The following is a 51,040-nucleotide window of genomic DNA, read 5'->3' as shown; positions in this document are numbered from 1 at the left end:
ACGAAAAATCCTAACCCTTGCAAACGCAATGCTAAGAGATCAGACCATGTACAAACCAGCCTGAACAGGTACAAAACAATACAGTTGCCAGGGCCAAATAGTGAGGGCCGTGGCGCGTAAGGCACTGTGGCAAAAGGTTTTCTTGCGGCCCTGGACCCCGGCTCAAGGCCGGGGTGACGGAGAATGGGGATCAGGTTTCTTGCATCTCCCACAGGCGTCAGCAGTCCGAGCCCCGGCGGGTTTTCCGCCGGGGCATGCAAATAGGTCTATTCGTTTGCCGTAACCTGCAGGTTCAGCAGTTGCGGGATCGATTGCGGGGCGGCGGCGCCGGCCATGACGACGGCCAGGATCGGCATCTGCATCTGCGGCTTGATGGACACCGAGATATTCTGCGGATCGGAGAAATAGGTGCCGACGGCGGTGGTCACCATGTCCGCGAGGCCCGGCACATTCATCGCCGAAAGGCTCGCGCCGAGATCGACCTCGATCTTGTCGGCCATCTCCTCGGCGATCATGCCTTCTTTTTCGGCCGCATATTGCAGCGCCCGCGTGGTGATCGAATCGTCGGTGAAGCTGACGCGGAGTTCGGAAAGCCCGATCTTCTGGCCGAGTTCGAGAAGATATTGCTGGGAGGGGTTCTGCTCGTCGCCGGCTTCGGCGGAGTCCATCTCCTGCGCTTTCTGCCCTTCCTCGGCCAGCTTCTGGAACGTCTCCATGGTCTCAAGCGTCAGGCCGGTCATACCGAAGCTGATATTGAGCGTGCCGACATCCTCGACCGCGATCTCATAGGTCGAGAAGTTCATGTCGCCGGACTGCATGTCCCAGTCGCCGCTGAGGGTCACGGCTGCATGCATCTCCATCAGGTCAAGTGCCGTCAGCGTATCGCGCGCCTCGTCCTCCATGTCGTCGATGCCGGAAAGGTCGATCGCGATGCCGGAAACGGTGCCGAGGAAGCTCGCTTTCGTACCGGCCTCGATAGTCTGGTCGGCACTGGCGTTCTCGATCGTCGCCACTTGATGACCGTTGGTCGTGAAGGTGATGTCGGTGGCTTGCGTGGAGCCGGCATAGTTCATGCCCGACATCATATCCGCGTCCGGATCTGCCGGAACCCTGATGTCTTCCTGGGTGAAAGAGCCGATGTCGAACTCGAACTCATCGGCGGCAAAGGCGAGATCGAAGGTGGACACCTTGTTGATAGTGTAGCCGCCATTGCCGTCTTCCTTCACGCCCTCGAAGTTGAGCGTCACCGGCGCGACCTGTTCGATCTCGACCGGCGCATCCGGGCTTTCGGCAAGCGGGCCGTAGATCACGCCGGAAACCGTGATGTCGCCGTCGTCGCCTTCCTCGACATCGTCATAGGTGAAGCCGACGCTGCCCTGGGCCATCGAGGCGGCATTGAGCTTGGAGAGCATGTCTTCGGCATCGAGCGCGAAGGCGGGAACCGTCGTTGCTGCCAGGAAGCTGCCGGCGAGGAGAAAATGGCGGAAAGGCGCTTTGCGCATGGTGTCACTCCCGGGATTGGTCTGATTCTGGATCATGTTATTCGGCATATAGGACCGAATTGCAATTCTGCCAGAAAAGATGTGCCCGCGTCACAGTGGCCAGCCTTGCGCCGGAGACGTCTGTTTTCGCGCGCGAGCCCCCGTGTTTTCAGGGGATTGGGCCCACTCGCGCCTTGCGGGAGCCGGTTGCATCCACTAACAAAACCCCATGGGAAACGAAATTCTTCCGCCGGATGACGGCGACAACCACATCGATGCCGTGGACCTGCGCAAGGCGCTGGAAGAACGCTATCTCGCCTATGCGCTGTCGACGATCATGCACCGCGCCCTGCCGGATGTGCGCGACGGGCTGAAGCCCGTGCACCGCCGCATCATCCACGGCATGAGCGAGATCGGGGTGCGCCCGGGTTCCGCCTACAAGAAATGCGCCCGCATCGTCGGCGACGTCATGGGTAAGTTCCACCCTCATGGCGACGCCTCGATCTATGATGCGCTGGTGCGCCTCTCGCAGAGCTTTGCCCAGCGCTATCCGATGGTCGACGGCCAGGGCAATTTCGGCAATATCGACGGCGACAGCGCGGCGGCCATGCGCTACACAGAGGCGCGCATGACCGATGTGGCGGCGCTGATGCTGGAAGGCATCGGCGAGGACGCCGTGGACTTTCGTCCGACCTATAACGAGGAGGACGAGGAGCCGGTGGTGATGCCCGGCGCCTTCCCGAACCTGCTCGCCAACGGTTCGACCGGCATCGCCGTCGGCATGGCGACCTCCATTCCCTCGCACAACGCCCATGAGCTGTGCGAGGCGGCTATCCACCTGATCAAGCATCCGGATGCAACGGTCGAAGACCTGATGACGTTGCCGAACGCCGACGGGCCGAAGGCGAACATGATCCAGGGGCCGGATTTCCCGACCGGCGGCATCATCGTCGAAGATTTCGACAGCATGGTCGAAACCTACAAGACCGGGCGCGGCGGCTTTCGCGTGCGTGCCCGCTGGGAGAAAGAGGATCTCGGGCGCGGCAATTACCAGATCGTCGTCACCGAAATTCCCTATGGCGTGCAGAAATCGCGGCTGATCGAGAAGATCGCGGAACTGCTGATCGCCCGCCGCCTGCCTCTTCTCGAAGATATCCAGGACGAGTCGGCGGAAGACATCCGCGTCGTGCTGGTGCCGAAATCGCGTGCCGTCGACCCGGCGCTGCTGATGGAATCGCTATTCAAGCTCACCGATCTGGAGAGCCGCTTTTCCATGAACATGAACGTGCTCTCCCAAGGCAAGGTGCCGAAGGTGATGGGCCTCGTCGATGTTCTCACCGAATGGCTCGGCCACCGCCGCGAGGTGCTGCAGCGCCGCTCGCGCCACCGGCTGGCGGCGATCGAGCGGCGGCTGGAAATCCTCGGCGGCCTCCTGGTCGCCTATCTGAACCTTGACGAGGTGATCCGCATCATCCGCGAGGAGGACGAGCCGAAACAGGTGATGATCGAGCGCTTCGAGATCACCGACGTGCAGGCGGAAGCCATCCTCAACATGCGGCTGCGCGCGCTGCGCAAGCTCGAGGAAATCGAAATCCGCAAGGAATTCGACGCGCTGACGGCGGAAAAAGCCGATATCGAGGCGCTGCTCGCCTCCGAGGACAAGCAGTGGCAGACGGTTGCCTGGGAGATCGGCGAGGTGAAGAAGACCTTCGCCAAGGCGACCGAGCTCGGCCGCCGCCGCTCCACCTTCGACGATGCGCCGGAGACCGATGTCGAGGCGATCCAGCAGGCGATGATCGAGAAGGAACCGGTCACCATCGTCATCTCGGAAAAGGGATGGGTGAGGGCGCTGAAGGGCCATGTCGATGCCTCCGGCCTGTCGTTCAAGGATGGCGACAGCCTGAAGCTATCCTTCCCGGCGCAGACCACCGACAAGCTGTTGATCGTCACCACCGGCGGCAAGGCCTTCACCCTCGGCGCCGACAAGCTGCCGGGCGGGCGCGGCCATGGCGAGCCGCTTCGCATCATGGTCGATATCGACGCCGACCAGGACGTCGTCACCGCCTTCGTGCACGAGCCCGGCCGCAAGATGCTGATCGCGTCGACCGCCGGCAACGGCTTCATCGTCGATGAGGACGCCATGGTCGCCAATACCCGCAAGGGCAAGCAGGTGATGAATGTGACGATGCCCGTGGAGGTGAAGCTGCTGACACCCGCGACCGGAGACCACGTCGCCGTCATCGGCGAAAACCGCAAACTCCTCGTCTTCCCGCTGTCGCAGATCGCCGAGATGGCGCGCGGCAAGGGCGTGCGCCTGCAGCGCTACAAGGATGGCGGCCTTTCGGACGCCAAATGCTTCGCGCTGGAAGAAGGCCTCACCTGGACCGACAGCGCGGGCCGCACCCACACCCGCAATGTCGACGAACTGATGGAATGGCGCGGCGACCGCGCCACCGCCGGAAGGATCGCGCCGAAGGGATTTCCGCGGAACGGGACGTTTCGGGGGTAGTGCCGGCGCTCTCCAGTATCACTCGTCTTTCCGGACCGAAGCATGCTCCGCGTCGGTGTCATTCGAACCTCAAACTCTCGGCGGCAGGTCGAGCGTGGTCGGCTGAGGCGGCGGGATATAGTCGGGACCGCGGGTAAAGGAACCGAGGCCGGCGCCTTCGCCGCAGACTTTCAGCAGGGCAGCGCGGTTGGTGATGTGGATTTCGCCGTAGCGCTGCTCGATGCACCCAAGATCCTTCAGGCGTCTCAGTACACGCTGAAGCGTGGGCGCCGACAGGGCGACGATCTCCGCCAGTTTCGATTGCGAAATCCTGATCCGCCCGCGAGGGTCCGGCGCATTCTCTAGCTGCAGTAGAAGGCGCAGCGCCACACGGCCTTCCGATGAGGCCATGGAGATGTTGGACAGGAGCTGGAAGGTGACCGCGAAGTTCTGGTAACTTAGCCTGTAGAAGTCGTGAAAGAGGGAGGGGTGCTTATGCAAGAGCACACTCAGGTCGGTTGCGCGCATATGCAGCATAGTGACCTCTTCCGCCGCATAGATGGATACCAGCCTTCTCGACTTTGAGATCATCGCCAGATCGCCGATCCAGAAGCCGCTTTCGGCGCGGTGGAAGGTGAAGTCCAGACCGTCCGCCCGTGGAATGGATATATCGATCCCGCCCGAGGTGAGGCCGTAGACGCCGTCCGCCCAGTCGCCGACGAGATAGATCGCCTCGCCCGGCGCGTATCGGCGAAGTTTCATGATCGTGGTCAGAAGCGCGCGGGTTGCCGGTCCACACTCGGAATACCAGCCCTGATGCGACACTAATTCAATCGCCTGTTCAATTTCTGAGCTCACGGCGCCGCCTCCGCAGCTTATTTCATCAATATCCTCAGATGAGGAGGTCGGAAGCATTGGTTAAACATACACTAAAACAAGCTGGATGCGAACGACAATTCCGGTGCAATCGGTGCGGTTGCGGTTTCTACTGGATTTAACAATGAAAACATGAGGAAGCAATTGTGATGTTTCGATTTTTATTGGCGGTGAGCGGTGTCGCTCTGGGTCTGGCCGCCACCGCAAACGCGCAAGACGCGACACAGACGACCATCGAGGCTAATGATGCCTTGCTCGATTATCTGCCTTTCGACGATGACACAGATTTTGAAAATGCGCGTCGCGGACTGATCGCGACGCTCGACAGCGACCAAATCACCATGCCGGATGGCACCCCCGTATATGACATGGCTGCCTTCGATTTTCTTGAAGGTGATGCGCCGCCGACGGCCAATCCGAGCCTATGGCGCCAGAGCGAACTCAATGCCATTCACGGCCTGTTCGAAGTGGTCGAGGGCAGCATCTACCAGGTGCGCGGCTTTGACCTGGCGGTAATGAGCTTCATCCGCGGCGAGAACGGCTGGATCGTTGTCGATCCGCTGACGGCCGACGAGACATCTGCGGCCGGGCTTGCACTCTTGCGGGAACATGTGGAGGATCTGCCCGTCACCGGCATCATTTTCACCCATAGCCATGTCGACCATTTCGGCGGCGTCAAAGGGATCACGACGCCTGAGGAGATGGAGGCGAACGGCATTCCCGTCGTCGCGCCCGTCGGCTTTTTCGAGGAGGCAGTCAGCGAGAACCTGATTGCCGGCAACACGATGAGCAGGCGGGCCTCCTACATGTATGGCAACGTTGTCGAAAAAGGACCGGAAGGCTCGCTTGGTTCCGGTCTTGGCACGACGACGGCAGCCGGCACGGTGACCATCGTGGAGCCGACGCTGACGATCAGCGAAACGCCGCAGACCGAGACGATCGACGGCATCGAGATGATCTTCCTGAATACGCCGGGGGCGGAGGCGCCAGCGGAACTGATGTTCTATATTCCTCAGTTCAAGGCGATGATGCAGGCCGAGGAAATCAACCACACCCTGCACAATCTCTACACGCTGCGCGGCGCCAAGGTACGTTCTGGCGATCTTTTCGCCAAATATATCAATGATACGATCAACCGTTTCGGCGGCGAGGTCGAGGTGAGCTTCGGCAGCCATCACTGGCCGACATGGGGCAACGAAGAAATCATCGAATTCTGGAAGGGGCAGCGCGATACCTACCGCTATATCCACGACGAGACGCTTCGTCTTGCCAATAGCGGTGAGACCATGCTGGAGATTGCCGAGGAGCTGACGCTTCCCGACAGCCTGGCGCAGACATTCTCCAATCGCGGTTATTATGGCAGTGTCAGCCACAATGCCAAGGCGCAGTACCAGCTTTACTTCGGCTGGTTCTCAGGCAACCCCTCCGAGCTCAATGAGCTGCCGCCGGTCGAGGAAGGCACGAAGTTCGTGGAATATGCCGGCGGTGCGGATGCCGTGATCGAGAAGGCGAGAGCCGATTATGAGGCAGGCAATTACCGCTGGGTCGCCACAGCTCTCAATCATGTGGTCTTTGCCGATCCGGACAATGCGGAGGCCAGGAACTTCCTGGCCGATGCCCTGGCGCAGATGGGCTATCAGGCCGAAAGTGGCCCCTGGCGGAATTTCTATCTGTCTGGCGCCAAGGAACTGCGTGACGGTGTTATCGAAGCCGCGACGCCGGCCACTGCCTCGCCGGATATTGTCCGCAACCTGCCGCTCGGTACCTATCTCGACTATCTCGCTGTCCGGCTGAACCATCCGGAAGCGGCCGGCCAGGAGATCGCGCTTAACTTCGTCATGCCGGATGTCGGCGAGGAATTCGTCGTCACCGTCACCAACGGCGTGATGAACTACACGCTCGACAGCCAGAGCGACGATGTCGACGCGACGGTGACGCTCGACCGTTCGGTGCTTGATAGTATCAATCTCGGCCAGGTCACCATGATGGGGGCAATCGACGACGGGTCGGTGATGGTCGAGGGCGACCGGCAGCAGGTCGAAAATTTCGTGGCTCTGCTCGACACATTCGAGTTCTGGTTCAATATCGTTACGCCGTAGTCCCGGAACTATTCCGAAGAATAAGAAAAATTTGCAATCCGGATGCCGGCGGAAACACCGGCATCCTCCAAGACATTTTGGTCCTGACGCCCATTATCCTTCCAGCGATCGCATCTCCACCAGGTTTTTCCCGCGCTGCATCGCGATATTGATTCGCATCGCATTGGCAATCTTCGCGGCCCGCTCCTTGAACCGTGCGGCGGTTTCGGGGTCGCATTCCTCCTCCGCCGTCTCGCCGAAAAGGGTCAGCCAGCGCCGGAAATGGTCGTCCGAGATCTCCGGGATGGCGAGGTGTTTGGGCATTGGCCGGCCCTGGTAGCGGCCGGTCTTCAGGAAGACCGAACTCCAGAAATCGGTGATCGTCGCGATATGCGCGGCCCAGTGTTCGTCCGGCACCACGCCTCTGAAAACCGGGCCGAGGAGCGCGTCCTTGCGGGCCTTCGCGTAGAATTCGGTCACGACCGTGCGGATCAGCGCTTCGGTGATAGGTGTTTGCTGCATTGGTTTTCCTTGCGCGTTTCGTTTGGCCTTCGGCGGCGTCCGGCTGTTCGCTTTCTATGTCCTGGCGGCGGCGAGGCGCTGGCGTCGCGGTCATCAATCTCCCCCCTTGAGGGGGAGATGTCGCGAACGCGACAGAGAGGGGTGTCGGGCATCGGCCGACAACTCCGTGCTCTCTGAAAAGGTTCACCCCCCTCTGCCCTGTCGGGCATCTCCCCCTCAAGGGGGCGGGAGATCGTTTTGGAGGCGGGCATCGTCGTCGCATCCCTCTAATTTTCCAAGTCATCGCTTGACATATTTGCGCCGATGATTTTCAAAGGCATTGCTTGTTAAATAAACCGGCGCGCTTCGGCGCGCAATCACGGGAGAAACAAAATGGCTTTTGAACTGCCCGCTCTGCCTTATGCCCATTCCGCCCTTGCCGACCGCGGCATGGGGCAGGAGACGCTGGAACTGCATCACGGCAAGCACCACCAGACCTATGTGACGACGCTCAATGGCTTCGTCGAGAAGAATGCCGATCTTCAGGGCAAGTCGCTTGAGGAAATCATCGCCTTTTCCAAGGACAAGGCCGATCTCGCCCCGGTCTTCAACAATGCCGGCCAGCACTGGAACCACCTGCATTTCTGGAACGCTCTTTCGCCCAATGGCGGCGGCATGCCCGGCCGTCTGGAAGCCAAGATCGTTGAGGATTTCGGTTCCGTCGATGCCTTCAAGGACGCCTTCAAGGCGGCCGCCGTCGGCCAGTTCGGCTCCGGCTGGGCCTGGCTCGTGCTGGGTGAGGACGGCAAGCTGAAGACGGCGAAGACCCCGAACGGCTCCAATCCGCTCGCCACCGGCGAGGGCAAGGTCCTGCTCGGCCTCGATGTGTGGGAGCATTCCTACTATCTCGACTTCCGCAACCGCCGCCCCGACTATGTCGGCAACTTCCTCGACAAGCTCGCCAATTACGAATTCGCCGAAGCCAATCTCGGCTGATGAAAAGGACGGGCGCCGCGCCTTCCGCAGCGTGCGGCGCCCGCTGATCCCATGACCTATGTCGTTACCGAAGACTGCATCGCCTGCAAGCACATGGATTGCGTGGAGGTCTGCCCCGTCGACTGTTTCTACGAGGGCGAGAATTTTCTCGTCATCCACCCGGATGAATGCATCGATTGCGGCGTGTGCGAACCCGAATGTCCGGTGGAGGCGATCGTGCCCGATGTCGACGGCCCGGATCTCGATTTCTGGATCGAACTGAACCGGAAATATGCGGAAGTCTGGCCGAACATCATCGCCAAGGGCACGCCGCCTGAAAATGCCAAGGAGATGGAGGGCGTGCCGAACAAATTTCGCGATCTCTTCTCCGAAAAACCGGGAGAGGGATCATGACGGTCGATGCCTTTGCCGCACATGGCGCGCGGCCGATGCCGCTTGGAAAACCGGCCCGAACGCCGATCGAAAAACAGGACTTCCGCGATGCGATGGCCTCGCTTGCCGCAACCGTCTGCATCGTGGGGGCGGCCTCTGAGGGGGAACGCTCCGGCCGCACCGCGACCGCCGTCTTCTCCCTCAGCGGCTCGCCGCCCTCCATCCTCGTGTCGATCGACGCCAGCGCGCATCTGGCGGGGCTGATTGCGGAGAAGGGCGCGTTCTCGCTCGCCATGCTTTCGGCGACGCAATGGACCGTGGCCGATGCCTTTGCCGGCCGCATCGCGCCCGCCCACCGCTTCAAATGCGGGACGTGGACGGCGTGGACCTCCGGCAATCCGAAACTCGAGGGCGCGATGACGGCGCTCGATTGCGACGTGATCGGCCGGATCGATACCGGCACGCATGTGCTCTTTGCCGGCTCGATCGCCGAAATCGCGCGGGAGGAGGGGGCGTCGCCGCTGATCTGGCACGGTCGCGGCTATCGGGGTCTCGGCTGAACGTCAGCCCTTGTTCAGCTTGCGGTGCAGCACCTGCATCTGCCGGGCGGCCTGCAGGTCGCCCTTGCGGGTGGCGACGTCGGCGCCTTTCCCGAAAGTCTCGATGGCGCGCGCGGTGTCACCCTTGCGCTGATAGGCCTTGCCGAGCGCCGAATAGGCGGCGGAATAATCGGGGTCGAGTTCTAGCGCGCGGACAAGATGGGCGATCGCCTCGTCAAGCCGGTCCTCGCCGGCGAGAATGCGGCCGAGCGTCAACCGGCAGAGCGCGTTGTCCTTGCCCTCGGCCACCTGTTTTTCCAGCGCCTCGCGAATTCCGGCAGGCATGCAGCTTTCCTTTCCCATTTCTATCGGGTCTCGCTCACGACATAGGTGCAGCGCCGGCTGCCCTTGACGATGTGCTCGTCGCGGCGGATGTCGACGGAGGGGCCGAGAAGCTGGCGGAAGATCGCGAGTTCCGAGCGGCAGAACCCCTGGCAGGCGGTGGCGGCGGCGCAGATCGGGCAATGGTGCTCGACAAAGCGGCGCGTGCCGTCTTCCGCCGCGTACCAGTCCGCCATATAGCCCTCGGCAGAGCGCAGCCGGGTCAGCACGGCGAGCTTTTCATCCAGGCTGTCGCAGCCCTCCATCGCGGTCCTGTAAAGGCCGCCGGTGCGCCGTTCGCGCGCGGCAATCACCGTCTCGAGCGCGGCTTCGCCAAGCTCGGCGCGAATGCTCTCCAGAAGCTCCACCGTCAGCGTCGCATGGGTGTCGGGAAAACGCGCCTCGCCGGCTGGCGTCAGGCTCCACACCTGGCGCGGGCGGCCGACGCCGGAACGCCGGCTTTCGGGCTCAACGAGCCCCGTTTCTGCAAGCCGGGCCAGTTGCTGGCGCGCGGCTTCGCCCGTGGTTCCGAGGCGCTTTCCGAGCTCGGCCGCCGTCAGCCCGCCATGCATTTTCAGTTGCATGAGAATGCGGTCGCCGGCGCTGCGGGTCGTATACCCGGCGCTCGGAGTGCTGTTCTGGGGATTGGTCTCGGTGTCGCGTGCCATGCTTCATCGGGTCTTGTGTGTCACCCGACCCGTATAACGGCCCCGCCTTTTCAAAGCAATGGCTTTGTAAATCGGATCGGCTAGCGAGAACCCGGATTGTCCGGGTCGAAGTCGAACCGGTCGGGTACGGCCAAGCCGGCTTCGAGGTGCTTTTCGATGGCTCTGAGCGATACGCCGTCGCGGTAGAGCCAGGGGTCGCCGGTCTCCTTCTGCCAGGCCTCGGTCGCTGCCCGCATTTCAAGCAGGCGGTCGCGGTGGCCGGGGTCGCCGGCCAGATTGTTGACCTCGTGCGGATCGGTCTCCAGATCATAGAGCTCCTCCGGCTGACGGCGGACATAGTCCTTCACCGAGCGACCGCCGATCATCGCCGGGTCCTGATTGCGGATCCCCTCCCAGGTCAGCGAGCCGTAGAGGTCGCCGGAAAAGGGGAAATCGAGCTGCCAGGCGACATTGCGGTGATATTTGTAGCGCGTGGTGCGCATGAAGCGCGTCGGCCAGTAATTCGTCACCTCGTGGAAGGTATGCGAGCCGAACACGGCCTGCCAGTCGTCCTCAAGTGTCTCGCTGTCAAGGATCGGCAGCAGCGAACGGCCCTTGCGCGCGCCGGGCGGGGGCTTGTGGCCGGTCCAGTCGAGAAAGGTCGGCAAAATATCGGTGAAGGATACGAGATTGGGGTTTTCAACGCCAGCGCGCCCACCGGGTCTGCGCATGATAAGCGGAAGGTGCACGCCGGCATCGTAAAGCGTGGTCTTGGAATTCAGAAAGGGCGAGCCATTGTCGGAGAGGAAGACGACGAGCGTGTCATCGGCAAGGCCGGAACGCTCCAGTTCATCCAGCACCATGCCGACGCCCTGGTCGAGGCGGTCAATCGAACGGTAATAGTCGGCAAGCTCCTGGCGCACTTCCGGCAGGTCGGTCAGGAAGGGCGGCACGGTGACATCTTCCGGCGCGAAGACGCGATCCTCTACGCCGGGATAGACGCGGTCATTGCCGAAGCCGCCGCGGGTTTCATCGCGGTGCGGATCGATGAAGCCGATGGTGAGGAAGAAGGTTTTTTGCTCGGCCTTGGCGCTGTCGAAAAAGGCGGCCGCGCGGTCTGCCGACCAGCGCACGTCGCGTTCCCAGCTTTCCTCCCGCACCTGCCAGGGATAGACCGCGTCAGGCCCGACATGAACCTTGCCGATGATCCCGGTCTTCATGCCGGCTGCGTTCAGAAGCGCCGGCGCGGTGTCCACATGATCGAAGGTCATGAAATGGTGGTGGTCGTGGTTGAGGCCGTATTGACCGGTCTCATGGGTGTGGAGCCCCGTATAGATCACCGAACGGCTGGCGGAACACGAGGCGGTCGAGGTGAAGGCCATGTCGAAGCGCGTGCCGCTCGCGGCAAGACTGTCGATATTGGGCGTCGCGATCGCCGTCTCGCCGTAGCAGCCGGTCATGCGCCCCAGATCGTCGGCGATCAGAAGGAGGATATTGCGCATGATTGCTGGCTCCGTTGAAGGCTGAGGGGGGCGGAACTGCGGGGAAATTCGCTGATCACCGCGCCGGCCACATCAATGCCGCGCCGCAGCGCCGCACGGTCGGAGGCAGCTTCCGCGACGGCGCTCAGATAGCCGGCATTGAAGGCATCGCCGGCGCCGACCGTGTCGATCACCGCGAGCGGCTCGGCATGTTCGACCAGGTAGTCGCGGGCATGGTAGCAGGCAGCACCGTCGGCGCCGCGCTTGACCACGAGCACCGCGTCCGACCGCATGAACGGGCTGAGCGCGCGGCAGGCGGCATGGACGGTCTTCTCGCCGGAAAGCCCAAGGACTTCCTTGTCGTTGAGAAGAATATGGTCGGCAAGGCCAATCCATTCGCGGGCCTTTTCGATCGCGAGGTCGCTCCAGCCTTCGCCCGGCCAGCCGGGGTCAATGGCGATGGTCGCGCCGCGCGCCCTCAGTCGCTCAAGGAAGGCCGTATGCTCGTCGAAGAGTCCCGGCAGGGCGAAACCGCCGGAAACGAGCGCGATCGCGCCTTTCAGCGGCCAGTCCTCAAGGGCGCTGGAAAAGTAGGCAGCATCGAGCCCGTCGAGATGGCCGTTGGTGGAAAAGAAACTGCGCTCGCCGCCGGTCTGCAGCACGCCGACGGAAATCGAGGTCGGACCCGGCCGGGTTTCGACCCTGTCGAGCGGGCCGGAGAACTGTCGCGTGATCATTGCGCCCGCGGCATCGCTGCCGGTTGCCGAGACGAGGCCGACGGTCTGGCCGAGGCGCTGCAGCACGAGCGCGGTATTGGCCGCCGAGCCGCCGATGCGGAAGTCAGACTTTTCCAGAAAGACCTCCGTGCCCCAGTCCGGCCAGTCATCGATGCTGCCGGTGACGAGATCGAGATTGGCATTGCCGATGACCGCGATCGGGCGCGGCGCGTCGGATGGCCTGAAGCTGCTGTTCATATCGCTCGCCCCCTCAAACCGCGACGCCCGCCTCGTCGAAACGGTGCAGCGCCGCCTCGTCCGGCGTCACAAAGACCGTCTCGCCGGCTGAAAAATCCTGCGCGCCGGGCGCGCGCACATTCAGCATGCCGGCGTCATCGGTTTCCACATGGATATAAGTATCGCTCCCAAGTTCCTCTGAAAGCAGCACTTTGCCGGCCCAGCGGCCGTCTTCACGCGAGATCGCGAGGTGTTCCGGCCGGATGCCGCAGGCGGCCGCACCGAAATTCTCCGCGATCGCGCCCTCGATCACATTCATGCGCGGCGAGCCGATGAATTCGGCGACGAAGCGGCTGGCGGGCTTCATGTAGAGCTCCATCGGCGTCCCGACCTGCTCCACCCGTCCGGCATTCAGCACCACGATCCGGTCGGCAAGCGTCATCGCCTCGACCTGGTCGTGAGTCACATAGATCATGGTGACGCCCGCCATGCGCTTGTGCAGTGCCGCGATCTCGATGCGGGTATCGACCCTCAAGGCTGCGTCGAGGTTCGACAGCGGCTCGTCGAACAGGAAGATGCGCGGTTGGCGGGTGATCGCCCGGCCGATGGCAACGCGCTGGCGCTGGCCGCCGGAAAGCTGGCGGGGCTTGCGCTCGAGATAGGGGGTGATCTGCAGCATTTCGGCCGCCTCGCGGATGCGCTTGTCGGCCTCGCTCTTGTCGAGCTTAGCCTGTTCCAGACCGAAGGCCATGTTCTCATAGACCGTCATGTGCGGATAAAGCGCATAGGACTGGAACACCATGGAGATGCCGCGCTTTGCCGGCAGCACGTTGTTGACGCGCTCGCCGTCAATCATCAGATCGCCGCCGGAGATATCCTCAAGCCCGGCGATCAGCCGCAAAAGCGTGGACTTGCCGCAGCCCGACGGCCCGACGAAGACAATGAACTCGCCCTTTTCGAGGCTGAGGTCGATATCCTTCAGCACCTCGACATGGCCGAAGGACTTGCAGATCTTGTTGAGTTCGATGGAGGCCATGAGACTATCCTTTCACGGCGCCGGCGGTGAGGCCGGAAACGATTTTTCTCTGGAAGACGAGCACGAGCGCGATCAGCGGCACGGTGACGATCACGGACGCCGCCATGATGTTGCCCCACGGCACCTCGAATTCGGAAAGGCCCGAGATCATCGCGATCGCCACCGGCACGGTGCGCTGGCTGTCGGTGGAGAGGAAGGTGAGGGCGAACAGGAACTCGTTCCAGGCGTGGATGAAGGCGAGCAGGCCCGTCGTCACCATGGCCGGCCACATCAGCGGCAGGAAGATGCGGCGGATGATGGTGAACGACGAGGCCCCGTCCATGATCGCCGCCTCCTCGATCTCGATCGGCATGTCGCGCATGAAGGTGGTCAGAACCCAGACCGTGAACGGCAGGGTGAAGATCATGTAGGAGAACACAAGCGACCAGAGCGAGTTGAACAGGCCGAAGGCGCGGATCAGCTCGAACAGACCGGAGAGCACGGCGATCTGCGGAAACATCGACACCGACAGGATGGTGAAGAGCAGCATGCCGCGTCCCCTGAACCGGATGCGGCTCAAGGCAAAGGCCGCGGTGACGCCGAGGAACAGCGAGAATATGACGACCACCGTGGCGACGAAGACCGAGTTGAAGATCTGGTGGCCGAACACGCCGTCGGTCAGCATGTGTTCGTAGTTGGCGAAGGTCAGCGCCTTCGGCAGATAGTTGACCTCGAACAGCGCCTGACCGTTTTCCAGCGAGGTCAGGACGGCATAGTAGAAGGGAAACAGCGCCTGGGCGAGGATGACGAGGACGAGCGCGTAGAACGCAATGCGCTTGAGCGGAGCGGGGATGGTCATCTGTCGCCTCCAAGGTTCATGCGGGTGGCGCGGATGAAGCCGATCGTCAGAAGCGCAATGATCAGGAACAGCAGCGTGGAGGCCGCCGAGCCATAGGCGAAACGATCGAAATCGAACAGGTTCTCGCGCGCGAACACCGACATCGTGGCCGTATTGGCGTTGTTGGGGGTCAGCACGTAGACGATGTCGAACACGCGCAGCGCATCGAGCGCGCGAAAGACGATTGCCACCAGCACGGCCGGCATGATCAGCGGCAGGGTGACCTTGCGGAACACGCGGACGGGATGAATGCCGTCGAGCTTTGCCGCCTCATACATGTCCTTCGGCACCATCTGCAGGCCGGCGAGGATCAGAAGCGCCATGAAGGGCGTGGTCTTCCAGATGTCGACGATCAGCACGGCAAGCATCGCGGTATCTGGATCGGCCGTCCAGGCGACGGGCTCGGCGATGATATGCAGCTTCATCAGCATGTCGTTCAAAATGCCGAACTGGTCATGCATCATCCAGGCCCACATCTTGGCCGAGACGATGGTGGGAATAGCCCAGGGGATCAGCACTGCGGCGCGCACCAGCGAGCGGCCAAAGAACTGGGTGTTGAGCACCAGCGCGATGATCATCCCGAAAATGGTTTCGAACAGCACCGAGAAGAAGGTGAAACGCAGCGTGTTCCAGACGGCCTGCCACCAGTCCGGATCGGCCAGAAGGCCGTAATATTCGCCTTCGCCGCCGCCATAATCGAGATATTCGAGATAGTTGCGGAAGCCGACCCATTGCGCCTGGCCGGGAAAATCGATCGATGCGTCGGTGAAGCCGAAATAGATCGTCTTGACCAGCGGATAGACCGCGACCACGGCAAGCACCGCGAGCATCGGCGCCAGGAAGACCCAGGCGGACAGCACCCGCTGTTGTGACAGGGTCGATTTTTCGACCGGTTCTGCCATGTTCCGTTCCCTTCTTGTCATTGGTTGAGACGGCGCCGCGCGGTCGGTTGCCGCGCGGCGCCGGCCGATCTTACCAGCCGTTGCCGCGCAGGCGCTTCAGCTTTGCTTCCAGCTTGGCGAGGTTCTGCTCGGCGGTGCCGTCGCCCGAAAGCGTATCGTGCACGGCGGTCCAGAATTCCGAGGATACCTCGTTATACTTGCGCTTGGTCGCGGCGGAAGGACGCGGCAGGGCGTTGAGCACGACCGGTTTCCAGCGCGGAATGAAGGGCTGGGCTTCTGCCACTTCCGGATCGTCGTAGACGGCGGTCACGGTCGGCGGACGCGAGGTCTCGATGGCGCGTTCCTTCTGGTTCTCGAAGTTGTTGAGGTATTTCACCAACTCGATCGCCTCTTCCTGGTTCGGCGAATATTTGGAAACCGCCAGGTGCCAGCCGCCGAGCGTTGCCGCCGAGCTGTCGCCCTCTGCGCCGACGGGCAGCGTGGTCACGTCGAACTTGCCCTTGACCGGGGAATCCGGACCGTCTGCCAGCGCATAGGCATAGTTCCAGTTGCGCATGAACACGGCATTGCCCGACTGGAACACGCCGCGCGCATCCTCTTCCATGTAGTTGAGCACGCCCTGCGGCGCGATCGTGCCGACCCAGGATTTCGCCATGTTGAGCGCTTCGGCGGCTTCAGGGTTGTTGATGGCGATGGAGCCGTCGAGTTCGACGATGCGGCCGCCGCCATAGGAGTAGATCCATTCCTGGCCGTCGCAGGTCAGCCCCTCATAGGGCGCGCCCTGGAAGACGAAACCCCACATGTCGCCGTTGCCCTCGGCCCGCTCGCCATCCATGATGATCTTCGCGGTCTCGGTCATCTCGTCCCAGGTTTCGGGCACCGGACGGTCGTATTTTTCCAGAAGGTCCTTGCGGTAATAGAGCGCCGGCGCGCCGAGGAACATCGGCAGCGCGACGAGCTTGCCGTCGACGGTCTGGGATTCGACCGATGCCGGAACGAACTGGTCGATGATGTCGGCGGTTGCCTCGGTCAGGTCGACGAAGTGATCGGCGAGCTGCGGCGCGCCGATGACGTCGATGCGGTAGACGTCGATATCCGGCGACTTGGCCGAAAGCCAGAGCTTGTACTGACCGAACTGGTCGGTGGTCGATTCCGGCATGGAGACGATGTTGACCGTGTTGCCGGTCTTCTCCTGATAGCGGTCGAGTTCCTTGCGCAGGACCTCGTTGTCCTTGCCGATCGCGCCATGGACGATGTTGAGTTCGACCGCGCCGGCCGAGACCGCCATCAGGGCGCTGGCGGCCAGCAGCACGCCGGTGAATGTCTTGAAATGCTTCATTGCCTGTTCTCCCTCCGGCCCTTTTCGCGGACCGGTTTTGAAAAGTTCCCGCTTGTTGGAATACCGCCTGTTTCGGTCGGCCTTTCCTTTCTGATGACAATCCGGCGATATTCCGCTCCGATTGCCTGGTTCACGCCGGTACGAAGACCCGCGAAGTCTGACTGGTCCGATTACGCCTCCTTTCTGCAGAAAATCGGCGAGGTCCAGGCCATCTGGCCGGTTTTCTCGCGCAGTCGCACATAGATGTTCTCTCCGGCTTCGAGCGCGCCGAGGGCCACGCGGCCCTGCCACTGCCACTGGTGGGGGCGGGGCAGGGCGTGGAACCGGTAGGCGGGGCTGTCGATCGGGCCGAGATTGCCCGAGACGGCGCCCTCGAAAAGGTCGTCGATCGCGATGTCGAGCTGTTTGCCGGAAAGCACGGCCTTCAGCCTCGCACCCGGCTTCGTCCTGAGCCGGATGGCAAAGCCTTGCGTGGCCGAGGTGACATTGTTGGGGTTGGCCGCGGCGGTGACGGAAAAGGTCACCTTGCCGTCGGCGAGGTCGAGCGTCGGCAGCACTGCTGCCTCATCCTCGCCTTCCAGCGGTGAGACGATTTCGGCGCCGCGGAAACGCGGCTCCACGCTCAGAATCTCGCCTCCTTCGAGGTTGAGTGTTCCCGCCCAGTCGTGGCTCTTGCCGCGCGCGCCCCAGCCAAGCTCGACATGGAGAATGGTCTCCGTCGTCGCGCCGTCGCCGGGGTCGACCGGGGCAGGCTCGAGTTCGGGCGATATGCGGGCGAAAAGCGCGCCGTTGCGGAAGACGTCGATGACGTCGATGAAGCCGCCGCCGATGGCCTCGATATCGAGTGTGGCCTTGTCCGAAGGGGCGATGATGCCGCCCTGAACCGTGTCGCCGATTGCCGTCAGAAGATGAATATTGTCACCGGTCAGCGCGTTGGTGCGCCGCGCGCGCATGGCCGCGAAGATTGCGTCGCGGTCATCGGCTTCGGCATAGACCGCCATGCGGCCATGACCGTAGGAGCCGGGAAACGCGGAGTGGTGATCGGTATTGCCGACAATGCCGAAGACCGCGCCGCGCTTCAGCCCCGCGCGCATGGTCGAGGCGCCGTTCACCGGACCCATGGAATGCAGATAGGAGCGTTCGGACTCTGATTCTTCCGCGCAGCCATGCATGGAAAACATTTCGACAAAGGGCGACAGGGCCGGATCGAACGTGTCCCAGTTGATGCCGCGCGCGCCCTGGCGGTAGCCGATGTGATGCGGGAAGGCGAGCGCGCGATCACCCTTGGCGGCGGCCAGCGCGGTCTTCAGGTCTTCCGGTGTATCGGCCAGTTCCGGCTCCGCGACATCAAGGTCGGCGTAGACGATGGTGTAGTCGCCATGTGCACAGGAATGAATTTCGTAGCCGGGAAAAACGGCGAAATGTCCCGGATTTTCATACGCCGAAAGCGTCTCGAAATGGCTCTTCCAGTTGGCCTTCAGCTTCGCAAAGCCCTTGACGTGGAAGTCGACGATATGCGCCACCTCCGGCACGTCGACCGGCATGTCCGGCCAGGCGGCATGGCCGGTGACGGAGACGAAATCGAGCTGCAGTGCGGCCCGCGCCAGCGCGTCCTCCAGCCGTCCATGGCCATAGGACAGCGCCGAGTGGTTATGGATGTCGCCATAAAGCGGCTGCAGGCCCAGCCTGTTGGCGAGCGGGGTCAGGCGTTCGGGAAAGCGTCTGGTCATCGGGCAAATTCCTGTGTTGCCGGGTCCACCGGCATGCCGCCGTTCTTCATGGATTTCTGCGCGGCGAGCACGAGGCGCAGCGAAGCAAGCCCGTCTTCGATGCCGACCGGCGGGTTTTCGCCATCCATGAAGCGGCGAAGCGTCCTGACAAGTTCGAGATCTGCGCCAAAATGGGTCGAGGTCCGGTCCGGGTTGGTAAAGCCGAGCGTGCCGTGCTTGCGGCCGTAATCCTCGACGATGTCGATCGCGCCGGAATGGCGCTCCATGCGGATGCGGCCGGAGGAACCGACGATCTCAAGCGTCTCCTGATCCTCGGCCCAAGGGCCGAAAATGGCGAAGAACAGACAGGCCGTGACGCCATTCGCGTAACGGATGGTGACGATGGCGTGGTCGTCGATATCCGCACCCGGTTGGTAGACGCAGGTGTCGTTGCGGTCCTCGATCAGCGCCGCCTCGCTCCAGCTCGCATTGGCGACGGCGCCGGCGCCCTCGAAGCGGTCGACGAGGGTTTCGTGCCGGCGATAGGGACAGTCGCGGTCGCAGAGCGAACAGCGCTCCGGGGCATTCGGATCGGGCGGAAAGACGTTGCTGCGGCCGCCGACGGCGGTGACGGAGACCGGCTTGGATGCGGCGACCCAGTTCAGCACGTCGAAATGGTGCGAGCACTTGTCGTTGAGCGCGCCGCCCGAAAGCGCTTGCTTACGGTGCCAGAGCTGCAGATAGCGCGTATAGGGGATGACCGAGCGTAGCAGGATCATCTGCGGATCGCCGACGCGGCCTTCATGGGCAAGCTTCACCGTCTCCACCCAGGGCTTTTCATAACGCCGGGTGAAGGCCATCAGCATTGGCTGGCCGGCCTTCTGCTCAGCCGCCAGAATGGCCTCGGCATCCTCGAGCGTCACCGAAATCGGCTTGTCGAGATAGACGCGCTTGCCGGCGGCGATCGCGGCTTCGACCGGGGCGCGGTGCGCGTTGGTGTGGGTCGTGACCACCACGAGGTCGACGGCGGGGTCGGACACGGCATCCTCGAGGTCTGCAAAGACGCGCACTGCGTGTCGCACGCCGGCCTTGCCGTAGAGCGCGTTCAGGTGGTCGGCGGCATAGCCCGCGCGGTCTTCCAGCCGGTCGAAGACGCCGACGACGCGAAAGCCGGTTTCGCCGGCAATTTCGGCCATGCGGGAGCCGACATAATAGATGCCGCGTTCACCCGCGCCGATAATGGCGACGCCTGTTGTTTTTTGCTGGACCGGCTCGTGGAGCATGCAACGCCTCTGGACTTGATCATTGTCATCGGCATCGGATGCTATGTGAGTATATATATGGCTACAATATCATATGTACTCAATCAGAGGACAGATCGATGACGGAGCCATGGCGCACATGGGAGATCGGCAGGTAATGGGTCTGCGGTTCGTGCGGTCTGTCGGCGATCCGCTCCGCGATGATCCGCTCGAACACGGCGAGTTTCTCCGCGTGGCTGTTGCCGACCACGTCGAAGCGACCGAGATGTTCCGACTGGAAGTCGGTGCTGCCGAGCATGATCACGCTGAGGTCCCGCCCGGCCTCGAGGCCAAGTTCGAAAAGCGCGCGCTCGAGAATGAAGCCCTCGACCACGCCCCAGACGATGAGCGCGGTAAAGGGGAGCCGACCCGCGTCATCGGCATGACGTCCGATCGCCTCGGCGATGTCGTTGATCTGGTAGCTGCCGGGCAGGGCGTTCAGTTCAATCAGCCAGCGCTGTGCTGGATCGGGAAGCGTGCTGCCGAGCAATTCGAACTCGCGCCGGGCCATGGCGATCTGGCGGGCGTGGTGGGCAGAGGTCAGGAAGGCGATCTTCTCGTGGCCGTTTTCCCGCACGGCGCGGAAGGCGATCGACAGTGCCTCCCGCCAGTTGGTGCCAATCGCATCGACATCGATGCCGGTTGCCGAAACGCCGTCGATGACGATGTGATCGGCCTGCCGGTGGAGGGCCGCCAGAAAGGCGACGGTGAGGATTTCGAAATTCACCTGGATAAGGCAGGCGCGAAAGCGACCGATCCGCTCCAGCACGTCGATTGCCTGATCGTCGCCGGAAAAGCCGAGTTGTAGAACCGAGGATCCCGCACTCTTCAGCCGCGCGGCGACCTCCTGCAGGGTCACGCGTGCAAGGCGGCTGTCGGAATTGCGATAGAGAATCAGCAGGTCGGCGGCATAAGCGTTCTGCGTTGCGTCCAGCGTCTCGCCTGCCACAACGATGCCTGCGCCAGGGCGCGAGATCAGCCGCCCGTCATCAAGAAAAGGCCTCAGAGCTGCTTCGACGGTGCGCTGTGCGGTTCCGAATTCCCGCATCAGGTGGCGGATGGTCGGGAGACGTTCCCCGGGTTCCGCCTCGGCGATCTTATTGTCGACCCATCTGCCGATATCAGCGAGGATCTGTTTTGTCTTGCTCTGCATCGGGTTATTATGAGTATGTTTTATACTCAGTGCAAGCCGCGGCTGCCGATCTCACGGAATTTGCCCCGACGTCCCTGTCGGCCTCGATGAGACGTGCCATTGTCTGTTCGTCTGCTTCGCGCGGTCAGATGGAAACATCTGAAATCCGCGAAAATGCGTCAAAACAAACAGATAGAACTACTCCGCGTCTCCGTGAAACGCGGCATGGCTCTAGATGAGCAACATCAGCAGCAATGCGGCGCCTGCGATCAGCGGTAGCAGAGCCAGAAGGAGCCAGAAGCGTAACCGGTTATAAACGGGTGTCGGTTGATAGCACTGCGAACAAACCGGCCTCCTGAAGCGGAGATTATGGCCACAATAGGTGCAATGGAAAAATCTCATGGAAAATCTTTTTCGTGCTCAACACGTTAGTTCTAATCTGTTTCGTCGAAACCGGGGACGAAGTCCCAAGGTAATAAGCGTAGTCGAGGTGAATTCACGCTACTGTTCTAGTGCCTATGCCGCTGCGCAGTTTTGTCTTCAAAGCAAAAAAAACAGGACGATACACGTAAACTCCAGGCGTTCAGATTCCCCCCAACTCTTCACTGTTGTTCGCGAGGTGATGCCCGCACGGCGCCGGAATGTTGATTGTTTTCGGTAAGATTATGCTTTCATAAAATGATTGCGGTATCAAGATCAAGTCAGACTTGACGGGTAACAATTTTTCCTTGGCGCCATTTTTGGTAAAAAGCACCTTTTGCGAGCAAAAACATGCATATTTTCTATTTTGGCGATTGTAGGGGCGTTCTATTGCACCAGGATGTCAGGCGGAGGTGGCAAGCGGCAGCGTGACGGTCACACGTAATCCGCCGGTTGGGCGGTTTTCGAGTGCAATTCCGCCGCCATGGGCCAGGATGGCGGTACGGGCGATCGAAAGGCCAAGGCCGACGCCCCCAGTCTCGCGTGAGCGCGATGTTTCTAGCCTGACAAAGGGCTCGAACACCCGGTCAAGCTGATCGCCGGCAATGCCCGCTCCCTCGTCCTCGATCTTGATGACAGCCGATCCGTTTTCGGCCGCGGCTGATATCGTCGCCCGCTTTCCGTAGCGCACGGCGTTCTCGATGAGATTGCGCAAAGCCCGCCGCATGGAAAGCGGCCGGAGCCTGAGCTCGGCGTCAGCGATCGCGGCAGTCGTCACGTCATGTCCCGTTTCGATGAGTTCGCCGGCTAGGTCCGAGAGAAACGTCTGGAGCTCCACCGTCTCGACCGGTTCGTTCATGGCCATACCGCGCGAGAAGGAGAGCGTTGCCTCGACCATCTCCCGCATTTCCTCGATCGTCGCGACCATGCGCTCGCGGGTTTCCTCCTCGTCCACCATCTCGGCGCGTACCCTCAGCGCTGTCAACGGCGAGCGCAGATCATGTCCGAGGGCACCGAGCAGTTGCGTTCGCTCGCGCACGAATCGGTCGAGCCGCGCCTGCATCTCGTTAAAGGATACGGCAAGTCGGCTCATTTCCTCCGGCCCCGTGGCAGCGATCGGTTCGACATCCTCACCCCGGCCGAGCCGGTCGGCGGCGGCGGCAAGGCGGCGAAGCGGTCCCGTCAGACGGGAAAGCGCGAACCACAGAACCACAGCCAGAAACCCCGCCGTCAGCGCAAAGGGCAGCGCCTCCGACCAGACCCATTGATAGGGCGGATCGCGAAAGCGGGAGGTCACATTGAGCCAGCTTCCGTCGGCAAGCGCGATCGAAAGGTCGAGCGCCGTCGCGCTGACCGGGGGCTGGCCAGGCGGCGGCCGCATCTGACCCATTCCGTGCATCTGGCCTGCGCCTGGAACTGGCCCGGCGCGCGGCGGCGGCCGGGGCTGGTCGGTGTGCAGATCGACGCGGATGGTGCGCGGATCATCTGTTGCGAAGACCGCGCGGATCCGCCGCTCGATCCAGTTCGGCGCGTTGCCGGCCTCGCTCGAGACGAGCGGTGTCTGGCCGATGGTAAAGCGCACGAGCGAGGAGCTTGCGGCCTGCAGGATTTCGGATCGGAGATCCTGCGGCGCATCCTCCAGCAGGCGCGCCGTGCTGCCGGCTCGGTCCGCCGCCTCGATGGCAAGGGCAGAGCGTACGGCGAGCGCGCGCTGGTCGACGAACAGCCAGAGCGTCAGCGCCTGCGCGATTGCCAGGGCCACGACGATGAGCGCGATGATCTGGCCGCGCAGTGTGCGGGGAAGAAGCGCTCTCACGACACATGCTCCACGTCGCAGGCAAGCGAGTAGCCGCCGCCGCGCACCGTCACGATGATTGCGGGGCTTGCCGGATCCGGCTCGATCTTGCGGCGCAGGCGGCTGATCTGGTTGTCGATGGTGCGGTCGAACACATGGGCGCTGCGCCCGGAGGTGGCGTCGAGAAGCTGTTCGCGGCTCAGAACGAAACGCGGGCGCGCGAGAAGCACGGTCAGAAGCCGGAAATCCGCCGTCGTCAGCACCTCCTCGCGCCCGTCATCGGCGGTCAGGCGGCGCGTGTCGGTGTCGAGCGTCCAGTCGGCAAAGCGCAGTCTTTCGCCGGCGGGCGCGCCGGAAAGCTTCGGCTGGCGCTCCGAGCGGCGCAGAATGGCGCGGATGCGGGCCAGAAGCTCTCGCGGGTTGAAGGGTTTCGGCAGATAGTCATCCGCGCCGACCTCGAGGCCTATGATCCGGTCGGTCTCCTCGCCGAGTGCGGTCAGCATCAGGATCGGCACGCTGCCATCCGCGCTTAGGCGGCGGCAGACGGAAATGCCGTCCTCGCCCGGCATCATCACGTCAAGCACAATCAGGTCGAAGCTGCCGCTGCGCAGCTTGTCGTCCATTTCCGCAGCATCGCGCACGGCCGTCGCCCGGTAGCCGTTCTTCTGCAGATAGCTCTGCACCGCATCGCGGATTTCCCGGTGATCGTCGACGATCAGGATGTGGGGTTCCTTGTCCATAGTCTTACCTTAGCGCAGTCACACGAGCCGTTGCGCAAAACTGTGTCACGTTTTGTATCAGGCGGAAGGTCCTGCGACCAACGGATACAATTCAACCTTATCCCGGCATCGTACTGCGACATAGAAGGGGCAGATTGGCGACATCGACAGATCGAAAGGAGCGATGTCATGAAACGCAATACGATTTTCGCAGCAGGACTGGTTGCAGCACTCATCGGCGGCGCTGCCGTTCCCGCATTCGCGGCAGGGCCTGGTGACAACTGGGGCGGCCGTGGCCAGGGCCCCCGGCAGATGATGACGGATTGCGACGGTCCGCAGGGCGCAGCCAGAGGTCCGGGCGGACGTCAGGGCATGATGCAGGATCGCCAGCAGGCAGGTCCGACGCGCGGTGGGCCGCAGGGCGGCTTCGCCCAGGGTCAGCAGAGGGGCCCCGGCCAGATGGCGATGCGCGGCAATGACGGCGGCGCTTATGGCCCCGGCATGATGCAGGGCCAGCGCGGCGGCGCGCAGGGCGACTTTGGGCCCGGCGGCATGCGCGGTCCCGGCATGGGGCCCGGCAATGGCCCGCGCGGCGCAGGCCCGACGGGCGGCCCGCAGATGATGGGCGACCTCGGTCAGTATGACAAGAACGGCGACGGCTATCTCTCGCTGGACGAGTTCGAGGCCTTCCAGGTCGAGGTCGGACGCCCGATGTTCGAGCGCCACTTCCAGTATCTCGACAGCGACGGCGACGGCAAGGTCGCGGTTTCGGAACTGCCGGTTCCCGGCGCCGGCCCGCAGCGGCCCTTCGCCCAGGGGCCGGCCGGCAATCAGGGCCAGCAGCCGCCGATGCCGCGCGGCATGGGCAACCCGAACAACTGATAACTGAACTCAAGCGGCGTGCGCCGTGGCTCAGCCGTCGTCCTCAAGGGGCGGCGGCTGTTTCGTTCTGGCTTATGGCGGGCGAACCAGCCGCCAACCTTCGCGTCAGAGATCGGATTTGCTGATCAGCGCCGAGAGCTTGTCGGCGGCGGCGTTCAGGCGGTCGACATTGTTGATCGCCTCGTCCAGCGAAAGCCGCTGCAGCGGCGCGTGAAACGAAAGCGCGGAGACGAGGCGGCCGAAACTGTCGCGGATCGGCACGGCGACGGCGATCATGCCGTCCATGAACTCTTCGTTGTCCGTCGCATAGCCGCGCTCGCGGACCTGGTCGAGTTCGCCGACTAGATCGCCAGGCGAAGTGATCGTGTTCTCCGCGCGGGCCGAAAGTTCGGTCGCGCGCAGATAGTTTTCCAGATGTTTCCGGTCGAGAGAACTCAGATACATCTTGCCGCTGGCTGTGCAGTAAAACGGCACGCGCGAGCCGACCGGAAGCTGGATCCGGAGCGGCCATTTGGTTTCGACGCGTTCCAAATAGATCATCGCGTCGAGATCCGGCAGCGAGATGTTGCAGGTCTCGTTGATCGCCTCGGCAAGCTCGGTGAGGATCGCAACGCGCGCGGTCCTGATCCTGAGCGAGGAGAGGATGCCTGCCGACATGACGCGCAGCCTGCGGCCGGGGCAATAGCCGCGCCCGTCGATCTCGCGCTGGATGAAGCCTTCGGCCTCAAGCGTGGCGAACAGCCGGTGGATCGTCGGCTTCGGCAGGCCGAGCTTCTGGTTCACCTCGGTCGGCGTGACGGGCGATCCGGCTTCCGCCAGTGCTTCGAGCACCAGCAGAAGGCGGAGGTTTGTCGGTATCTGTCCGTCCCTGGCTTGATCGTCCAATATCGTCTCTCAAACGCTTTTCAATTCATCTGGCGAAACGCCGGCTCATCGCTGCGGGATTAGCATTGTCGAGAGCGACGGGACAAGCGCGACGAGGACCCAAACCGCAATCAGCGCGACGATATAGGGGTAGATATAGCGCAGTATGCGGAAATAGGACACGCCGGTCACGCCCGAGGCCACATAAAGATTGAGGCCGTAGGGCGGGGTGATGAAGCCGATCGATGCGCCGATCAGGAAGACCACGGCGAACTGGATCGGATCAACGCCGATGGAGGCGGCGATCGGCGCCAGGATCGGCGCCATGATGATCGTCGTCGGCAGGCTTTCCAGCACCATGCCGGTGATGAACACCAGCGCCATGGCGGTGAACAGGACCGGATAATAGCCGCCCATGGAGCGGACGAAATCGCCGATCGCCTGTTCGGCGCCCAGAACCGAAAGGATCTGCTGCATCACCACCGAGATCGCGATCAGCGGTGCCAGAATGCCGGTGATCTGGGCCGAGCGCAGCGTAATCGACGGGATGTCGATTGGCGTGAAGCCGCGCACCACCAGCATTTCCGCATAGCTGCGCTCATTCGGGGAACGGTCTTCGGAAGGCGAGCCCATCATCCGGTGCAACGGCAGCGACAGGAAGCCGACAAGCACGCAGAAGCCGACGGTGACGGCAGCCGCTTCGGTCGGCGAGAATTTTCCGGTGTAGATGCCCCAGAGCACGATGCCGATGGCGAAGAAGCCGAGCCATGAGCCGATGCCGGTCTTCAGGATGCGGGACGGCTCCAGCGCGATGATGTGGCCCCAGCCGTTCTTCCGGCAGATCAGCCAGCAGAAGAACATCATCGAAAGCCCCATCAGAAGGCCCGGAATGATGCCGGCGACGAAGAGATCGGAGATCGGCAGGTTCATCAGGAAGCCGTAGACGATGAAGATGATCGACGGCGGAATGATGATGCCGAGCGTGCCGCCGGCCGCCGCCGTCGCCGCCGAAAAGCGCTCGTCATAGCCGCCCTTTTTCATTTCCGGATGCAGCATGGCACCGATCGTGGCCGTCGTCGCAGAGTTCGAACCGGAGATCGCGGCAAACAGGCCGCAGGCGCCGATCGCCGCCATGGCGAGGCCGCCGCGCAGCCAGCCGAGGCAGGAATAGGCGAAGTCGGACATGCGCCTTGCAATGCCGGACTGGTTGATCAGATCGCCGGTGAGGATGAAGAGCGGCATGGCCAGAAGCGCGAAACCGTCGGTGAAGACATCCGACAGCGCGGAGCCGAGATTGTCGAGCGGCAGGCCGAGCATCATGCTCATGCCGATCACCCAAAGGCCGATGACGAGGAGCACGGGAACCCCGATCAGGAAGAAGCCGGTGGCGCCGAGCGAGATCAAGGTAACCAGAAGGGAGTCTGACATGGGGCCTCCTCAATCGCCGAATTGCGTCGACGCGGAAATAAGGTCTGCGCCGTTCTTGTATTTGCGATAGTCGATCGCAAGGTTCTCGATTGCCCGTCCGGCAATCAGGATGAAGCTGATGGGCACGGAGATGAGCAGCCACCATTGCATGACATTGTCGGTGCCGAGCAGGATCTGGAAGTTGGCCGCGGAGTTGAACACGACCCGCGTCGAGGTGACGACGACGACCCAGGAGAAGGTGAGCCAGAGCACGGCATCGATGACGAGGCAGGCGAACTGGGCGTTGCGCGGCATCATCGAGCGGAACTCGGCAAAACTTAAGTGATTGCGGAATTTCAGATTATAGGCGCAGCCCGCCCAGCTCATGATCAGGAACAGGAAGGGCGGCAGCGTTGTCGACCAGGGCGCCTGCACCGAGAAGACGAAACGGCGAACCACCTCGACGCCGATGATCGCGGCGATCAGCAGATAGGACCAGATCATCACCGATTTTTCGAAGTGATTTTCAAGCGCGGGAAAGCGCGCATAGAGAACGGCAACCAGGAGGCCGCCGAGAAGCGTGACGACAAGGCCCACGAGCCAGGCGCCATTCGTGCCCAGGGTCTCGCTTATCGTCCAGGAATCCCAGCTCGGGATCGCGGCAATAATCGACCAGGCTTCGTTCAACAACGTCACCAACGTCATCTCCTCCCAAAGAATGTTCTCGCCGGTTTTCCCGCCCCGATAGGCAGGCGGCGACAGTCGCAAACAGCCGGCATCCCTCCCGAATGCCGGCTGTCTTCATTTCATGGCCGATCGACGATCAGCTTTTCCACCAACGGCGGGGTTCGACATTTTCCGGCTTCATGTCGGCCGGCACTTCGCGGGCGATGGCGCTGATCTCGGCATAGGTGTCGATGCCGCCGGCCCAGTTGTTGAGGCGCTCGCGCCATTGTGCCCAAGGCTCCGGATTATATTCCGGCGAGCACATCTCTTCCGCCATCTTGATCTGGTCGTCGGGCAGGAATGCCGGACGCACATTGTATTCGTCGAAGATGGTGCCCGGAAGCTGCGGATCGGAGAAGCCGACCGTCTTGACCAGCGCGGCTTCGTTTGCCGCCTGGATCTGTACCTGCGTCAGGTAGGACGATTCCATCACCGCCTCCTGAACTTCCGGTTCGAAGCTGTCGAACACCTTGGAAGACATGGAGGTGTGCTCCGTGCCGCAGAAGAACTTGAGGTCGACGGACTGAGAGACCACCGGCGACATGTTGGCGTAGGCCACGGCAGACGCCCAGGTTTCCGCGCCGTCGATCAGGCCCTGCTTCAGGCCGTCGAGCGTTTCCTCCCAGGCGATCGGAACCGGGTTGAGGTTCAGAAGCTGCATGGCGATACGGCCGAGCTGGGTGCCGGTCACGCGGTTCTTGGTGCCGAAGAGCTCCTCCAGCTTCGTCACCGTGGGCTTGTCCTGATATTTGAGGCCAAGCTGGATGCCGCGCAGTTCGCAGTGCGAGAACAGGAATTTCAGCCCGTGGCGCTTTTCCAGCGGATCACGCAGGATGCGCTGGGAACCGGGGCTGTAAAGGAAGTGATACTGCGAGGCCCGGCCCGGGAACATGTAGGCATAGTCCAGCACGTTCAGGTAAGGCGCGCCGCCGGCCGAGTTCTGGGTCGAGGCGGCATAGATGTCGATAATGCCGAGCTGGGTCTTCTCGACGCAGTTCAGCTGTCCGCAGATCTGATTGTCGCCGATGAACTCGACACGGACGAGACCGTCGGTGCGCTCCTCGAGATCGCGGGCGAACTCCAGGCAGCCGGCGCGCTCGATCAGCAGGTTGCGCTCGTTGAAACCGGATGCACCGTATTTCAGCGTGTATTTCGGCTCCTTGGAAAAACGCTTCTCATAGGTCGATTCGACCGCCTGTGCCAGGCGCGGCAGCGTTACCACGCCTGCCATAGAGCTTGCCGCCAGAAGCGTCGAGCTCAATCCGAATTTCCCTGAAAGCTTGAAAAGATCGCGCCGCGAAATGCCGCGCAGTTTCTCATTCAGTCCCGTCATTTCTTCCCTCCCTCTGAAAAAATGAGACTTGCAGTATCGATTTCAATCATATATCGACTGTTCTTGCAAGGAGATTTCGTTGCATTTTGTCAATTCAGGGCTTGAGGGGGGCTCATGGAGCGGCTGGAAGCAGATTATGTGATTGTCGGCGCGGGCTCGGCCGGCTGTGTGATCGCCAACAGGCTGAGCGCGGATCCGAACGTGCGCGTCGTGCTGCTGGAGGCCGGGCCTTCGGACTGGAACCCCTGGATCCACATCCCCGTCGGCTATTTCCGCATGATGCACAATCCATCCGTCGACTGGTGCTACAAGACCGAGCCGGACCCGGGCCTCAACGGCCGTTCGCTCGACTGGCCGCGCGGCAAGGTGCTTGGCGGCTCGTCCTCGCTCAATGGCCTGCTCTACGTGCGCGGCCAGAAGGAGGACTACGACCGCTGGGCCCAGATGGGGAACGCCGGCTGGAGCTGGGAGGACGTGCTGCCGCTGTTCAAGCGCTCGGAAAACCAGGAGCGTGGCGCGGATGAATATCATGGCACGGATGGCGAGCTTTCCGTCTCCAACATGCGCCTGCAGCGGCCGATCTGCGATGCCTGGGTGGCGGCCGCCACCGCGGAAGGTTATCCCTTCAATCCCGATTACAACGGCGCCACGCAGGAAGGCGTCGGCTATTTCCAGCTGACGGCCCGCAAGGGGCGGCGCTGTTCGTCCGCCGTCGCCTTTCTCAACCCCGCTAAAAAACGGCCGAACCTCACGGTCGTCACCGGCGCGCTGGTCGAAAAGGTGGTGATCGAAAACGGCAGAGCCACGGGCGTGCGCTATCTTTCGGGCGGCACGCGCGAGGCGCTGGTCACGGCGCGGCGCGAGGTGATCCTTTCTTCCGGCGCGATCAATTCGCCGCAGCTTCTGATGCTCTCCGGCATCGGCGATGCGGAGCAACTGAAGAAGAACGGCATCGAGGTCGTCCGCCATTCGCCGGATGTCGGTCGCAATCTGCAGGACCACCTTCAGGCCCGCCTCGTGTTCAAGTGCAACGAGCCGACGCTGAATGACGAGGTGCGGTCGCTGTTCAACCAGGCGCGGATCGCGCTCAAATATGCGCTCTTCCGTGCAGGCCCGATGACCATGGCGGCAAGCCTTGCCACCGGCTTCCTGCGCACGGGCGATCATGTGGCAACGCCCGATATCCAGTTTCACGTCCAGCCCTGGTCGGCGGACAGTCCGGGCGAGGGGGTTCATCCCTTCTCCGCCTTCACCATGTCGGTCTGCCAGTTGAGGCCCGAGAGCCGGGGCGAGATCGTGCTGAACGGCCCGGATCCGCGTGCCTATCCGAAGATCCATCCCAATTATCTCTCGACCGAGACCGACCGGCGCACCGTTGTCGAGGGCGTGCGCATTGCCCGCCGCATCGCCCGCCAGGCGCCGCTCAACTCGAAGATTTCCGAGGAGTTCCGACCCTCCAGCGATCTGGCGATGGATGATTATGAGGGGACGCTCGCCTGGGCGCGCGATTATTCGACGACGATCTACCATCCGACCGGCACCTGCCGCATGGGCCAGGACGAGCGCGCCGTGGTGGACGAGCGGCTGCGCGTGCGCGGCGTTCAGGGCCTGCGCGTCGCCGATTGCTCGATCATGCCGGAGATCGTCTCCGGCAACACCAATGCGCCGGCGATCATGATCGGCGAGAAACTGAGCGATCTCGTGCGCGATGACGCGCGGCGCTCCGCCTGAGGGCGACCGACAACACGATTTCGAAAATTCGAAGAGGAGAAACCCGATGAAAATGACCACCGAGGAAGCCTTCGTCAAAGTCCTGCAGATGCATGGCATCCAGCATGCCTTCGGCATTATCGGCTCGGCGATGATGCCGATTTCCGACCTGTTCCCGCGCGCCGGCATCAAGTTCTGGGACTGCGCCCATGAGTGCAATGCAGGCATGATGGCCGATGGCTATTCCCGCGCCAGTGGGCGCATGTCGATGGTTGTGGCGCAGAATGGCCCCGGCATCACCTCGCTGGTCACCCCGGTGAAGACGGCCTACTGGAACCACACGCCGCTTCTGGTCGTCACCCCGCAGGCCGCCAACAAGACCATGGGGCAGGGCGGCTTCCAGGAAGTCGAGCAGATGGCGCTGTTCAAGGACATGGTCGCCTATCAGGAAGAAGTGCGCGATCCGACCCGCATCGCCGAAGTGCTGAACCGCGTGATCCTGAAGGCCAAGCGCGCCTGCGGCCCGGCGCAGATCAATGTGCCGCGCGATTTCTGGACCCAGGTCATCGATATCGAACTGCCGGCCATCGTCGAATTCGAGCGTCCCGCCGGCGGCGAGGAAGCGGTTGACCGCGCGGCGGAGCTCTTGAGCAAGGCGAAGTTCCCGGTCATTCTCAATGGCGCGGGCGTCGTCCTCGGCGGCGCGATCGAAGCCTCGAAGGCGCTTGCCGAACGGCTCGATGCGCCGGTCTGCGTTGGCTACCAGCACAATGACGCCTTCCCGGGCTCGCATCCACTGTTTGCCGGCCCGCTCGGCTATAACGGCTCCAAGGCGGCGATGGAACTGATCGCCAAGGCCGATGTGGTGCTGGCGCTCGGCACCCGCCTCAATCCCTTCTCCACGCTGCCGGGCTACGGCATCGATTACTGGCCGAAGGATGCGGAAATCATCCAGGTCGACATCAATCCGGACCGCATCGGGCTCACCAAGAAGGTGACCGTCGGCATTGTCGGCGACAGCAAGAAGGTTGCGACCGGCATTCTCGACCGGCTCTCCGGCACTGCGGGCGATGTCGATCGTGACGAGCGCAAGGCGCTGATCGCCAAGACCAAGTCCGCCTGGGCGCAGGAGCTGACATCGCTCGATCACGAGGAAGATGATGTCGGCACGACCTGGAACGAGCGTGCCCGCAACCGCGAGCCGGAGCGCATGAGCCCGCGCATGGCCTGGCGCGCCATCCAGAAGGCTATGCCGAAGGATGCGATCATCACGTCCGATATCGGCAATAACTGCGCCATCGGCAATGCCTATCCGACCTTCGAAGCGGGCCGCAAATATCTGGCGCCCGGTCTCTTCGGCCCCTGCGGCTACGGCTTTCCGGCCATTACCGGCGCCAAGATCGGCCAGCCGAATACGCCGGTGATCGGTTTTGCCGGCGACGGCGCCTTCGGCATCTCCATGAACGAGATGGTTTCGCTGAAGCGCGAGGACTGGCCGGCGATCACCATGGTCATCTTCCGCAACTATCAGTGGGGCGCGGAAAAGCGTAACACGACGCTGTGGTTCGATGACAATTTCGTCGGAACCGAGCTCTCGCTGGACGTGCGCTATGCCGACATCGCCAAGGCCTGCGGCGTCGAGGGCGTGCAGGTGACCACGATGGAGTCGCTTTCGGCCGAGCTCGACAAGGCGATCGAGCGGCAGATGAAGGAGAAGAAAACCACCTTCATCGAGGTCGTGCTCAACCAGGAACTCGGCGAGCCCTTCCGTCGCGATGCGATGAAGAAGCCGGTTTCCGTTGCCGGCATCGATCCCGCCGACATGCGCGCCGACGCCTGAGACCACAAGGAGGAAGGGCCGGTCTCCGGCCCTCGGTTTGTTGACAAAGGCCTGCGCCACTCACTTCCGTCATGCCGGCCTTGAGCCGGCATCTAGGGCCAATTGGCAAAGACCATCAAGTTCAAGGTATTGATACAAAGGTGTTTTTTGCGGCCCTGGACCCCGGATCAAGTCCGGGGTGACGGAAATTGGGTAGGCAAGGTACTTCCGTCTTCAACAAGTATTGACAATAAGCGGGGCGGGGCCGGTCTCTGCCCCTTCCAATATCTTCCGGGGGAGGGAAGAGCATGGCCGATGATGGCCCGGCTGCCGATACGCTGACGCGTTTGCGCAGATTTTTCGATATCAACAAATACGGGCTGCTGGTCTGCGCGCTGATCGCGACGGCGGCGCAATTCCTTGCCGAGCATTACGGCGCGCCGGCCATGCTGATGGCGCTTCTGATCGGCATCGCCTTTCATTTTCTCACCGAAGATCCGCGCATGGCGTCCGGCATCGACCTGACGGCGAAGAAGGTGCTGCGCTTCGGCGTCGCCATTCTCGGCGCGCGCATCAGCGCCGACATGCTGATCGGGCTTGGCTGGCAGATGGTGCTGCTTCTGGTTCTGGCGGTTGCCGGCACCATTCTCTTCGGCGTGGCGCTGGCGCGGCTGATGGGCAGAAGCTGGCATTTCGGCGCGCTCTCCGGTGGTTCGGTGGCAATCTGCGGCGCGTCCGCCGCCATGGCGATTGCCGCCATCCTGCCGAAGGACAAGGATTCGGAACGCAATCTGATCTTCGTGGTCATGGGTGTGACGATCCTGAGCACGATCGCCATGATCTTCTATCCGATCCTGACCAGCATGCTCGCCTTCACCGATCTGCAGTCGGGCACCTTTTTGGGCGGCACGATCCATGATGTCGCCCAGGTCGTCGGGGCCGGGTTTTCCGTCTCGGTGCCTGCCGGGGAAATGGCAACCCTGGTGAAGCTGATCCGGGTGACGATGCTGGCGCCCGTCATTCTCGTGCTCTCGCTCGTCATCCGCAACCAGATGTCGGGAGAAGTCTCGGAGACGGGCCGTCCGCCGCTCCTCCCATTCTTCGTGATTGCCTTTCTGGTGCTGGCGGCGGCGAACACGTTCGGCCTTGTGCCCGAGGCTCTTGGCCGTCTGCTTGCCGAAATCTCCCGCTGGGCGCTTCTGTTCGCCGTCGCAGCGGTGGGCATGAAGACCTCGCTCAAAAGCATGCTGCAGGTCGGTGGTCAGGCCATCCTGCTGATTGTTCTGGAAACCCTGTTCATCGGCACAATCGTTCTGGTGGGCACAATCGTGATCGTGAGGTGAACGCATGAAACCGCTTGAAAAGATCATGGCCGCTGCAAAGCGGCTCAACAAGAAGATCGTTCTTCCGGAAGCCGATGATCCGCGCATTCTGGAGGCGGCCTGCAAGGCGGCCGGGATGGGGCTTGCGCGGATTGTTCTTGTCGGCAACCGCGAGACGATTTCCGCCCGCTGCGCACAGTTGGGACTGAGCCTGCCGGAGGCGATCGAGACCGAGGACCCGCAGAACTCGCCGCTTCTGTCCGAACTGGTCGCGCTCTATTTCAGGCTGCGCAAGCACAAGGGCATTACCGAGGAAGACGCGGCGCGGATCGCGCGCGAACCGCATGTCTTCGCCGCGCTGATGGTCAAGGCCGACCATGCCGACGGCACGGTCGGCGGCGCGCATCATTCCACGGCCGACATGGTGCGCACGGCAATCCAGGTGATCGGGCCGGCGCCGGGCACGCGTCTCGTCTCGAGCTTTTTCCTGATGCTGATGGAAGCCGATCACCACCCGAAAAAAGGCGCCTTCATCTTCTGCGATCCCGCCCTCGTGGTCGACCCCAATCCGGGCGAACTGAGCAAGATCGCAATCGCTGCCGCTCATTCCTTTGACGTGCTGACGGGCGAGACGCCCAAGATTGCCATGCTTTCCTTTGCTACGCGCGGTAGCGCCTCGCATCCTTCCGTGGACAAGGTGGAAGCGGCTGTGAAGCTGTTGAAGCTCAATCGTCCCGACCTTCTGGTTGATGGGCCGATGCAGTTCGATGCCGCCTTCGTGCCCGAGATCGCGGCAGCCAAGGGCGCTGGCGAACCGCTCGGCGGCGAAGCCAACATCTTCATCTTCCCCAACCTGGAAGCCGGCAATATCGGCTACAAGATTGCCGAGCGAATCGGCGGCGCAACGGCTGTCGGGCCGGTGCTGCAAGGGCTGGCAAAGCCCGCCAATGACCTCTCGCGCGGTTGTTCGGCCGAAGATGTGCTGGATATGATCGCGGTGACGGCCTGCCAGGTGGATGCGCATTTATGATGCCTTCGGATCTGAAGGATCGTCCCTGCCGCCTGGCGAGGCGGGCGGATGCCTGAGCTCGCCTTCACCTGGCCGGTTTATCTGGGCTTTGCGCTGATCCTGTCCGTCGGCGCCTTTTTTCGCGGCTTTGCCGGCTTTGGCATGGCGCTCGTTTCCATGCCGCTTCTCATACTGCTCGTGCCGCCGACTAGCGCGATCCTGGCGCTGATGGTCGTCCAGATCGTACTCAGCAGCTTCGACATGAGAGAATGCATGATCTTTGCCGATCGCAGGGCCGTGTCCATTCTGGCGATTGCTGCCTTGTGCGGCACGCCCATCGGCCTGATCGCCATCGGTTTCGTGCCGCTTTACCTGGCGCAGATCATCATCGGCGTGATTGCCGGGGTCGCCGCGCTCGTCCTTTTCTTCGGGCTTTCGCTGAAATCCGACACCGGAATTGTCTCGACCGGGTTGGTCGGCTTCTTCTCCGGGCTGTTCGGCGGGCTGGCCGCCGCACCCGGGCCGCCGGTAGTCGCCTACTTCCTCGCGCGCGACATCTCTGCGCGCGAGAAGCGCGCCTCGATGATCCTGCTTTTTGCTGTCATGGCAGTGTTCGCGCTTCTGACGGCGGCGGCGCGCGGCACGCTCAGCCTCGACATCATCCTGCTCGGACTGATTTCCTCGCCCTTCTGCTACCTGGGCTCTGCGCTTGGGGCTGCGTGCTTCCGTCGCGGATCGGACGACGGCTATCGCGTCCTCGCCCTTGTCGCCATGGAGTTTTCGGCGCTTTTCAGCATCGCGCTGGGACTGGCCGGCTTTTTCCGCATCTGATCCGGTGGGGCAGGCAGGTGCATCCTCCGGCCCGGCGAAGCGCCACAGCGGCTTCGGTCGTGTTCGGCTTTGCTGCCGCGATGCGCCTGAAGCCGCTTCGGCGTGGCGCCTGTCCTCGACGGGTTCTAGATATTGCTCCAATCCGGTTGCCGCAGATTTCCGATGAGGTTTTTCAAGTGCAGGCCCGCCCTGAAGCTCAAATCAGCCATGCCCGAGATCGGAGCCGCCTTGCGAGCCGCGTGCTGTCCCTTGATCTCGGTTACGGCCGGTACATAAGCCGGACGTTCGTGACGGTTGACGATGCCCGCGATCATTGTGAACAGATTATATTCTTCGATCACGAGGCGGCGAGCCTCGATGATAGCGGGCAGACGTTTTTCGTATTCGTTGTCTGCTATGGCCGCTTTCATCGTGGCCACCGCTTCGGAAGGGTTTCGAATGTCGATCGGAATTACGCTTTGTTCGGGAAAGTAGTCCAGAACGTTCGGCGCGCCGAAATAAAACGGCAATGACAGGCCAAGGAAGGCATCCGAAAGCTTCTCGGTGATGTGATTGGGCGCCACGTGATTTTCGACCGCCAGATGATACTTGAACGGGTCGATCGACAGCGCCTTGTCGTCGATCAGCTTTCTTCCATGCCCGAAGACCTTGAGCTCAGGCATCTGCCGCATGGCATATTCGGTGAATGCAAAGCGGAGCCCGTTCAGGGTATGCCGCTGCTGCTTGGTCGAGCACACGGAACCGATCGTGTCGGTCTTTTCCGGGAAATGGTGACTGATTTCGTCAGCCGTCACATAGCGATTTTCATTCCAGTTGCTGCCATAATACCAGAGCGCTCCGACCTGGCTCCAGATTCGACCCGGATGACGAAGGGCAAATGGTTCCTGGCTGGTGAGCACATGGCCGAACTGGCGGGTGAAAGCCCGCCCGTAAATCTTCACTCCGCTTGGCTCGCTCGTGATCAGAATGGTGTTTGCCGGCGGGCAGGCCAAGGGTTCTACGGTTGGCTGCCGCGATCGCGGAAGGTCATCATAAACCGCCAGCCAATCATATTCGGTCGAATCGGCATCAAAGACAAATTCGATATCGTTCTTTTCAGCGAAGCCTTCCGGCAATTGGCGGGCAACATTGTCCTGGGTCTTGCCGGAGGTTGACCGGCTTACGATTTTAACCCTTGCGACCATCTAATTTCATTTCCTTCGATGCCGGCCTTATCGCCAGAGGATTTCCAGGACCTCGTAGGCGCGCGCGCCACCCGGCGCGTTGACCTCGATCGAGTCACCGACTTCCTTGCCGATGAGAGCACGCGAGATCGGCGAGGAAATCGAGATGCGACCGGCTTTGACATCTGCCTCCTGGTCGCCGACGATCTGGTAGACCTTTTCTTCTTCCGTATCTTCGTCGACAAGCTTCACCGTCGCGCCGAAACGGACCTTGTCGCCGTTCATCTTGGCCGGGTCGACAATCTCGGCGCGGGTGGTGACGTCCTCAAGCTCGCTGATCCGGCCCTCATTGTAGCTCTGGGCTTCCTTGGCGGCGTGGTATTCGGCATTCTCGGAAAGGTCGCCATGGGCGCGCGCTTCGGAGATCGCCTGAATGATGCGCGGACGTTCCTCCTGCTGGCGCCAGCGCAGCTCTTCCTTAAGCTTGTCGGCGCCGACCTTGGTCATCGGTACTTTTTCGACCATGTTCTTGTCCTTCGGTCATTTGCGAAGCGGCGGCCGTGGCTCGCTCAAGAGCCGTCTTGCGCCGCCGCTTCTCCTTGTTCTTTCGTCATGTCGCGAGACAAACAGCCCTCCACATAGGAAGTCCCAGGCCGTTTTGCCACACAAAAAGAAACAGGTTCCGAAGCGTTGACCCCGGAACCAGTTTCAAACCTTGCCGGGTTATAGCAGATGCGGCGATGCCATTTCCAGACAAATCGGTAGCGCGCCAAACCGCACAGATGCAATCAAAGGTAGATTTTAGGCGTGGCAGGGCTCAGTGACCGGCTTCAACGATACGGGGCCTGTGATTGCCGTAGATGTGCCTGGCGACCAATGCGAGCAGGATAAGGGCTATGGCAGCGACGCCTGAGCAGGCCGCATAGCTGAGGCTGAAGGCGGAGCGGGCCTCGGCGAGCCACACGGAATCCGAAAGCCCAAGTTCGAGCGCGCCATCGACTGCGCCGGCAAGCGTCTGGCTCGCCGCGACGGCAATCTCGTCGGGAAGGCCCGAAAGGTCGGCATCGGCCATATCGAGTCGGTAGATCATCGTTGCGAGGCTCCCCAGAAGGCCGACGCCGAGCGCGCCGCCGAACTCGGCGCTGGTTTCCGACATCGCGGAGGCCACGCCGCCGCGCTCAGGCGGAGCCGAGCCGACGATGAGGCCGGTCGTCGTCAGAACCACGGGGATGAAACCTGCGCCCAGAACCGCATTGGCGAAGAGAATGCCCGCCAGGCTTTCCGCATAGGCGGCAAATCCCATGAGCGCCGCGCCGAGCGCGAAGATAACCAGGCCGCCCAGCACGGTTGCAACGGGGCCGAAATGATTGGTGACACGGTAGGCCTGAAGCGACATGATCGTGAAGAACAGGCCGGGGATCGCCGCCCAGAGCGCGGCCTCAAGCGGTGAGAGACCGATCACGAGTTGGAAGAACTGCGTCTGCATCAGGAACAGGGCGAAGATGAAGAACACGCCGCCCAGATTGACGAGCATTGAGACGGAAAAGGCCGGGACACGGAAAAGGGCGAGGTCCACCAGCGGCTCGGAGAGGCCGCGCTGGCGTCGGACGAAGAGCGCCCCGAAGCCGAACCCTGCGGCCACCGGCAGAAGGTAGAGCGGATCAAAACCATAGATCGCGATATGTTTGAAGCCGTAGATGATCGGCAGCACGGTCGCAAGCGACAGGACCACGCTTGCGAGGTCGAGGCGAGGGTTCTCGCCGGAGCGGTATTCCGGCAACAGAAACGGCGCGCAGACGATCAGCAGCGCCATGATCGGCACGTTAACGAGAAACACCGAACCCCAGTGGAAGAAATGCAGCAGCACGCCGCCGATCAGTGGCCCGACAAGGCCGCCGAGAGCAAAGGCCGTGCCCCATACGCCGATGGCGCGGTTGCGCTCGGCCTCGTCGCGAAACATGTTCATGATCAGCGAAAGGGTCGAAGGCGCAATGGTGGCGCCGGCAATGCCTAAAAGGGCGCGGGCGAACACCAGCATGCCGGCGCTCTGGGAAAAGGCGGCGAAGGTGGAGGCCGCGGCAAAGGCCGCCGCGCCCAGCATCAAGAGCTTCCGCCTGCCAATCCGGTCGCCAAGACCGCCCATGGTGACGAGGAACCCAGCAACCATGAAGCCGTAGATGTCATTCATCCACAGCAGTTCGGTCGCCGAAGGCTCCAGTTCCCTGACAATCGAGGGAATGGCCAGAAACAAGACCGACAGATCCATGGAATAGACGAGGCAGGCGATGGAGAGCGCCAAGAGCCCGATCCATTCGCGTCTTGTGGCTTTCGCCGGAACCGAGGCGGTCTCAGTCATCATCTTGTCCAGGAAATCCTCGGTGGCGGAAAACGCGCCGTCGAGCGGCGCGTTTTCACTATCGTCAAATCCGCATGGCGGACAACATGAAAATCATGGTCCGGACAGGCCGTGTTTCGTTCAACTCTTGTGCTCGACCAGCGCGAAGAAAGCGCCCTGAGGGTCAAAACATTGCGCGATCATGTCGCCGCCAGGCACTTCCATTGGGCCGGTCAGCACCTGGCCGCCGCCTGTCTTGACACGCTCCACCGCATCATCGATCGCATCGACATTGATGTAGAAGGCCCATGCCGGCTGAGGCATCTGCGGTGGCCTGGTCATCATGCCGCCGATTTGCTCGCCATCCACGCCGAAGAGATGATAGGTCCCCATCGGGCCGATATCGTGGGTGGAGAGTTCTTGCCAGCCGAACATTTCCGCATAAAAGGCCATGGCTTCGGCCCCATCGGCGGCATAGAGTTCGTGCCAACCGAATGTGCCGGGTGAGCCGGGTTCGGGGCAGGGGGGCATCGGCCCTTCAGGCATGATCGTTTTCATCAGGCAGATCGCGGCGCCCTGCGGATCACGCATGACCGAGAAGCGTCCGATGCCCGGAATGTCGTGGGGCGGCATCAGCGTCGTGCTGCCCTTTTTGACGAATTCATCGGTCTTGGCGTCCACATCGGCGAAATAGACATAGCCGAGCCAGTGCGGCGGGACGTTCTGTTCGCACATCTCGTCCGTCAGCGCCATCATTCCGGCAAGGCCCATCTCGAAGCCGGGCACGTTGAAAAGCGTGTAGTCGATGCCGGGCATGCCGCTGTCTGCACCGACCCAGCCGGCAACCTTGCTATAGAAATCCGACGCGGCCTTAGTGTCGGTTGTCAGAAGCTCATACCAGATGAATTGTCCCTGCATCATGTCCTCCGTCGGCACAGTGGGGTCTGCTTCAATCAATTTAAGTTGATATCAACGTAACCTGTGGTCGTCAAGCCGAATTGACGATTTTCAGGTTGTATCATCGCGTCACGACCGATTGATTACAGCCCCAAGCTGCGCTAGCCTTTAAGCGTGATCCCGGCGGCGATGGCGTCGTGCGCGGTAACGGGGTCTTATTCATTGTGTTGTTGGTCCTGCACGCCCGGACGTTTGAGCGCTGATGCGTTCGACACCGGGCAGGGGAATACCCGTCCGGTGAACTGGACAGGGAATTCCTTCGATGACCGAGATGATGGCGCGTCCTCAGAACTTCAGGAGCCGGAACGGCGAAAAGGCGGCACTGCCCTTCAGCAAGGGCGAATACGATCGGCGCGTCGGCCTGTTGCGGCAGATGATGGCGCGACGCGGCATTGACGCCGTACTTTTTACCTCCATGCACAACATCGCCTATTATTCCGGCTTTCTCTACTGCAGCTTCGGCCGTTCCTTCGGCTGTGTGGTGACGCAGGAAAGCCTGGTGACGATCTCCGCCAATATCGACGCCGGCCAGCCCTGGCGGCGCTGCCACGGTGACAACATCATCTATACCGACTGGAAGCGCGATAATTTCTGGAAGACCGCTGCCGGCCTGCTGGCGAGAAGCCGCCGCATCGGCATCGAGGCCGATCACATGACGCTTGCGGCAAGCCAGGCCCTGAAGGCAGCCGTCGGAGCCTTCGAGTGTGCCGATATCGCGCCGGATGTGATGGCGATGCGGATGGTCAAATCCGAAGAGGAAATCGCGCTCATCAAGCACGGTGCGCGGATCGCCGATAGCGGCGGAGCGGTAATCCGCGATGCTATTGCCGAGGGCGTGCGGGAAATCGACATTGCCATCGCCGGCAGGGATGCAATGGAGCTTGCCATTGCAGAAACCTTTCCGGAAGCCGAGTATCGCGATACCTGGGTCTGGTTCCAGTCGGGCCCCAATACCGACGGAGCCCACAACCCCGTGACGTCGCGCCGGCTGCGGAGGGGCGATATCCTGAGCCTCAACACTTTCCCGATGATCTCCGGCTACTATACGGCGCTGGAGCGCACGCTCTTTCTCGGCGAGCCGGATGCGGCTTCCCTGAAATACTGGGAAACCAATGTGGCCGCGCACGAATTCGGCCTGTCATTGATCAGGCCGGGCGTGTCCTGTGCAGAAATCTGCGCGGAGCTGAACCGCTTCCTCGTGGATGCAGGCGTCCTTCAGTACCGCTCCTTCGGCTATGGCCACTCCTTCGGAATCCTCAGCCACTACTATGGCCGCGAGGCCGGACTGGAGCTCAGAGAGGATATCGAGACGGTGCTCGAACCCGGCATGGTCGTTTCGATGGAGCCGATGCTGTGGGTGCCGGAAGGGGCGCCCGGCGCCGGCGGCTATCGCGAGCACGATATTCTGGTCGTCGGCGAAGATGGCGCCGAAGACATCACCGGCTTCCCCTTTGGCCCGGAGCATAACATCATCTCGAACTGATCGGCAGAAAGGCGGGGCCCGTCGCACCCGACAATTCACTTCAGAACAGCAGACAGCCGGTCGAAATTCTGCTCGTTTGCGGCTTTCAGCAAGTGCCAGATCGCCTCGTTCTCTTCCGTCCTGTCGAAGAGCATCCGCCAGGTCAGGCGCGCGCCGCCCACGTCATCGGCAAAGCTCATTTCCAGCGTGAAGACGTGTACAGGTTCGTGGTGGCGGGCGCGGATGAAGCGGCCTTCTTTGACTTCCGAGAAGCTCCAGCGATTGCGGAAGTCGGTACCGTTGGAGGCTGTCATGGTGATCAGCCATTTTCCGCCGGGAACAAGGTCGAAGGCCAGGATGCGATTGGTGAAGCCGTGCGGGCCCCACCAGCGCGCGAGGATCGCCGGATCGGCGAAGGCTGCGTAAAGCGTCTGCCGGTCGACGGGAAAGACCCGTTCATTGATGATCTCGATCGTATCGGCCATGGGGTTCTGCTCCCTGTCCCAAATGAGAAAAAAGGCGGGGTTGTCGCCCGCCTTTTTTCATCTCGTGTCGTCACATGTCCGGCGATCAGGCGTAGCTCTGCAGCGGCCGGACTTCGAGTTGCCCCTGTTTCAGCGCCTTGATTGCCTGGGCTGCGGCGAGCGCGCCGGACATCGTGGTGTAATAGGGCACTTTCTGGGTCAGCGCCGCCCGGCGCAGCGATTTGGAGTCCGAGATTGTCTTGTCGTTGCTCGTCGTGTTGAAAACAAGCTGGACCTGACGGTTGCGGATTGCATCCTCGATATGCGGACGGCCTTCGCGGACCTTGTTGATCTTTGTCGCCTCGATGCCGTTTTCGACGAGGAAATCCCGGGTGCCGCCGGTCGCCATCACCGAAAAGCCCTGTTCGACCAGAAGCCTGACGGCGGGAAGAACGCGCTCCTTGTCTTCCTGCTTGACCGAGACGAAGACGCAGCCATCGCGCGGCAGATCGACGCTCGCGCCGAGCTGCGACTTTGCGAAGGCGATGGCAAAATCCTTGTCGAGGCCGATGACCTCGCCGGTCGAACGCATTTCCGGGCCGAGCAGCGTGTCGACGCCGGGGAATTTGGCGAAGGGGAAGACGGCTTCCTTGACCGCGATATGGTTCAGCTTGCGCGGGTTGGGGCGCTCGCCGTAGGAGGCGATGACGTCATTCAGTTTTTCGCCGGCCATGACACGGGCCGCGATCTTGGCGATCGGCGCGCCGATGGTCTTGGCCACGAAGGGTACGGTGCGCGAGGCGCGCGGGTTGACTTCCAGAATGTAGACAACGCCGTCCTTGATGGCGAACTGCACGTTCATCAGGCCCTTGACGTTCAGTGCCAGAGCGAGTGCGCGGGACTGTTCCTCGAGCTCGTCCAGCATTTCGGGCGAGAGCGAATGCGGCGGCAGGGCGCAGGCGCTGTCGCCGGAGTGAATGCCGGCTTCCTCGATATGCTCCATGATGCCGGCGATGAATACATCCTCGCCATCAGACAGGCAGTCGACGTCGACCTCGATGGCGTTGGTCAGATAGCTGTCGAACAAAAGCGGGTTCTTGCCGAGCATGGTGTTGATCTGCCCGGTCTTGTCATTCGGATAGCGCTGCTTGATGTCCTCGGTAACAAGTTCCGGCACCACTTCCAGAAGGTAATGGGACAGTCCGGCTTCGTTGTGGACGATCTCCATGGCGCGGCCGCCAAGAACGTATGACGGGCGGACCACCAGCGGATAACCGATCTCGCTTGCGACAAGACGCGCCTGCTCGACCGAGTAAGCAATGCCGTTGTTCGGCTGGTTGAGATCGAGCTTGATCAGAAGCTTCTGGAACCGGTCGCGGTCTTCGGCAAGGTCGATCATGTCGGGCGCGGTGCCGAGGATCGGGATACCGTTTTTCTCCAGCGCTTCCGCCAGCTTCAGCGGCGTCTGGCCGCCGAACTGCACGATGACGCCGGCAAGCGTGCCCTTTTCCTGCTCGGCGCGCATGATCTCGATCACGTCCTCGGCCGTCAGCGGCTCGAAATAGAGCCGGTCAGAGGTGTCATAGTCGGTCGAGACGGTTTCCGGGTTGCAGTTGACCATGATCGACTCGTAGCCCGCATCCTTCAGCGCGAAGGCGGCATGGCAGCAGCAATAGTCGAATTCGATGCCCTGGCCGATACGGTTCGGTCCGCCGCCGAGGATGACGACCTTCTTGGCATCCGAAATGCCGGCTTCCGAACGGGCTTGGCCATCGAAAGGCGTCTCGTAGGTCGAATACATATAGGCCGTCGGCGAGGCGAATTCGGCGGCACAGGTGTCGATGCGCTTGTAGACCGGGCGCACGCCGAGCTTGTTGCGAAGCTGGGCGACTTCCTTCGGACGGCCATGAGTGAGGCTCGCCAGTCGCTGGTCGGAAAAGCCCATGGCCTTCAGCATGCGTAGATTGTCGGCATCCTGCGGCAGGCCGTGCTCGCGCACGCGCTCTTCCATGTCGACGATCGCCTTCAACTGCTCCAGGAACCAGGGATCGATCTTGGAGTGCTCGTGAACCTCTTCCAGAGAAACGCCAAGCCGCATCGCCTGGGCAACCATGCGCAGGCGGTCCGGCGTGCCTGTGCCGATGGCCGCGCGGATGGCGTTGTGCGGCTCGCCATTCTCGATGCCGGGAATTTCGATCTCGTCGAGGCCGGTGAGCCCGCGCTCCAGTCCGCGCAGTGCCTTTTGCAGCGATTCGGAGAAAGTGCGGCCGATCGCCATCACCTCGCCAACCGATTTCATTGCCGTGGTTAGCGTGTTTTCCGCACCCGGGAATTTTTCAAAAGCAAAGCGCGGGATTTTGGTGACGACATAGTCGATCGAGGGTTCGAACGAGGCCGGCGTCGCGCCGCCGGTGATGTCGTTTTCAAGTTCGTCGAGCGTGTAGCCTATGGCAAGCTTGGCGGCGACCTTGGCGATCGGGAAGCCGGTCGCCTTCGAGGCAAGCGCCGAGGAGCGCGACACGCGCGGGTTCATCTCGATGACGACGAGGCGGCCATCGGCCGGGTTGACGGCGAACTGCACGTTCGAGCCGCCGGTCTCGACCCCGATCTCGCGCAGAACCGCCAGCGAGGCGTTGCGCATGATCTGGTATTCCTTGTCGGTCAGCGTCAGGGCAGGGGCGACGGTGATCGAATCGCCCGTATGCACGCCCATCGGATCGACGTTCTCGATCGAGCAGATGATGATGCAGTTGTCCGCATTGTCGCGGACGACCTCCATCTCGTATTCCTTCCAGCCGAGCACGGATTCCTCGATCAGCACTTCGGTGGTCGGGGAGGCATCAAGCCCGCGCTCGACGATCTCGAAGAACTCGGAGCGGTTATAGGCAATGCCGCCGCCAGTGCCGCCAAGGGTGAAGGACGGACGGATGATGGTCGGCAGGCCGATGACGTCGAGCGCCTGGGCGGCAATCGCCATGGCATGCGACATGTAGCGCTGCTTGCGGTCGGTATTGCCGAGGTTCCACTGGTTCTCAAGCTCGTCCAGCGCCTTGTCCAGGGCATCGCCGGACAGCGTCTTCTTCAGTTCTGCGCGCTTGGCCTCATGCTCCTGGCGGTGCTGATCCTTGATCTCGGTGGCATTTGCCAGCATCGATTTCGGCGTTTCCAGCCCGATCTTGGCCATCGCCTCGCGAAACAGCGCCCGATCCTCGGCCTTGTCGATCGCTTCCGGCTTGGCGCCGATCATTTCCACGTTGTAGCGCTCCAGCACGCCCATGCGGCGCAGCGACAATGCCGTGTTGAGCGCGGTCTGTCCGCCCATGGTCGGCAGCAGCGCGTCGGGTCGTTCCTTGGCGATGATCTTGGCGACGACTTCCGGGGTGATCGGCTCGACGTATGTTGCGTCGGCAAGCTCCGGGTCGGTCATGATGGTGGCCGGGTTGGAGTTGACCAGAATGACCCGGTATCCTTCCTCCTTCAGCGCCTTGCAGGCCTGAGCGCCGGAATAGTCGAACTCGCAGGCCTGGCCGATGACGATCGGCCCCGCGCCGATGATGAGGATGGACTTGAGGTCTTGGCGCTTGGGCATGTGTGCTATCCGTCGTTCTATTTCTGCATCAAAAACCGACACGGAGAACCGGGCCGGGTGCGGGACGTCAGAAGGTTTAGGCTAGGAGGGCCTTATAGGGAAGTTGCGAGGCGAACGGAACCCCGAAAATGAAGCGATCACAAAGCCGTCAACCGCAAAGTTTTTGTGACAATCGTCAGACCGGATGTGAACCTTTTCCTCACATGTTGCGTTATGCTTTCCAAACGGGGAGTTAACAATGTTTGAATATCTGCCACTGATCGCATTTCAGACTGTGTTCGCCGCCGCCGGGCTGACCATTCTTTACCGGATGGTCGGCGGTGTCATCCAAAAGCCGGCGACCAAACCGGCGCTTGCCGGAAGGCGTGGCCATTCCGCCGAGCATGGCCGCAATCGGGCCGCTGCCTGACAAAGGCTCCTGTCGGCGTTACATGACGTGAAAACTCAGAATCGATACTGAACACAAATGACCTGGCTTGCGGCCGGGTCATTCTGGCTACTGACAGAGCCGGCTGCAGGTGCAAGAAGCCTGCTCCCGCTCTCCGTCACCCCGGCCTTGAGCCGGGGTCCAGGGCCACAAAAAATACCCTTCGTCACAGCGCCTTGAGTGCGATAGTCCTTGCTCTTTGGCCCTGGATACCGGCTCAAGGCCGGTATGACGGATGGGGGTGACGCTTGTTTTTCCAACAAACTGAATGACCCGGCTTGCGGCTGGGTCATTCTGCGTTGATCGCCGCGTCAAAGGCGCCTGCTGCAGTTAACGCGCACGACAGAAGCGGAATTTGAAGAACTGAACCTCAAGCAGAACAATTCGTGCTGTCGGGCGTTGCCTGAACAACACGGAGAGCAGAATGAATTTTGAAAACCTGTCGCTTGTCTGGCTGGTGGCGATCTTTGCCGGCGCCGGGCTTGTCATCCTCGCATGCGGTGTGCGGATCACCGATGTCGCCGACCGCATCGCCGACCGCACCGGTCTCGGCGAGGCGCTGATCGGGGGCCTGCTCCTGGGCGCGGCCACCTCGCTGTCCGGCACGGTGGTGTCGATCACGACGGCCTTCGAGGGCAGGGCGTCGCTCAGCTTTTCCAACGCTGTCGGCGGCATTGCCGCGCAGACGGCGTTTCTGGCGCTGGCCGACATGATCTATCGCCGCGTCAATCTGGAACATGCGGCGGCCGATCTCTCCAACCTCTTCCAGGGCGCGCTTCTGGTGCTGCTGCTCTCCATTCCGCTGATCGCCTATGTCTCGCCGGATATTTCGTTCTTCGCGATCAGCCCGTTCTCGCTCATCCTGTTCGGCATCTATATCGCCGGCGTCATCGCCTCCAAGCGCGTGCGCGATGACCCGATGTGGCGGCCAGTCGGCACGCGCGAGACCCGCACGGACACACCGGACGAAGAGCAGCAGGATGCACGCGGCAACGTCACTATTTTTGCCGTTTTCGGCGCGCTGATGCTGCTGATGGGTATCGCCGGCTACGCGATCTCGGGCGTTGCCGGCGTGCTGACGGATCGCTACGGCATTTCCGCCTCGGTGGTCGGCGCGCTGATGACGGCGGTGGTCACCTCGTTGCCCGAACTCGTGACGACGCTGGCCGCGGTCCGCCGCGGGGCGCTGCAGCTTGCCGTCGGCGGCATCATCGGCGGCAACACATTCGACACGCTGTTCCTCACGCTCTCGGATGTCGCCTATCGTGACGGCTCGCTCTACGATGCGATCACCAAGGGTGACCTGATCTGGCTCTCGGTCGGCCTTTCGGCAACGGCGATCCTGCTTCTCGGGCTGATCGTGCGGCAGAAAGCGGGGCCTGGCCGGATCGGCTTCGAGAGCGCCGGCATTCTGACCCTTTATGCGGGCGCCGTCGCGCTCACCGTCAGCTAGGCACAGACCTCTTTCCTGAAGGGCGGCGATCCGCAGGCTTCATCTCCGCGTAGTCGTTCTTGTATCCCGCCCGCGGGACAGCCATCTAGGCTTTTGTGCCCGCCCTCGTTCAGGAGTTTCCCATGCTGCTTGTCCACTATCTCGAAGATTCCCGCGCCCACCGCATTCTCTGGCTGCTGGAGGAACTGGGCGTCGAATACGAGATCAAGACCTACAAGCGCGGTCAGAACATGAGCGCGCCGGAAAGCCTGAAGAAGGTGCATCCGCTCGGCAAGTCGCCGGTGATCGAGGATGACGGAACGATCATCGCCGAAAGTGCGGCAATCGTCGAATATCTGATCGACAAATACGGCGCCGACAGCGGCTTGCGTCCCGCGCCCGGAACCGATGCGGCGCTGCGCTATCGCTACTGGCTGCACTATGCCGAAGGTTCGGCCATGCCGATCCTGGTGATGAAGCTCGTCTTCCAGAAGATCCCCGAGCAGGGACCGAAGTTGCTGCGGCCGCTGCTGAAGGCGATCTCCAAAGGCGTGATGGGTAAACTGACCGATCCGCAGCTCAAAACCCACGGTGCATTCTGGGAAGAAGAGCTTCAGCGCGATGGCTGGTTCGCAGGCCCGGACTTCACCGCCGCCGACATCATGATGAGCTTTCCGATAGAAGTCGGCATGGAGCGCATTCCCTTCGACCAGCGCCCGCAGGCACTCCTCGACTACCTCGTCGCCATCCACGCCCGCCCTGCCTACCGCCACGCATTGCAACGCGGCGGGGCCTACCGCTATGGGGGCAATCCGATTTCGTGATCGCCTGATATTGCGCTGAGGGTTGCGCGCTTGTGATCGAACGTGAAGGGTTCCATCGCAGGTTTGCGCCTCTTTGACCGCCCGTCACACTGGCAATTGCCTAAAAAACAGGCTAGAGAAACTGGCCGCCGGGGCCCCGCTATTGTCTGGCGCCGGCGTGTCAGCCTCTGGTGAAAACATGTCTGTCACAATGCCTCCTGCAGCCGCAGCCGGTCATTCGTGGTTGTCCCATTTCCGGGAAACCTTTGCTCTTGGAATTCCGCTCATCGGCGCACAGCTTGCCCAGCAGGGCATCAATGCCACCGATATCTTCATCCTCGGTCAGCTGAGCGCGGTCGATCTTGCCGCAACCGTTCTGGCCACGCAGTACTTCTTTACGATCTTCATCTTCGGCGCGGGTCTTGCCATCGCCGTCATCCCGATGGTCGCGCAGGCCTACAGCCAGGGCGATGAGGTCGCCGTGCGCCGCGCGATGCGCATGGGCATGTGGGCGTCGATCCTGTTCGGCCTGATCATGCTGCCGCTGTTCATCTGGTCGCACCCGATCCTGCTGGCCATGGGGCAGGAGGCGGATGTGGCGCTGAAGGCCTCGCATTATCTGCATATCGTCGGCTTCGCGATGTTCCCGGCGCTGCTGTTCCATGTGCTGCGGTCGCTGGTCAGCGCCACCGGCCGGGCAAGCGTCGTCCTGTGGGCGACGGTTGCCATGCTGGTGGTCAATGCCGTGCTCGCCTATGCGCTGGTGCTCGGCCATTTCGGCTTTCCGCAATTCGGCATTCGCGGTGCTGCGGTGGCTGCCTTTCTCGTGCAGCTCTTCGGTTTCCTGTTTCTTGCCGTCTATATCGAGCGCGATCCGGAGCTTCGCCGCTACGAGCTTTTCGTCCGCTTCTGGAAGCCGGATTGGCAGGCCTTCCGCGAAGTGGTGATGCTCGGCCTGCCCATCGGCGTTGCCGTCTTGGCGGAAGTCTCGATGTTCACCGTCTCCTCGGTGCTGATGGGCCAGTTCGGCGCCGTGCCGCTCGCCGCCCACGGCATTGCCATCCAGCTTTCCTCGATCACCTTCATGGTGCCGCTCGGCCTGTCGCAGGCGGGCACGGTGCGCGTCGGCCTGTTTCACGGCGCGGGCGACCGGGCCAATGTGATGCGCGCCTCCGTCACGGTCATGGTGGTGGCGATCGGCTTTGCCGTTGCGAGCGGCATCGCCTTCGCGCTGGCGCCACGCGCGCTGTCGTCGCTGTTCATCGATATCAGCCTGCCGGATGCGGCGGCCGTCATTGCCTATGCCGCGCCGCTGATCATCATCGCAGCGCTTTTCCAGTTGCTCGACACGGCGCAGGCAATCATGAACGGGCTGCTGCGCGGCCTCAAGGATGCCCGCATCCCGATGGTTCTGGTGCTGATTGCCTACTGGATCATCGGTCTGCCGCTCGCCTGGCTGCTCGCCTTTCCCTTCGGTCTCGGCGGCATCGGCATCTGGACCGGCTTTCTCTGCGGCCTTGGCACAGCCGCGGTGATGCTCAGCATCCGCTACTGGCGTTTGCTGCAGAGGGCGGAAGGTTAGGCGAAACGGGCCTTTTTCCTTTCGTTTTCGCTAAAACAGGCGGATAATGGCGGGGCCGGCGCAAGCCGGGCCTGTCATCGCGGGCGGGAGGAAAAACGATGCGCAACGATATCATTTTCGGGGCCATTCTGCCCTATCTGACCTATCTTCTGGCCAAGCACTACGATTTTTCGACGGTTCACGCACTGGCGTTCGGCTCGGTCTTTCCGATCGCGGTGATTGTCGTGGCCTATGTCCGCAGCAACCGGCTGGCGGCGATCGGCGTCATCACGCTTGCCGCAACGCTGGCTTCGCTGATCGGCAGTCTTTATTTCGACAGTCCTTATCTCGCGCTTTTGAAGAATTCGCTGATCACCGGCTTTATCGGGCTTGTCTTTGCCGGCTCGCTGATGATGCCGCGTCCTCTGGTGTTCCACTTCGCCTCGGAAGGCGACCCCGAGGAACGCAAGAGCCTGAACCGGCTCTATGCGGCCTCGCCGGATTACCGCGCGCTGATGCGCTTCATGACGATCGTCTGGGCGGTCGTGCTCATTGCCGAGGCGTGTCTGCGCGCGCTGATCATCCCGCTGATGCCGATCAGCGTCTTCCTGGTGGTCTCGGAGGCAATGTGGATTTCGGTCTTCGCGCTGATGATGGCGTGGAGCTGGCGCTATGGCAGCAGGAAGGGCGAGGCGATCGCCAAGGCCGAGGCCGAGCGGGAGAAGCATTCCTATTCACGCCACCCTCGCAACAAGAAAGGGCCGCGACACGCGACCCCGTGAATGAAGTTCTGTCTATGCTCGGCAGAGCCATCGGCACACTCAAAATCCGTCATGCCGGCCTTGAGCCGGCATCCTGTGTATAGCGGCTTGTGGTATGATGTGTGCGGGCGGAAGGTCGTCCGGCATCCTGGTCGTTAGA

At 62.1% G+C, this 51,040-nt stretch carries 43 protein-coding genes; 17 read left to right on the top strand and 26 right to left on the bottom strand.

Annotated features, from left to right (window positions below; all coding sequences use genetic code 11):
* Nucleotides 1–266: 266 nt before the first annotated feature.
* A complete protein-coding gene (locus GGR30_RS21690) occupies nt 267–1,502 on the bottom strand; it encodes a hypothetical protein (RefSeq protein WP_183491088.1) in 1,236 nt (411 codons plus the stop codon).
* A 208-nt stretch (nt 1,503–1,710) separates the two neighbouring features.
* On the opposite strand from GGR30_RS21690, the gene parC reads away from it, so the two are divergent.
* Nucleotides 1,711–3,990 (top strand): DNA topoisomerase IV subunit A, encoded by a 2,280-nt coding sequence (gene parC / locus GGR30_RS21685; RefSeq protein WP_183491086.1) that lies wholly within the window; start codon nt 1,711–1,713, stop codon nt 3,988–3,990.
* Between the two features lie 69 nt (nt 3,991–4,059).
* On the opposite strand, the gene GGR30_RS21680 is transcribed toward parC, so the two are convergent.
* Entirely contained in the window at nt 4,060–4,827 is a 768-nt protein-coding gene (locus GGR30_RS21680) for a helix-turn-helix domain-containing protein (protein WP_183491084.1), read from the bottom strand.
* 167 nt (nt 4,828–4,994) lie between these two features.
* Between GGR30_RS21680 and GGR30_RS21675 the strand changes: the two genes are divergently transcribed.
* Nucleotides 4,995–6,944, top strand: a complete 1,950-nt coding sequence (locus GGR30_RS21675; protein ID WP_183491082.1) for an alkyl/aryl-sulfatase — start codon at nt 4,995–4,997, stop codon at nt 6,942–6,944.
* A gap of 93 nt (nt 6,945–7,037) precedes the next feature.
* Here the strand turns inward: GGR30_RS21675 and GGR30_RS21670 are convergent, their stop codons facing one another.
* Nucleotides 7,038–7,445, bottom strand: coding sequence for a group III truncated hemoglobin (locus GGR30_RS21670; protein WP_183491080.1), 408 nt, complete (start codon nt 7,443–7,445; stop codon nt 7,038–7,040).
* Between the two features lie 372 nt (nt 7,446–7,817).
* Between GGR30_RS21670 and GGR30_RS21665 the strand changes: the two genes are divergently transcribed.
* The 3 genes from GGR30_RS21665 to GGR30_RS21655 are packed head-to-tail and all read left to right on the top strand — an operon-like array spanning nt 7,818 to nt 9,352.
* On the top strand, nt 7,818–8,420 hold the full coding sequence (locus GGR30_RS21665; RefSeq protein ID WP_183491078.1) for a superoxide dismutase: 603 nt from the start codon (nt 7,818–7,820) through the stop codon (nt 8,418–8,420).
* 51 nt (nt 8,421–8,471) lie between these two features.
* Nucleotides 8,472–8,813 (top strand): ferredoxin FdxA, encoded by a 342-nt coding sequence (fdxA, locus tag GGR30_RS21660; protein ID WP_183491076.1) that lies wholly within the window; start codon nt 8,472–8,474, stop codon nt 8,811–8,813.
* Nucleotides 8,810–9,352 carry a flavin reductase family protein gene (locus GGR30_RS21655; RefSeq protein WP_183491074.1) on the top strand — a complete coding sequence of 181 codons (543 nt, stop codon included), beginning with the start codon at nt 8,810–8,812 and terminating at the stop codon, nt 9,350–9,352. Before fdxA ends, GGR30_RS21655 begins: the two co-directional genes overlap by 4 nt.
* 3 nt (nt 9,353–9,355) lie before the next feature.
* On the opposite strand, the gene GGR30_RS21650 is transcribed toward GGR30_RS21655, so the two are convergent.
* From GGR30_RS21650 to GGR30_RS21590, 13 genes are all read right to left on the bottom strand, one after another.
* Nucleotides 9,356–9,676 carry a tetratricopeptide repeat protein gene (locus GGR30_RS21650; RefSeq protein ID WP_183491071.1) on the bottom strand — a complete coding sequence of 107 codons (321 nt, stop codon included), beginning with the start codon at nt 9,674–9,676 and terminating at the stop codon, nt 9,356–9,358.
* Between the two features lie 20 nt (nt 9,677–9,696).
* Nucleotides 9,697–10,380: a helix-turn-helix transcriptional regulator gene (locus tag GGR30_RS21645; RefSeq protein WP_246414099.1), complete on the bottom strand. Its 684-nt coding sequence runs from the start codon at nt 10,378–10,380 to the stop codon at nt 9,697–9,699.
* An 80-nt stretch (nt 10,381–10,460) separates the two neighbouring features.
* Nucleotides 10,461–11,861, bottom strand: coding sequence for a sulfatase family protein (locus tag GGR30_RS21640; protein ID WP_183491069.1), 1,401 nt, complete (start codon nt 11,859–11,861; stop codon nt 10,461–10,463).
* Nucleotides 11,840–12,814, bottom strand: a complete 975-nt coding sequence (locus GGR30_RS21635) for a carbohydrate kinase family protein (RefSeq protein ID WP_183491067.1) — start codon at nt 12,812–12,814, stop codon at nt 11,840–11,842. Before GGR30_RS21635 ends, GGR30_RS21640 begins: the two co-directional genes overlap by 22 nt.
* A gap of 13 nt (nt 12,815–12,827) precedes the next feature.
* Complete coding sequence (locus GGR30_RS21630) at nt 12,828–13,829, bottom strand: ABC transporter ATP-binding protein (protein WP_183491065.1); 1,002 nt, start codon at nt 13,827–13,829, stop codon at nt 12,828–12,830.
* 4 nt (nt 13,830–13,833) lie between these two features.
* On the bottom strand, nt 13,834–14,667 hold the full coding sequence (locus GGR30_RS21625; RefSeq protein WP_183491063.1) for a carbohydrate ABC transporter permease: 834 nt from the start codon (nt 14,665–14,667) through the stop codon (nt 13,834–13,836).
* Nucleotides 14,664–15,608: a carbohydrate ABC transporter permease gene (locus tag GGR30_RS21620; protein WP_183491061.1), complete on the bottom strand. Its 945-nt coding sequence runs from the start codon at nt 15,606–15,608 to the stop codon at nt 14,664–14,666. Before GGR30_RS21620 ends, GGR30_RS21625 begins: the two co-directional genes overlap by 4 nt.
* 70 nt (nt 15,609–15,678) lie before the next feature.
* Nucleotides 15,679–16,947, bottom strand: a complete 1,269-nt coding sequence (locus GGR30_RS21615) for an ABC transporter substrate-binding protein (protein WP_183491059.1) — start codon at nt 16,945–16,947, stop codon at nt 15,679–15,681.
* 170 nt (nt 16,948–17,117) lie between these two features.
* Entirely contained in the window at nt 17,118–18,677 is a 1,560-nt protein-coding gene (locus tag GGR30_RS21610; protein WP_183491057.1) for a hypothetical protein, read from the bottom strand.
* Nucleotides 18,674–19,939 (bottom strand): Gfo/Idh/MocA family protein, encoded by a 1,266-nt coding sequence (locus tag GGR30_RS21605; RefSeq protein ID WP_183491055.1) that lies wholly within the window; start codon nt 19,937–19,939, stop codon nt 18,674–18,676. The genes GGR30_RS21610 and GGR30_RS21605 overlap by 4 nt, the downstream gene beginning before the upstream one ends.
* A gap of 79 nt (nt 19,940–20,018) precedes the next feature.
* Nucleotides 20,019–21,110, bottom strand: coding sequence for a GntR family transcriptional regulator (locus GGR30_RS21600; RefSeq protein ID WP_183491053.1), 1,092 nt, complete (start codon nt 21,108–21,110; stop codon nt 20,019–20,021).
* An 802-nt stretch (nt 21,111–21,912) separates the two neighbouring features.
* Nucleotides 21,913–23,325: an ATP-binding protein gene (locus GGR30_RS21595; protein WP_343066533.1), complete on the bottom strand. Its 1,413-nt coding sequence runs from the start codon at nt 23,323–23,325 to the stop codon at nt 21,913–21,915.
* Complete coding sequence (locus tag GGR30_RS21590; protein WP_183491051.1) at nt 23,322–24,044, bottom strand: response regulator; 723 nt, start codon at nt 24,042–24,044, stop codon at nt 23,322–23,324. Before GGR30_RS21590 ends, GGR30_RS21595 begins: the two co-directional genes overlap by 4 nt.
* Nucleotides 24,045–24,212: 168 nt before the next feature.
* Here GGR30_RS21590 and GGR30_RS21585 point away from each other — a divergent pair, with 168 nt between their 5' ends.
* Nucleotides 24,213–24,905: an EF-hand domain-containing protein gene (locus tag GGR30_RS21585; RefSeq protein ID WP_183491049.1), complete on the top strand. Its 693-nt coding sequence runs from the start codon at nt 24,213–24,215 to the stop codon at nt 24,903–24,905.
* Nucleotides 24,906–25,010: 105 nt separating this feature from the next.
* Here GGR30_RS21585 and GGR30_RS21580 read toward each other — a convergent pair whose 3' ends face one another.
* From GGR30_RS21580 to GGR30_RS21565, 4 genes are all read right to left on the bottom strand, one after another.
* Entirely contained in the window at nt 25,011–25,790 is a 780-nt protein-coding gene (locus tag GGR30_RS21580) for an IclR family transcriptional regulator (protein WP_183491047.1), read from the bottom strand.
* Nucleotides 25,791–25,835: 45 nt separating this feature from the next.
* Nucleotides 25,836–27,197 (bottom strand): TRAP transporter large permease, encoded by a 1,362-nt coding sequence (locus tag GGR30_RS21575; RefSeq protein WP_183491045.1) that lies wholly within the window; start codon nt 27,195–27,197, stop codon nt 25,836–25,838.
* Between the two features lie 9 nt (nt 27,198–27,206).
* A complete protein-coding gene (locus GGR30_RS21570; RefSeq protein WP_183491043.1) occupies nt 27,207–27,881 on the bottom strand; it encodes a TRAP transporter small permease in 675 nt (224 codons plus the stop codon).
* Between the two features lie 118 nt (nt 27,882–27,999).
* Nucleotides 28,000–29,235 carry a TRAP transporter substrate-binding protein gene (locus tag GGR30_RS21565; protein ID WP_183491041.1) on the bottom strand — a complete coding sequence of 412 codons (1,236 nt, stop codon included), beginning with the start codon at nt 29,233–29,235 and terminating at the stop codon, nt 28,000–28,002.
* Between the two features lie 114 nt (nt 29,236–29,349).
* Between GGR30_RS21565 and GGR30_RS21560 the strand changes: the two genes are divergently transcribed.
* The 5 genes from GGR30_RS21560 to GGR30_RS21540 all read left to right on the top strand — a co-directional run bounded on the left by GGR30_RS21560 (nt 29,350) and on the right by GGR30_RS21540 (nt 35,926).
* Complete coding sequence (locus GGR30_RS21560; protein ID WP_183491039.1) at nt 29,350–30,966, top strand: GMC family oxidoreductase; 1,617 nt, start codon at nt 29,350–29,352, stop codon at nt 30,964–30,966.
* Between the two features lie 46 nt (nt 30,967–31,012).
* Entirely contained in the window at nt 31,013–32,785 is a 1,773-nt protein-coding gene (gene xsc / locus GGR30_RS21555; protein ID WP_183491037.1) for a sulfoacetaldehyde acetyltransferase, read from the top strand.
* 287 nt (nt 32,786–33,072) lie between these two features.
* The gene (locus tag GGR30_RS21550) at nt 33,073–34,107 is read left to right on the top strand and encodes a YeiH family protein (RefSeq protein ID WP_183491035.1); all 1,035 of its coding nucleotides are present in this window, start codon (nt 33,073–33,075) and stop codon (nt 34,105–34,107) included.
* A 4-nt stretch (nt 34,108–34,111) separates the two neighbouring features.
* On the top strand, nt 34,112–35,116 hold the full coding sequence (gene pta, locus GGR30_RS21545) for a phosphate acetyltransferase (RefSeq protein ID WP_183491033.1): 1,005 nt from the start codon (nt 34,112–34,114) through the stop codon (nt 35,114–35,116).
* Between the two features lie 48 nt (nt 35,117–35,164).
* The gene (locus GGR30_RS21540) at nt 35,165–35,926 is read left to right on the top strand and encodes a sulfite exporter TauE/SafE family protein (protein ID WP_183491031.1); all 762 of its coding nucleotides are present in this window, start codon (nt 35,165–35,167) and stop codon (nt 35,924–35,926) included.
* Between the two features lie 125 nt (nt 35,927–36,051).
* Here GGR30_RS21540 and GGR30_RS21535 read toward each other — a convergent pair whose 3' ends face one another.
* From GGR30_RS21535 to GGR30_RS21520, 4 genes are all read right to left on the bottom strand, one after another.
* Nucleotides 36,052–37,110 carry a glycosyltransferase family 10 domain-containing protein gene (locus GGR30_RS21535; protein WP_246414098.1) on the bottom strand — a complete coding sequence of 353 codons (1,059 nt, stop codon included), beginning with the start codon at nt 37,108–37,110 and terminating at the stop codon, nt 36,052–36,054.
* A 27-nt stretch (nt 37,111–37,137) separates the two neighbouring features.
* Nucleotides 37,138–37,614 (bottom strand): transcription elongation factor GreA, encoded by a 477-nt coding sequence (gene greA, locus GGR30_RS21530; protein WP_183491029.1) that lies wholly within the window; start codon nt 37,612–37,614, stop codon nt 37,138–37,140.
* A gap of 292 nt (nt 37,615–37,906) precedes the next feature.
* Entirely contained in the window at nt 37,907–39,445 is a 1,539-nt protein-coding gene (locus tag GGR30_RS21525; protein ID WP_183491095.1) for an MFS transporter, read from the bottom strand.
* Between the two features lie 120 nt (nt 39,446–39,565).
* On the bottom strand, nt 39,566–40,342 hold the full coding sequence (locus GGR30_RS21520; protein ID WP_183491092.1) for a VOC family protein: 777 nt from the start codon (nt 40,340–40,342) through the stop codon (nt 39,566–39,568).
* A 301-nt stretch (nt 40,343–40,643) separates the two neighbouring features.
* Between GGR30_RS21520 and GGR30_RS21515 the strand changes: the two genes are divergently transcribed.
* The gene (locus GGR30_RS21515; RefSeq protein WP_246414097.1) at nt 40,644–41,864 is read left to right on the top strand and encodes an aminopeptidase P family protein; all 1,221 of its coding nucleotides are present in this window, start codon (nt 40,644–40,646) and stop codon (nt 41,862–41,864) included.
* 35 nt (nt 41,865–41,899) lie between these two features.
* On the opposite strand, the gene GGR30_RS21510 is transcribed toward GGR30_RS21515, so the two are convergent.
* Nucleotides 41,900–42,328 (bottom strand): SRPBCC domain-containing protein, encoded by a 429-nt coding sequence (locus tag GGR30_RS21510; RefSeq protein ID WP_183491026.1) that lies wholly within the window; start codon nt 42,326–42,328, stop codon nt 41,900–41,902.
* An 85-nt stretch (nt 42,329–42,413) separates the two neighbouring features.
* Nucleotides 42,414–45,896 carry a carbamoyl-phosphate synthase large subunit gene (carB, locus tag GGR30_RS21505; RefSeq protein WP_183491024.1) on the bottom strand — a complete coding sequence of 1,161 codons (3,483 nt, stop codon included), beginning with the start codon at nt 45,894–45,896 and terminating at the stop codon, nt 42,414–42,416.
* A gap of 238 nt (nt 45,897–46,134) precedes the next feature.
* On the opposite strand from carB, the gene GGR30_RS21500 reads away from it, so the two are divergent.
* The 5 genes from GGR30_RS21500 (at nt 46,135) to GGR30_RS21480 (ending at nt 50,901) form a co-directional block, all read left to right on the top strand.
* Complete coding sequence (locus GGR30_RS21500) at nt 46,135–46,305, top strand: hypothetical protein (protein WP_183491022.1); 171 nt, start codon at nt 46,135–46,137, stop codon at nt 46,303–46,305.
* A gap of 442 nt (nt 46,306–46,747) precedes the next feature.
* A complete protein-coding gene (locus tag GGR30_RS21495) occupies nt 46,748–47,776 on the top strand; it encodes a sodium:calcium antiporter (RefSeq protein ID WP_183491020.1) in 1,029 nt (342 codons plus the stop codon).
* A 122-nt stretch (nt 47,777–47,898) separates the two neighbouring features.
* Nucleotides 47,899–48,579: a glutathione S-transferase gene (locus tag GGR30_RS21490; RefSeq protein ID WP_183491018.1), complete on the top strand. Its 681-nt coding sequence runs from the start codon at nt 47,899–47,901 to the stop codon at nt 48,577–48,579.
* A 178-nt stretch (nt 48,580–48,757) separates the two neighbouring features.
* Nucleotides 48,758–50,140 carry an MATE family efflux transporter gene (locus tag GGR30_RS21485; RefSeq protein ID WP_183491016.1) on the top strand — a complete coding sequence of 461 codons (1,383 nt, stop codon included), beginning with the start codon at nt 48,758–48,760 and terminating at the stop codon, nt 50,138–50,140.
* Between the two features lie 98 nt (nt 50,141–50,238).
* On the top strand, nt 50,239–50,901 hold the full coding sequence (locus GGR30_RS21480) for a VC0807 family protein (RefSeq protein ID WP_183491014.1): 663 nt from the start codon (nt 50,239–50,241) through the stop codon (nt 50,899–50,901).
* The last annotated feature ends 139 nt before the right edge of the window (nt 50,902–51,040 follow it).

The sequence above is a fragment of the Martelella radicis genome, assembly GCF_014196625.1.
GTDB classification, from domain to species: domain Bacteria; phylum Pseudomonadota; class Alphaproteobacteria; order Rhizobiales; family Rhizobiaceae; genus Martelella; species Martelella radicis.
This window is presented reverse-complemented; position numbering and strand designations above follow the sequence as displayed.

What these genes read in the sequence shown, in the direction of transcription:
- GGR30_RS21645 (WP_246414099.1), bottom strand. Translation starts at nt 10,380, where the DNA reads ATGGCACGCGACACCGAGACCAATCCCCAGAACAGCACTCCGAGCGCC.
- GGR30_RS21535 (WP_246414098.1), bottom strand. Translation starts at nt 37,110, where the DNA reads ATGGTCGCAAGGGTTAAAATCGTAAGCCGGTCAACCTCCGGCAAGACC.
- GGR30_RS21635 (WP_183491067.1), bottom strand. Translation starts at nt 12,814, where the DNA reads ATGAACAGCAGCTTCAGGCCATCCGACGCGCCGCGCCCGATCGCGGTC.
- GGR30_RS21590 (WP_183491051.1), bottom strand. Translation starts at nt 24,044, where the DNA reads ATGGACAAGGAACCCCACATCCTGATCGTCGACGATCACCGGGAAATC.
- GGR30_RS21615 (WP_183491059.1), bottom strand. Translation starts at nt 16,947, where the DNA reads ATGAAGCATTTCAAGACATTCACCGGCGTGCTGCTGGCCGCCAGCGCC.
- GGR30_RS21565 (WP_183491041.1), bottom strand. Translation starts at nt 29,235, where the DNA reads ATGACGGGACTGAATGAGAAACTGCGCGGCATTTCGCGGCGCGATCTT.
- GGR30_RS21550 (WP_183491035.1), top strand. Translation starts at nt 33,073, where the DNA reads ATGGCCGATGATGGCCCGGCTGCCGATACGCTGACGCGTTTGCGCAGA.
- xsc (WP_183491037.1), top strand. Translation starts at nt 31,013, where the DNA reads ATGAAAATGACCACCGAGGAAGCCTTCGTCAAAGTCCTGCAGATGCAT.
- GGR30_RS21520 (WP_183491092.1), bottom strand. Translation starts at nt 40,342, where the DNA reads ATGCAGGGACAATTCATCTGGTATGAGCTTCTGACAACCGACACTAAG.
- fdxA (WP_183491076.1), top strand. Translation starts at nt 8,472, where the DNA reads ATGACCTATGTCGTTACCGAAGACTGCATCGCCTGCAAGCACATGGAT.
- pta (WP_183491033.1), top strand. Translation starts at nt 34,112, where the DNA reads ATGAAACCGCTTGAAAAGATCATGGCCGCTGCAAAGCGGCTCAACAAG.
- GGR30_RS21570 (WP_183491043.1), bottom strand. Translation starts at nt 27,881, where the DNA reads ATGACGTTGGTGACGTTGTTGAACGAAGCCTGGTCGATTATTGCCGCG.
- carB (WP_183491024.1), bottom strand. Translation starts at nt 45,896, where the DNA reads ATGCCCAAGCGCCAAGACCTCAAGTCCATCCTCATCATCGGCGCGGGG.
- GGR30_RS21525 (WP_183491095.1), bottom strand. Translation starts at nt 39,445, where the DNA reads ATGACTGAGACCGCCTCGGTTCCGGCGAAAGCCACAAGACGCGAATGG.
- GGR30_RS21480 (WP_183491014.1), top strand. Translation starts at nt 50,239, where the DNA reads ATGCGCAACGATATCATTTTCGGGGCCATTCTGCCCTATCTGACCTAT.
- GGR30_RS21670 (WP_183491080.1), bottom strand. Translation starts at nt 7,445, where the DNA reads ATGCAGCAAACACCTATCACCGAAGCGCTGATCCGCACGGTCGTGACC.
- GGR30_RS21600 (WP_183491053.1), bottom strand. Translation starts at nt 21,110, where the DNA reads ATGCAGAGCAAGACAAAACAGATCCTCGCTGATATCGGCAGATGGGTC.
- greA (WP_183491029.1), bottom strand. Translation starts at nt 37,614, where the DNA reads ATGGTCGAAAAAGTACCGATGACCAAGGTCGGCGCCGACAAGCTTAAG.
- GGR30_RS21575 (WP_183491045.1), bottom strand. Translation starts at nt 27,197, where the DNA reads ATGTCAGACTCCCTTCTGGTTACCTTGATCTCGCTCGGCGCCACCGGC.
- GGR30_RS21610 (WP_183491057.1), bottom strand. Translation starts at nt 18,677, where the DNA reads ATGACCAGACGCTTTCCCGAACGCCTGACCCCGCTCGCCAACAGGCTG.
- GGR30_RS21640 (WP_183491069.1), bottom strand. Translation starts at nt 11,861, where the DNA reads ATGCGCAATATCCTCCTTCTGATCGCCGACGATCTGGGGCGCATGACC.
- GGR30_RS21630 (WP_183491065.1), bottom strand. Translation starts at nt 13,829, where the DNA reads ATGGCCTCCATCGAACTCAACAAGATCTGCAAGTCCTTCGGCCATGTC.
- GGR30_RS21665 (WP_183491078.1), top strand. Translation starts at nt 7,818, where the DNA reads ATGGCTTTTGAACTGCCCGCTCTGCCTTATGCCCATTCCGCCCTTGCC.
- GGR30_RS21485 (WP_183491016.1), top strand. Translation starts at nt 48,758, where the DNA reads ATGTCTGTCACAATGCCTCCTGCAGCCGCAGCCGGTCATTCGTGGTTG.
- GGR30_RS21620 (WP_183491061.1), bottom strand. Translation starts at nt 15,608, where the DNA reads ATGGCAGAACCGGTCGAAAAATCGACCCTGTCACAACAGCGGGTGCTG.
- GGR30_RS21515 (WP_246414097.1), top strand. Translation starts at nt 40,644, where the DNA reads ATGACCGAGATGATGGCGCGTCCTCAGAACTTCAGGAGCCGGAACGGC.
- GGR30_RS21560 (WP_183491039.1), top strand. Translation starts at nt 29,350, where the DNA reads ATGGAGCGGCTGGAAGCAGATTATGTGATTGTCGGCGCGGGCTCGGCC.
- GGR30_RS21690 (WP_183491088.1), bottom strand. Translation starts at nt 1,502, where the DNA reads ATGCGCAAAGCGCCTTTCCGCCATTTTCTCCTCGCCGGCAGCTTCCTG.
- GGR30_RS21500 (WP_183491022.1), top strand. Translation starts at nt 46,135, where the DNA reads ATGTTTGAATATCTGCCACTGATCGCATTTCAGACTGTGTTCGCCGCC.
- GGR30_RS21585 (WP_183491049.1), top strand. Translation starts at nt 24,213, where the DNA reads ATGAAACGCAATACGATTTTCGCAGCAGGACTGGTTGCAGCACTCATC.
- GGR30_RS21655 (WP_183491074.1), top strand. Translation starts at nt 8,810, where the DNA reads ATGACGGTCGATGCCTTTGCCGCACATGGCGCGCGGCCGATGCCGCTT.
- GGR30_RS21625 (WP_183491063.1), bottom strand. Translation starts at nt 14,667, where the DNA reads ATGACCATCCCCGCTCCGCTCAAGCGCATTGCGTTCTACGCGCTCGTC.
- GGR30_RS21540 (WP_183491031.1), top strand. Translation starts at nt 35,165, where the DNA reads ATGCCTGAGCTCGCCTTCACCTGGCCGGTTTATCTGGGCTTTGCGCTG.
- GGR30_RS21490 (WP_183491018.1), top strand. Translation starts at nt 47,899, where the DNA reads ATGCTGCTTGTCCACTATCTCGAAGATTCCCGCGCCCACCGCATTCTC.
- GGR30_RS21650 (WP_183491071.1), bottom strand. Translation starts at nt 9,676, where the DNA reads ATGCCTGCCGGAATTCGCGAGGCGCTGGAAAAACAGGTGGCCGAGGGC.
- GGR30_RS21605 (WP_183491055.1), bottom strand. Translation starts at nt 19,939, where the DNA reads ATGCTCCACGAGCCGGTCCAGCAAAAAACAACAGGCGTCGCCATTATC.
- GGR30_RS21510 (WP_183491026.1), bottom strand. Translation starts at nt 42,328, where the DNA reads ATGGCCGATACGATCGAGATCATCAATGAACGGGTCTTTCCCGTCGAC.
- GGR30_RS21495 (WP_183491020.1), top strand. Translation starts at nt 46,748, where the DNA reads ATGAATTTTGAAAACCTGTCGCTTGTCTGGCTGGTGGCGATCTTTGCC.
- GGR30_RS21675 (WP_183491082.1), top strand. Translation starts at nt 4,995, where the DNA reads ATGTTTCGATTTTTATTGGCGGTGAGCGGTGTCGCTCTGGGTCTGGCC.
- parC (WP_183491086.1), top strand. Translation starts at nt 1,711, where the DNA reads ATGGGAAACGAAATTCTTCCGCCGGATGACGGCGACAACCACATCGAT.